We start from the raw sequence: 47,268 nt of genomic DNA on the forward strand, positions 1-47,268 counted from the left end.
GTAACTGCTCTTGTACAAACCAACGATAAGCCAAACTAGATACGGTAATGGCAATAATTAAAATTAAGCCAGTGTAGAGCAATCCATAATTATCACAGGTAAAAAGTGCTGTAATATGGCTCGCTTTCCATTGCGGCACAGAAGCATCAGCTTGTAAATTGTTGCTACCTTTATTGTTATCTGCTGCCGTTGTAGGATCAGTATTGACATTACTTCCAACAGGAGTACTCTCTTCGTTATTAGTATATGTCACAGAATTAGTACTAGTTTCGATATTAGTGTGAGTTTCAGTATTAATATTTGTTTTGTGATTAATGCTAGTACTTACTTCAGTATTATTTTCTTTTTTGGTATCAGCTTGCGTATTAACATTATTATCATTAGATGCTGCACCCACTTCAGTCGGTACAGCATCTACGGCAATAGTTTGCTCACTTGAGGATGCAGCATCTTGAATTGATACATCAGAATTGTCCGATATTTGCATATTATCATTACTAATATTAGTAATCATTTGGGTACTAGATGAAATATTGTATCCAATAATGACAGCACAAGTTAACGCACACCCTAAACCGCATACGGTTATAATAGCGCACACTTTAGAATTTATTTTTATAAAAAATAATAAGATAATCAAAACAATGATAGTAAAGCTTATTACAAATATAGGCGATAATGCTATCATAAGTTATTACTCTCCTACTCGTTCCGCAGTTATATATTGCTGTGTTTGATTCACCACCGAATAAGACATATCTAAAACTATTTGTGGATATAAGCCAATAAAAATAAGTACAATAAATACACTAGCTAGTAGTGAAATATCTCGTTTACCAAGTTGATGTTTTGTTACACAACCTTTTTCAACAACACCATAAAATATAGGTTGCATTCGAATAATAAAAGAAACAGACAATAGTAATAGACCAACAACGAGCAAAATTGTATAAGATGAAAAAGACGAATAACTACCAAGTAACATCATATAATTTCCGACAAAATTAGCTGTGCCTGGAATACCTAAAATTGCTAACATAAAAAATAAGGTGAAAGAAGAGATATAGCGTACTTGTTGTTTAAGACCAGTGAATTGATTGATGTTGCGTGTTGAATAACATTCAACTAACAAGCCACTAATTATAAACATACCAACGATAACTAAATTGATAGCAATCATTTGTATTACAATACCTTGATAAGCAATAACAGAACCACTATAGATAATTGCAGTTACAAATCCCATTAAGGCGATATGTACATAAGCTATTAATTTTTTGATGTCGGTTTGAATAAATGTTAGTAATGCCGAGTAGATCACTGTAAGTAATGCCATTATCATAATTAACGGCATAATCATAACAGAAGCATTAGGAAAAAGTGGAATAACTATACGTAACAAGCCGAATGTCGCGGTTGTGAGTAATAATCCACTTATCATCATTGAGCCAGTAGTTGATGACTCAATGTGAGCATCTATAAACCAGCTATGAAAGGGTACAAACGGAACGCGAATAATAAAGGCAGCTAAAAAACCTAACATCAACATAAACTCAGTGTAACTTGAAATTGGTGTTTTGGTTAGTTCTTGGTAATCAAATGTCCAATAACCCGATAAAGTCCAGTTAATTAATGCCAACGAGACAACTGAAATTAACATCAATAGACTACTAATTTGTGTATAAATTAAAAATTTACTCGCCCCGTTAAATCTTAATTGAGAATTTGAGTCTCGCCTTCCCCATAAAGAAATTAAAAAATAGATTGGTATTGCCACTGCTTCCCAAAAAAAGAACATTAAAAATAGATCGGTTATTACAAATAGCATCATAATGGCAGATGTCATAAATAAAATGCATAAATAAAATAAACCGAAATTATTCGGGTTTTCTTTGCTTGAATAACCAATCGTCAGTAATACAATAAATAGAGTTGAGGTAATTAAAACCAATGATAAGCCATCTAAAACTAAATGGAAGTGAATATTCAGCAAAGGAATCCATTCAATATTAACTTCTTCTTTCCAATTATTGCCTTGCTGTAAAACAGTTATCCCCTCATGCCATAAACTTAATGATAACAATAAAGTTATAAAAATAGTTATGAAAGCAATAATCATCGGTAATTGATACCATCGCGAAACCATTCGAGAGGATCTCACAATTCGCAATAAAAATACATGGCATAACCAACTAATAAATCCACCTATAACAGGTAAAAAAACAAGCCATAACAACATGAATGATTACACCTTTATTAAATAAAAACCAGTAACATTAATATAATAATGCTACCTATAACAATAGATACCATATACCATCGAATATGCCCATTTTCTAAGCTGACAATATATGAGTTTATTTTTTTTATGCCCAACATAATCCAATTATCCCAAATCGCCAAAGGATCTTTTTTAAGCATATTCGCTAAAGACACATAAGGTTTTACAAAAATGACATTTAGAAAATAATCAAATCGCCAATCGCAACTACATAATCTTACGATGAATTTCACCATTGGCGTATCAAGTACCTCTCGCACTTCACTATTTGGATGTGCATATAGAATATAAGCAATAACAAAGCTTAAGACAGTTACCGCAGCTAACAATAGTTGAAAAGATAACTGACTATCAGTATCAAGCTTGGCAATTGGAAAAATATCTTGAACCGGTATTGGAAAATAGATAAAAATGGCCGTTGTAAACATCAGTAAGATAAAAATTGGACAATAACTAATCCATTTTGTTTTAGCGAATTCAGCAATTTTTGGTTTATGGTAAAAAACCATAAAAATTAAGCGCCATATACTTAAACTAGATAACAAAATGCCTAATAAACCAATCGTTCCTGCTATTAAATGATCTTTTATCATTAATCCCCAAATAATATCACCTTTAATATAAAATGAAGCTGAAATCCAAGGAATTGCACTTAACGATAACATAATAATCAAAAATATGGCATATAAAATGGGGAATGATTTTACAAGTCCTCCAAGTTTATTAATATCTCTCTCACCTTGACATTTTTTGAGTAATATTGCCGATGCTAAAATTAATAAAGTACTGGTTACAACATAATTAATTAAACAATTAATAGATAAACCCCAACTTTGGGTTGCAAAAGCATAAAATAAATAACTGATTTGAGCTAAATTAATATAAGTTGCAATTCGTTTAACATCACTTTGTACTAAGGCGATGGAGCTTGCAAATAAGACCGTCAGCGATGAAAATATTGTCATGATCGCTAACGTATCACTAGACATAATAAACAAGTTACTTAATCTTAAAATCAAGTATACTCCTGCTAATATAACAGTAGATGATTGCATTAAAGCTACAGCAGGCATTGGTGCTAGTGTTGTTTCGACAAACCACGATTGCATTGGAAAAAGAGCAGACTTACTAATAGCGCCTAAAAATAGCATCAATGTGATCCAAAAGATGATATCGGAATCAATCGCTAAATTATCATGGGCTTGTGTTAAAATCTCACGAATATTTAAAGTACCTAAGGTTTGATAAAGTAAAAATACACCAACAATTAAAAAGATATCCGTTAAATGCATAATCACAAAAGCTCTAACGGCAGCATAACCATTGCGCAATTGTTTATAATAAATACCAATAAGTAAGTAAGTACTTATACTCACCCCTTCCCAACCAATTAACATAACTAATAAATTATCAACCAATATAATAGTTAATATACTTGCGATTAATAAATTGCTATAGGCATAAAAAGTATAAATATCTTTTTTTGATGTTAGATAGCTTGCCGCAAAGAAATAAATTAATAATCCCAAAAAGGCAATTATAACTAAAAATATCAATGATAAACCGTCTAAGGTTAAAGATAGAGGTACGATAAAATCCCCAACCGAAAACCAATTCCATAATGGTCTGGTATACACTAATAACATATCCGGTACTGTGTTTTTTATATAATCAATACAGGTAAACATAGTAATAAGATCTGTGATTAGCATTGTACTAAAACCGATAATCATGACATTAATCGGTCGGAGATGTCTACCTAGACAAACTAGCAATAAAAAAGACAGCAAAGGAATAATAATAGTTAAGTAAAGTAAATTCATCCTTTCATTTCACTCAGTGAATCAATATTAAAGATTTTACGGCGATATATTAGTTTCATTAGCAAAGCAAGTCCTACACAAGCTTGAGCTAATACAGTAACCACCGCCAAAATAGCAAGAAGTTGTCCTTCCGATTGTTGCCAATAGCTACTTGCAGAAACTAATGCAACGATAGCACCATTATTCATAACCATAAGGCTTAATAACAAAAAATAAAGATTACGACGAATCATTACGCCTAATAAACCTATCACAAATAAAATTGAGGCAAGAATAAGACTATACATAAGAGAAATCATATTACTTCTCCGACAAAAGTCGATGCATAAAATGATAAGCGATCACAATTGCACCTAATAATAAAAAACCAGCAAGTTCAGATATCAAAATATAAGCATATACCGACATTTCGTGCATCAATTCATGCGACTCTTTGATTTGCGAATAGTCTGTACTAACGACACCATAAATAAGAACAACAAGTAAAATAAATGCTAAGACTAAAGGCCCTAACCAAATTTTAGGACTGATACCTCGTTTTCTATTTTCTACATTATCTATACGAATTCGCAATATAACCGCAACAGATAGAAACAAAATCACTGTACCGCCAATAAATAATAAAATGTATAGAACAACAGAAAAATATGCATCAAGCAAAATAAATATTAAGGCCGAAGAAAAAAGTGAAACAATAAAGTATAAAATAGCTTTATCAACACGTAAGCAACTAATTGCTTTTATACTGGCAAACACCGCAATAATCGACGCAATATAGAAAACAATAAGCATTAAATAATAATCCAATATGCATTTATAGTTCCGTTAGTATATACCCAAATTATATTAAGATACAGTTTACTGACATTGTGTTAACAGAAAACAAACATAAAAAAAAGCAATTTGGTTAAAAAATAATAGGAAATTTTATTTTTATACAACAGTAAAGTAAGACAAATATAATTAAAATCATAAAAAAAATAAAAATTATAAAATTTTATAATTTAAATTCAATCTAGTATTGTTATAAAGTATATAAGTTATATCACATTAACTAACATTTATTCCAACACCTTTAAATTGTCATGCTCATTAGGCAGATTAAAGTTTGTTTTGACTTAATAAAGATAAAAACGAGAAGATAATGAACAGTGAATATTCCTCTATGCGAAGCAACGTCAATATGCTAGGTACTTTACTAGGTGATGCAATAAAACGGGCTGCAGGTAATGATGCATTTGACTTAGTTGAACAAATCAGACAATTATCAAAAACCGCTCAACAAGGTAATAAACAAGCTCATAATAAGTTACTTAAACTCATCGAAAATCTTAATGATGAAGATTTATTACATGTGGCTCGTGCATTTAACCAGTTCTTGAATTTAGTTAATACCGCAGCAGAATATTATGGAATATCGCCACATGGTGAAGCATCAAGCAGCCCTAAAAAAATGACAGAACTGTTTACCACCCTGAAAAATCTTAACTTCTCATATCAGACGATTAATCAAGCCATTAATAATCTTTCTATCGAACTAGTATTAACTGCCCACCCAACAGAAATCAATCGTCGTACCATGATAAATACTTATACTGCGATTAATAGCTGTTTATCGCAACTGGATCACAACGACTTAGCGGATTATGAAATAGAACGAATTATGCGTCGTTTGAAACAATTAGTTTGTCAAGCTTGGTATACCGATGAGATACGTAAAAATAGACCAACGCCACTTGATGAAGCTAAATGGGGATTTTCCGTTATTGAAGATAGTCTTTGGGAAGGTGTACCACTTTTCTTGCGTGAATTTAATGATCAGCTTGTTGATGCATTTAATGAACAATTATCTGTTGAGCATGTACCAATTAAATTTACCTCATGGATGGGAGGGGATCGCGATGGCAACCCGAATGTAACAGCAAAAGTGACTGAAAAAGTTATGTTGCAAGCTAGATTAAAATCAATTGAATTTTTTTTAGCGGATATTCAAATTTTGGTTCGTGAATTATCCATGACTGAATGCAGTCAATCTGTTATTGATCTATTGGATGAAAATAATAGATCTGCAACTGAACCTTATCGAGCTGTAATGAAACAACTGCGTACACGTTTGGTAAAAACTCATAGTTATATAGCATCATTATTAAATAACGAACAAGCGTTACCTCCTGCGGATATTTTGATTAAAAACGAACAATTATGGACACCACTCTATACGTGCTATAAATCTTTAATTGAAAATGGCATGTCAACTATTGCACACGGTCCATTACTCGATACTTTACGACGTATAAGAAGTTTTGGTCTACAACTTCTAAGATTAGATATTCGTCAAGATAGCTCAGTACATACTGAAACGCTCGATGCATTAACACAAGAACTTAACTTGGGAAGTTATGCCAAGTGGTCGGAAGAAGAAAAACAAGCCTTTTTGTTAACTGAACTGCAATCTAATCGTCCACTGTTACCTTATCATTGGCGACCAAATGAAATGGTTCAAGAAGTCTTAGATACCTGTCACGTTATTAAAAAAGCCGGTGAAGAATCGATTGCGTCTTATGTCATTTCGATGGCAAAAGCACCTTCTGATGTCCTAGCCGTTTACTTACTTTTAAAAATTGTTGACTGTCAAAAAAATATTCCTGTTGCGCCTTTGTTTGAGACCTTAGAAGATTTAAATAATGCAAAATCTGTTATGCAAAAGCTTTTAGATATTCCTTGGTATCGTGAAAAAATCAATGGCAAGCAGATGGTTATGATTGGCTATTCTGATTCAGCTAAAGATGCTGGAACGCTTGCTGCATCATGGGCACAATATCGTTCACAAGAAGAGTTAGTTAAATTATTTGACAAATATAATATTAATTTGGTGTTATTTCATGGTCGTGGTGGATCAATTGGTCGAGGGGGGGCACCCGCACATGCCGCATTACTATCACAACCACCAGGATCATTGAAAGGAGGACTTCGTGTCACTGAACAAGGTGAAATGATTCGTTTTAAACTCGGTTTACCCGAAGTAGCACTTAGTAGTTTGATGCTATATGCTTCAGCCATTTTGCAAGCAAATTTATTACCACCACCCGAACCTAAACAGGATTGGCGAGATATTATGGATAAAATGTCTGATATCTCTTGTCGTTGTTATCGTAGTTACATTCGTGAACGATCTGAATTTGTCGATTATTTTAGAGCAGTAACACCAGAAACTGAATTAGGTAGATTACCACTCGGCTCACGTCCACAAAAAAGACGAACAGGAGGCGGTATTGAAAGTTTAAGAGCCATTCCATGGATTTTTGCTTGGACACAAAACCGTTTGATGGTTCCTTCCTGGCTTGGTGCAGGAACAGCGCTAAAACAGGTTATCGAAGAAGGTAACAAAAATCTACTTAAAGACATGTATCATAACTGGCCTTTCTTTAATGCTCGTTTAGGTATGCTCGAAATGGTGTATGCTAAAGCTGCACCAAATATCCATGAATATTATGAGCAAAGACTTGTCAAGCCAGCCTTATGGCCACTGGGAGAAGAGTTAAGAAACTTATTGACTCAAGATATTAATACGGTATTAACTATCACCGATGATATCAGTTTGATGGCTGATCTACCATGGATCGCGGAATCTGTTGCATTACGTAATACCTACATTGAGCCACTAAATTTATTACAAGCCGAATTATTAAGTCGTTCGCGCAATCGTAATAATGAGGATGAAAATAGTAATGTTGAACAAGGATTAATGATCACTATCTCGGGTATTGCTGCGGGAATGCGTAACTCAGGATAGTAAAAACAGGAAAAAATAAAAAGAGCACCAGCTCTTTTTATTTTTCTAATAATTCATCTAAATACGCTTTAGCATCTTGGTCACCTTGTTCACTAGCTTTAGTAAACCAATATATTGCTTTATTAATATTTTTTTCCACCCCTTCGCCTTCTAAATACTTAATAGCGAGATTATATTGTGCATCAACACTACCTTGTTCAGCCGCTTTCATATACCATTCAATGGCCTTTTCAGTATCTTTTGACACACCGCCACCTACGTCATACATAACGCCAATATTATATTGAGCATCAGCATTGCCAGCTTCCGCAGCTTTAGTAAACCAATTCGCAGCCTGCACATTATCGGGTTTTGTGCCTGTGCCAGTTGCATACATGATACCTAAATTATACATAGCAAGCACATGACCATGTGTAGCAGCTTGAGTATAAAAATAGATAGCAGCGACATAATCTTTGGTTAATCCATCACCATGCTCTGACATTAATCCCAAATAATATTGTGCTTCTGGATTACTTTCTGTCGCAGCTTTACTAAACCAATCAGCAGCAATCATACGATCTTGTTTAACGCCATCACCAAAAAAATACATAATGCCTAAATTTAAATAAGCATCTAAAACACCTTGTTTACCAGCTTCAACAAAATATTTAACCGCATTTGACACATTTTTGTCCACACCTTCACCATTTTTATACATTAACGCTAAATTATATTTGGCCAATGCATAATCTTGATCTGCGGCAAGTTTGTAATATTTGAACGCTTCATATGGATCAGCAACTGTTCCCAAACCATTTTGGTACATATACGCCAAATTATTTTGTGCTTTCGCCAAACCTTGCTCTGCCGATTTTTTATACCAGAATAATGCTCTGATATCGCTAATTTCAACACCTAATCCTTGTTTATAAATAGTACCTAAAGAATATTGTGCCTCAGCATTACCGTTTTCAGCAGATACACGCAAAGAAGGAATCAATGCTCCAGGTTCGGCAACTTGTAGATCCGTATCTGATTGCACTTTAGTTTCATGCGCCAAAGCACCATAAGAGATGGATAAAACTAGTACTAATAAGATTTGAAATTTTTTCATAATTTTTTTATTACCATAACATGGTCGATAATTATACATAACCATCTAAAAAAAAATAGTTTTTATTTTTTGGTTCATTTATTTACCGTACATAATTTTAACTTTAATTATTTTTTACTCACAATCTTTAATTCAAGATATTCCAAGCTTGTCCCAAATTTCATCAATATGGGCAATAATTTTGGGATCTTTTTTTATTATTTTTCCCCATTCTCGACTGGTTTCGCCTATCCATTTATTGGTTGCATCTAACCCCATTTTAGAACCTAATCCGGAAATAGGTGAAGCAAAATCTAAATAATCAATCGGGGTATTGTCGATAAATGTCGTATCACGATGCGGGTCCATACGTGTTGAAATGGCCCACATGACATCTTTCCAATCTCGAGCATTAATATCGTCATCACAAACAATCACAAATTTAGTGTACATAAATTGACGTAAATAGGACCATACACCCATCATGACACGCTTAGCATGCCCAGGATATTGCTTTTTTATAGTGACAATAGCAATACGATATGAGCATCCTTCTGGTGGCAAATAAAAATCGACAATTTCAGGAAATTGTTTTTGCAAAATTGGAATGAACACTTCATTTAATGCAAGTCCCATGACCGCAGGCTCATCAGGTGGTCGCCCAGTATAAGTTGAATGATAAATAGCATCTTTACGACGTGTAAGGTGAGTTACGGTAAAGACAGGAAATTGTTCAATTTCATTATAATAACCTGTATGATCACCATAAGGACCTTCTTGTGCTAACTCATTGGGATCGATGTAACCTTCAAGAATAATTTCAGCCGATGTAGGCACATCTAAATCATTGGATAATGATTTAACAACTTCTGTTCGTTTACCCCTTAATAACCCTGCAAAAGCATATTCAGGTAAAGTATCGGGTACGGGTGTAACCGCAGCTAAAATGGTTGCAGGATCAGCACCAATTGCAATACTAATCGGAAATTTTTCATTAGGGTGTGCTTGTTGCCATTCGGCAAAATCCAATGCACCGCCACGATGAGATAACCAGCGCATAATTAATTTATTTTTACCTAAGATCTGTAAGCGATAAATACCAATATTTTGCCGATCTTTATAAGGACCTTTAGTGATAGTCAATCCCCAAGACAACAGAGGCGCTACATCTTCAGGCCAACAATGCATAATGGGTAAATGGGTTAAATCAATCTCATCATTTTCAAAAACCACTTCTTGACATGGTGCTGACGATCGTTGTTTAACTGGCATATTTAAAACTTGTTTATATTTAGGTAAAACATTAAAAAACTGACGAATACCTCTAGGTGGATCAGGTTCGCGTAAAAACGCTAACAATTCACCAATTTCACGTAAAGCTGAAGTGTCTTCGCACCCCATGCCCATAGCCACGCGTTTAGCAGTACCGAATAAATTACACAAGACTGGCATATCATAGCCAATCGGATTTTCAAACAATAAGGCAGGTCCTTCATTACGTAGTACCCGATCGGCAATTTCTGTCATTTCAAGATAAGGATTAACAGGATAAGTAATTCTTTTTAATTCACCTTGCTGTTCAAGATAATCTAAAAATCCACGAAAATCAGAAAAGTTCATTTATCATCACTCTCTATTACTTGTTAACCTTTTGTAAATCGTATTCAAAGGTACCTATTAATCCATAAGATGGTTATCTCTTTAACCATCATTAGTCTTCATCAAAATTTTCACTGTAAATCGGTGTTTGTTTATTTTGATTACACTCTACAATTTTAGGTAATAAAACTTCAAATTGGTTTTTATCAATTTCAGTAAAATTATCAGGTTCAACTTGATAATATAGATATTGTTGGCTCTGATCATCAAATTGGAAAGAAGCTAACCAATAATTTCTATCATCACTATTTTCATTCGCAAATATCTTAATAATACTACTTTCGCGCTTTTCGGGTTGATTATGTAATTTATAATCGATTATTTTCTCAGCAATATGAGAATCATATTCATCAAAAATAATATAATCACTTTCATTTGTTTGACATTTTTCAATATTAATTTCGGCATAACTGCTGGTTATTGAAAAAAATAAACAAAATAATACAATAATATACTGGCTTAATTTCATTTATTACCTCTTAACTCGATTTAAGAAAGTTGTTAATTTTACTAATAGCCTGACTATTATTAGACGATACAGTTAGGTTAGCAGCATCACTCATAGCCAGCCATTGATAAGCTAAGTGCTCGGTAAGAACAGGAATTACTTCGTTAGCAAGAGGCAAATAAAACCAATGTTCTTTATTTATCTTAACTTCTGGCGAATATCTATGTCTAAACTGTGGAAAAATCTCAAATTCAACTGTATGGTTAGCATCAATTAGTTTAAGATCATCCTTAATAATATCAATGCCTGTTTCTTCTAAAACTTCACGAATTGCTGTTTGTCTTGGCAATTCATTTGTTTCCATGCTACCTGTAACTGATTGCCAAAATAATGGATCATCTTTGCGTTGTAACATAAGACAACGTTTGGTTGTCTGGCAGTAAATCACCACCAGAACCGACTCAGGTTTTTTATATTCTCGCATCAAAATATCTTTATTTCTTAGATACTTCAATGCCAAGCTCAACCAATGCAGCAGAATTTGCAGGACTTGGTGCATCAGTAAGTAAACACGTTGCAGCGGTCGTTTTAGGAAATGCAATCACATCGCGAATATTATCTGTTCCAGTAAGTAACATACTCAATCTATCTAATCCAAACGCTAAACCTGCATGTGGCGGTGTACCATATTTTAGCGCATCAAGTAAAAAACCAAATTTTTCACGTTGATCTTGTTCATCAATTCCTAATATTGAAAACACAGCTTGTTGCATTTCACTTCGGTGAATACGTACCGATCCTCCACCAACTTCATAGCCATTAATTACCATATCATAAGCATTCGCTACAGCATTTTGAGGATTATTAATTAACTCTTCAGGTGTGTAATCTTTTGGTGATGTGAACGGATGATGCATAGCGCTTAAACCTTCATCTGTTTCTTCAAACATAGGGAAATCAATGACCCAAAGTACCGCCCATTTATTTTCATCAGTGAGATCTAAATCTTTACCAACTTTCAAACGTAATGCACCTAAAGCATCACTAACAACTTTATAACTATCAGCACCAAATAACAAAATATCACCATCTTTCGCATTGGCACGGTTTAGTAACGCTTCCATTTGCGATTCACTAAAGAATTTAGAGACCGGACTTTGTACGCCTTCTAAACCTTTACTGCGTTCATTAACTTTAATCCAAGCCATACCTTTGGCACCATAAACAGAAATAAACTGCGTATATTCGTCTAACTGCTTACGTGTTAATTGGGCGCCATTTGGAACACATAATAAAGCCACTCTTCCTTTAGGATCATTTGCTGGTGTTGAAAATACTTTAAAATCGATATCTTTAATCAAATCGGCCACATCAATGATTTCAAGTGGATTACGTAAATCTGGTTTATCACTACCATAACGACGCATTGCTTCGTCAAAAGTCATAATCGGGAATTTGCCTAAATCAACATTTTTAACATGCAACCAAAGTTCGCGTATCATTTTTTCCATAATTTCACGTACTTGTTCGGCTGTCATAAACGAAGTTTCAATATCTATCTGTGTAAATTCTGGTTGACGATCGGCTCGTAAATCTTCATCACGAAAACATTTAACAATTTGATAATAACGGTCAAACCCAGACATCATAAGCAATTGCTTAAATAATTGTGGTGATTGTGGTAATGCATAAAATTCACCTTTGTGAATTCGGCTCGGTACCAAATAGTCGCGAGCACCTTCTGGCGTAGCCTTGGTTAACATGGGTGTTTCAATATCTAAAAAACCATTCTCATTCATAAATGAACGAACAAAGGCGGTAATTTGTGCACGGGTTTTAAAGATGGTGCTCATTTCAGGTCGGCGTAAATCTATATATCGATATTTTAAACGCTGTTCCTCACTGTTATTTTGGTTAAAATCCAGAGGTAATACATCACTACGATTAAAAATAGTAAGTTCGGTTGCTAAAATTTCAACCTCGCCAGTTGCCATATCTTTATTAATTTGACCTTGAGGTCTCGCTCTGACCTTTCCTTTAATTTGAATACAAAATTCATTGCGTAACTCACCAGCTAATTGATATGCTTGTGGATAATCAGGATCAAAAAAAACTTGTACAATTCCTTCACGATCACGCATATCAATAAAAATCATACCGCCTAAGTCACGACGTTTATTAACCCATCCACATAGTGTAACTTCTTGATTAACATAATTTGCGTTTAATTGTCCGCAATAAATTGTTCTCATTAAATATATCCTGTGTACAATTGTCTAAAATAATAATTATTATAGAGCAATTTATCAGGGTATAAAGACTCTGTTTTAAAATAATCACTATTTATTTTATTTATACTTAATTTATCATAATAATTTTACTTTATACGTATTTTATTAATATTATTTAAATTCAATAAGATAATAAATTTAAACGCGACTTATGTTGTTATACATTAAAAAATGTTTAATTTATTAACTTGTAATATCAAATAATTATTAATAAGCTTAAGTATTATTTAAATATTATTAATTTGATATGAAAGCTTTAATTTCAATTGACTACACAAATGATTTCATTGCCGATGATGGCGCATTAACTACAGGCTCTGCTGGTCAACAAATTGAATCAGAATTGTTAAACATAACGGATTCATTTATTAAAAATAATCAATTAATCGTTTTTGCAATTGATGCCCATGACCCGACCGATGAATACCATCCTGAAAATGCACTTTTTCCACCTCATAATATGATTGGAACGGTTGGACAACAATTATTCGGTCGTTTGCACCAACTTTATCAAAGACATCAAAATTCAACCAATATTTATTGGATCAATAAACGTCACTATTCAGCATTTTGTGGTACAGATCTTGATTTACGTTTGCGAGAAAGACATATCACCGAAATCCATCTAATTGGTGTTTGTACGGATATTTGCATTTTACATACAGCCGTAGATGCCTATAACTTAGGGTATAAAATAGTTATACATCAAAATGCTGTCGCAAGCTTTGATCCTATTGGTCATCAATGGGCTTTGAAACACTTTCAAAATGCCTTAGGAGCAACATTAATATAAAAACAGATAACAATATAAAAGAGGAGTAGGAATGGAAGTTTTACGAGACTATAAATTGCATATAATTGCACTGTTAGTAGTCATTAGTTGCGAACTAATCGGTAAACAATCAATATGGATTATCGCCGTTTATCCAATATTATATGCAATGATCTTTGGCGGAATAATTAGCCTACCAAAGCTAAATATATTAACCCATAAAAATATGCACAATGCAAGTATCGTTATGATGGTTACATTAATGTTACTCATTGCAAAACTTGGTGTAGCGGTAGGTCCGAAAATTGATATGATTTTAGAGGATGCAAAATTAGCTCTTATTTTTCAGGAATTAGGACATTTTGCCGGAACAATTTTACTTGGGTTACCGTTAGCAATGCTATTAGGTATGAAAAGAGAAGCTGTTGGGGCGACCTATTCCGTTGCTCGTGAGCCGAATATAGCCATTGTAGCAGATAAATATGGTTTAGACTCTCCCGAGGGTCGCGGTGTAATGTCTATGTATGTATGCGGCACACTTTATGGTGCAATTTGGATGAGTATTCTTGCCAGCCTAATAGCTCACTTGGATATTCTTCATCCTTATGCTTTAGCCATGGGAGCGGGCGTAGGTAGTGGAAGCATGATGGCTGCATCACTTGCTCCGATAAGTGATCTATATCCAGATTTATCAGAAAACATTAATGCTTATGCAACCACAGCAAATTTAATGTCTGGTATTGTTGGTATTTATATTTATACACTCTTTTCTTTGCCTTTCGCTTCATTCATGTATAACACTTTAGACCGTATTCGACACAATAAATAAGGATCCGATAATGAAGATTTTAGAAACAATTTTTGTACTTATTTTAGTGGCGATTATTATGGCAGCTGGCAATACTGTGGGATATAAAATTGATTTTATGCTATCACTTGAAGCATTGTCTATTTTAGTTGTCATTTCTATTTTAGGATTTTTACTAAGTAAGTTACCCGGATTAAAAAAATTTCCAATAATTTTATGGGTATCGGTTGTTGCAGCTACGGTTTCTTCACCAATATTTCCATATCATGAAAAAGTTGTTGCAATGACAGATCACGTTTCATTACTTGCTATCTGTACGCCAGTACTAGCTTATGCTGGACTCGCCATAGGTAAAGATCTTGCGTTATTTAAAAATATTTCTTGGCGAATTATTCCCGTATCTTTAGCTGTGTTTTCTGGTACATTTATTTTTGCAGCCTTAATCGCTCAAATCACTTTGCATTGGGAAGGCGTGATCTAATTTGGATAAGGATTTTATTTATGACAAAAGAAGAACTAAAGAAAAAAGTTTGTGATGCAATTGCAAATCGCAAAGCAGACATCAAGTCGATTGCTGAAGCGATTTGGTCTGAACCAGAGCTTGGTTATAAAGAATACAAAACCGCTAAAAAAGTAGAAGACGCTTTTGAAAAATTAGGTGTACCTTTTAAAAATAAATTAGCACTCACTGGTGTTAAAGGTCGTCTTAAAGGTGGTAAAGGAAGCCAATATAGTATCGCAATTATTGGAGAACTTGATGCAATTATTTGTGCCGACCACCCTGCTGCGGATGAAACGTCTGGAGCAGCTCACTGTTGTGGTCATAATGCACAAATCGCTAATATGATGGCTGTCACTATGGGGCTAATAGACTCAGGGGCTATGCAATTTTTAGCTGGTGATGTAGTACCATTTGCAGTCCCAGCAGAAGAATATGTTGAAATTACCTATCGAAATCGATTGATTGAAGAGGGGAAAATCAAATACATTGGCGGTAAACCAGAATTGATTTCACGTGGTGATTTTGATGATATAGATATGGCATTACAGATACACTTAACGAGCATACCGAATGAACGCCAAGATGGTTTTATTGAAATCTCAACGACAAGCAATGGTTTTATCGGCAAGTTAATTAAATATAAAGGTGAAGCAGCCCATGCCGCAGCAGCCCCACATGCAGGAGTGAATGCTTTAAATGCTGCAATGATGGGAATGATGGGTGTTCACGCAATTCGTGAAACATTTCAAGAAAAAGATTACATTCGATTCCATCCAATCATTACCCAAGGCGGTGATTTAGTGAATGTTGTACCAAGCGATGTTAGAATGGAAAGCTACGTACGAGCAGGCAATGTCCCTGCTATGATTGATGCCAATGAAAGAATAAATCAAGCATTGAAAGCTGGAGCTATGGCAGTTGGTGCAACTTGCGAAATTAAAGATTTACCAGGTTATTTACCATTACATAATAACCCAACACTTAATAATCTATTGAAGCAAAACGCTGAAAATTTAATTGGTGAAGAAAACGTTTCAATCGCACCGCATATGACTGGAAGTACAGATACTGGCGATCTATCGCATATTATGCCAGTAAGTCACCCTTGGATTGGTTCGGTTAGAGGAATTTTACATGGTAAAGATTATACTGTATATGATGAACAGATGGCTTATATACGACCTGCACAAATGATGGCTTGTACGATTATCGACTTACTTTACGATGATGCCAAACCCGCTCAAACACTCATAACAAACTACAAACCACTTATGACAAAAGAGGAGTATTTAAAATTCCTATCTGGTTTTGACAAATAAAGTTTAAAACTTGGCTCAATCTTGTGCCAAGTTTTTTGTTATACTACTTACTTTATTATTAACAACAATAATCACATCATATGTTAACACTTACCGATCAAGAATTATTTCGTTATGACAGACAAATAACTTTGCATGGTTTTGACATTGAGAAGCAGCAAATTTTAAAAAATAGTTCAGTATTAATTATTGGATTAGGAGGATTAGGTTGTTCAACTTCTTTGTATTTAGCTGCCTCAGGTATTGGTAAGTTAACTTTAAATGATTTTGATACCATATCCGCTTCAAATTTAAATCGACAAATTTTATATACCTATAAATCAATTAATCAAAACAAAGTTGATGTGGCTAAGTACGCTTTAGTCAATATAAATCCTAATATACAAATTAACACCGTTAATCAACAGCTTGATGACCGCGATCTCATTTCACTCATTAAGCAGCATAATATTATTATTGATTGTACGGATAATTTAGTTACCCGTGAACAGATTAATCGCTGTTGTTTTCAAGAAAAAAAACCATTAGTTTCAGGCGCAGCAATACGAATGGAAGGTTTGTTAAGTGTATTTACTTATCAACCTAATGAACCATGTTATCACTGTTTAAGTCGTCTATTTGGGAATGAACAGCTAACTTGTGTTGAAACGGGTGTAATGGCACCTTTAGTTGGTATGTTTGGATCAATGCAAGCCATAGAAGCAATAAAAGTCCTGACTCATTATGGTCATCCATTATCGGGTCGATTATTGATGGTTGATACAATGAATATGCAATTTAATCAATTTACGTTATCTAAGCAGGAAAATTGTCCTGTTTGCGGTAATCACAGAACTGACCAATCAGAAAAATGAAACAAAATAACCGTATTATTTTAGCTCCAATGGAAGGGGTACTTGATTATCAAGTGAGACAAATTTTAACTGAGATCAATCAATTTGATTATTGTGTAACAGAATTTGTACGAGTCACTCATCATCAATTATCCAACCGCACCTTTTATCGCCTTTGTCCTGAACTCCATAATGGTGGCAAAACTGCATCTGGTACCCCTATTCGAGTACAAATTCTTGGCCATTCACCACAGTGGATGGCAGAAAATGCAGTAAAAGCAATTGAACTGGGTTCATTTGGCATTGATATTAATTTTGGTTGTCCGGCTAAAACCGTCGTGGGCAGTCAAGGAGGGGCTTATTTATTACAATATCCTGAACAAATTTTTAATATCGTTAGTCAAGTTCGACAAGCCATAAACCCCTCGGACATATTATCAGTTAAAATTCGCTTAGGTTGGTCTAATAAATCACATTGCGATGAAATAGCCAATGCAATTGAAAGTGCTGGAGCTAATGAGATTTCCATTCATGGTAGAACTAAAGAGGATGGATATAAAGCGGATAAAATTGATTGGCAAACAATAGCAAAAATCAAACAAAACCTAACAATTCCTGTAATTGCCAATGGTGAAATTTTTTCTATTGAAGATGCGCAAAAATGCATTGCTCAAAGTCAAACCCATGACATTATGTTGGGTCGTGGAATTTTAGCTATCCCCAATCTAGCCAATATGATCCGCAACCAACAACCAGCATTAAGTTGGTCACAAGTATTGGAAATTTTAATCCGTTATGCAAATTCATCCATCGATGATGTTAAACCGCTTTATCATTCTGCCCGTATTAAACAGTGGCTTACTTATTTAAAGTACCATTATGTAGAAGCATCAGAGATGTTACAAAACATTAGAACATTAAAATCGCAACAAGAAATATATACATTCTTAAAACAACAAATGATACAGCCCATACTATAAATTAATCTGATATTTAAATGATGGATGAAAGTAATACTTCGTTAATTTTCGAATAAATAAGCACGATAAAGTGAATGATATCGCACCCAACAATATGATTACTATGGATGTTAGGTTTGTATTTTGTAATGACACATAATAAATTAACCAATTTGCAACTTTCCATAAAACAAAATTTAAAATAAAGATAATAAGGTTTAAGGAAATTGCGCACTTGATTATTCTATCGGTTTGTAACACAACAAACATTTGTGTGAACATATTTTTACTAACCAAAATGACAACTAATAAGCTAAATAAATAACAACAAATTGGCAAAAAAATATGTTCCCAAACTGAAATAAAATAGTAACTGTTATGTACTAAGACATCTAAAATAAAAGAAGGAAAAGCAATTAAAATAAAAAAGAAAAATACTAAAAACAAAGTAAAATGAATTTTAGTACTATTAATTATAGTCAGTTCGAAAATCTGTTTACCTTTGTCAAAATGATGATTTAATACTTTGATATAATAATAGGTAAATAATCCAGAAAATAGGTAACATAGGCTATAGGGGATAATGCATAAAACTAAAATAAATAACCATGAAGCCATATTAATCATATTTATCAAAATATTATCAAAAATAGCTTCGGCTATGGCATTAATTAAATAGCCTATCATACAAACAATAATGACATTAAACATTAACAGAGTAATATTTTTAGAAGTCACTTGATGAACATTGACTCGATGCAAACTGATAGTTGAAATACCAAATAATAACAAACACTCTGGAATTGTACGTAGTAATTGATATGGTGCAAGTTTATATAATATACCCCATAAAAACTCATAATCATGAAAGGTCGATATAAAGGTAATACCAAATCTAATATTGAAACTAAAAGCACTACAGAAAAAAAATAGTGCAATAAAAATAAAAGGTAGCTTAAAAAAAGCTAATTTTTCCATTTTGATACTCAAGATCAGTAAATTCTCTTTTTTAAAAATTTTGATAACAACAAAAAAATTAAGGTCAACAACAATGTTTTATCGTGTCATTATAAAGCCATATTGTGTTTAAAATATGCTCATGCTAATACCAAAAGCTTTTTAATCGACAACAATCATTAGATCTTATATTATTGATAATTATTATAAAACTTTATATTTTTGAGTCAATAACCTTAATAAGAAGTGCTGATTTTCGGTGAATTATTATATAAAATAGGATTAATGCTTCATCACTTAAAGAATGATGAAGCAAATTGTAAAATAGAAATGTATTTTTTATGTCTTCAATCTATACGTTAAAGAGTGGAAAATCGGATTGACCAGCAATCGATTTTAAATGTTGTTGTGCTGTAAGAATATTTTGTTTCCACTGATTATCTTTCGCCCACATTTCAATCACTAATGGCGCACAATAATCAATAGATTTAAGTGTGCTAAAAACCGCAGAAAAATCGACCTCACCTTCACCGATCACCAAATCTCTAAATTGACCTGGATAATTGGGTTTTACTTTATAGGTATCTTTTAAATGAATTTGCACAATATGATTACGGCTTAATAATAATTCAGTGCTAACATCATAATTCCAACCGGATATATTTCCCACATCAGGATAGGCCATAAAATAAGGTGAATTTATCTCAGCTTTTAAAATTTCAAACTTACTAAGTGAATTTAGATAGCTAGTATCCATAATTTCAACAGCTAACATCACACCAGCTTTTTCTGCCTGTTTTGCGCACCATTGCATACCTGCAACAAAGCGTTGATGTGTTTGTAAGTTAGCTTGCTCATAATAAACATCATATCCAGCAAGTTGGATAACTCTAACACCAAGTTTATAAGCAAGAGTAATTGCCTTACACATTATACTTTTAGCTTTCTCTCTGATCGTTTTATCATCAGAACCAAATGGATATTTACGATGTGCACTAAGACATATTGAATGAAAAAAAACACCATTATCTTCACAAAGATGACGCAATGCATAGATTTCCTCATCGGACCAATCAAGCCTAGATTGACGCTCATCGGATTCATCAATAGAAAGTTCTATAAAATCGAAATGTAAAGATTTTGCCTCTAACATTTTTTGCTGCCAAGAAAGTGTATTCGGTAGTGCTTTTTCATAAATACCCATACATGGAGTTTGTCTGGTTATATTCATTGTATTATTTGACATAATTTAGATCCGATATTATTAAGGTAAAACTTAACGGTCCATTTCGTGACTGTTAGGTCACTACTTACCAAAACTTAGCAATCTGCTCTCTTAAGTCTTGAGCAGTTTTTTGACCATTTTCGTTGGCTAAAGCTCGTCCAGCGATAAAAGCTTTAGTTTTAATACCTGCAAATAAATGAATATCTTCAGGTACAATGCCGCCAGTTATTGATAGTTCTAAATCTAGATCAGAAAGCTGTCGCATTTTAGTTAAATCTTCTTTACCCCAACCAATACCCGCTAATTCAGCATCACGAGAACGATGATAAATTGCCTGTTTGATCCCCAATTTTCTCCATGCTTTTGCATCATCGAAAGTCCAATGTCCATAAAGTTCGATTTGAATTTCACGGCCAAACTCATCAGCCACTTTTTTACAAGCTTCAATTGTTGCAATATGAGCAGCAGCTGAAACTGTTAACCAGTCGGCGCCCGCTGAAAACGCCATTTTTGCTAAAATGGCACCTCCATCAGTGGTTTTCAAATCACAAACTAGAATATGATTGGGATACTTTTCCCTTAAAATTTTCACACCATTAATACCTGATCCGAATGCAAGGATGGTTCCAACTTCAATAATATCTACAAATCCAGCTACGTTCTTGGCTACCGCTAAAGCTGTTTGTAATTCTGTTTGATCTAATGCAATTTGTAATTTTGGTTTAGTCATTTTATTCGTCCTCTTATAAATACTATTTTTGACCATAGTAAGCATGTGATCCATGCTTACGAAAATAGTGTTTATCCGATAAAGTTTGTTGAATTTTGATTGTTTTATTAAGTTGCCTTGTTGATAGTGCCATCATGGCTACCTCTTCAAGCACCACGGCATTATGTACGGCATCAGATGCATTTTTTCCCCAACAAAATGGAGCGTGTCCAGAAATAACAGCTGCTGGCATCGCCATAGGATCAATGTCTCTTCGTTTAAATTCTTCAATAATAACTAGACCGGTGTTTTTTTCGTAATCGGTACTGATTTCACTATCAGTTAAACGACGAGTACAAGGCACATCACCATAAAAATAGTCAGCATGTGTTGTACCCAAAGCTGGAACATCTAATTCTGCTTGAGCCCATACAGTTGCATAGCGAGAGTGTGTATGAACAATACCGCCAATATTTTCAAAAGCTTTATAAAGTTCTATATGGGTTGCGGTATCACTAGACGGATTTAATTTACCTTCAACAATTTCACCTGTTAATGACACCACAACAATATCATCAATTTTCATGTTGTTGTAATCGACGCCTGATGGTTTAATAGCAATAACATCTTTGGCTCGGTCGATCTCTGAAACATTCCCCCAAGTAAAAGTAACTAAATGGTATTTAGGCAAGGTTAAGTTAGCCTGCAATACTCTTTCTTTTAATGTTTGATACATAAAATTAGTCTCCCAATAAAGCGTTATCAATAACAGCATAAACATCTTCTTTGCTGTTACATGCTCTCAATTTATCCAGATCGATACCTGTTGGACTGTCTTCATCATCTAGTATTTGAGTGACTTCCATTAAACCTTGCATATGCTCATCTGAGGTGCTTCCCGCTAGGGTAACTAATACATCAACAGGTTGATCTTCACCTTCAAAGTAGACTGGCGTATTTAATGTTACTAAAGCAAAAGCAGTTCGATTTACCCCATCTTCCGGTCTGGCATGAGGCATAGCAAAATTTGGTGCAATAATAATGTAAGGTCCCATTTTTTTTACGCAGCTAATAATTGCATTATAATAAGAAGGGTTGATCGCTTTGGAAGCAACGAGCATATCGGTGCCTAATTTGATCGCCTCTTGCCAAGTTGATGCATCCGCTTTTAGTAAAATAGAGTTATTTTCAATTAATGATTCTTTCAATGCCATTGTTGTACTCCTTATTTAATCAATTCATTATTGAGCAAGCACTTTTCTAATAAGTTCAATAAGTTCTTCACCAAATGTATGCGGATTTAACATGTTTTGGACCCCCAAAGCATGTTGCCCTTCATTAACTTCAATTTCGTTAATTAAATGTTTCGATGCCACAATAATGTCTACATTAGGTAACCGTGACTTGTAATCTGTCACCGCGCAAGAATCCATGACATTGGCAATGCCTTTTTTATCTAAATAATTAGCTATTTTCATTTTCATCATCATTGAAGATCCTTGGCCGCTACCACATACAGCAAGGATTCGTACTGCTCGACCTTCGCTTATTGCCACTTCATCCATTTTTTCAACAACATTTTCATTAATATCTTGATGAATATTATTTTGTTCTGGTTCCATTTTTGTATTTGCTTCATCTTGGCGTAATTGTTTAGCGGTAAAGAACATATACACTAAAGCCAGAGCGATAATTAGATAAATAAATAAGTGAGAGAAAGATAAACCCTGTAAAATAGGTGGGAATAATATCGCCCAATCAGCCATCCCCATCCAAGAGTCAATTGGAGTGCCATTTTTTGCAAAGAGATGAATTACCCAAGCTGAACCAAATACCTCAATCATTCCCATTACAAAACAAATTTTCATAATGGCTTTCCAACCACCAAAGTGATTAGCAAATACCCCAATAGTTGCATTAGAGAAGAACATTGGTATAAAACCAGGAATAATCATAATGGGGGATTTAAATATAAGTAACAAACCAATTGCTAAAAACTGCCCTAATGCCCCCCAAATAAAGCCAAATACCATAGCATTCGGTGAAAAAGCATAAATGGCAGCACAATCAATGGCTAATACCGCATTAGGAATTAATTTTTCAGAAATACCTTTAAACGCTTCCGACAATTCAGCTACAAACATTCTGACCCCACCTACTATGATTTGTATAGCGACAGCGAACTTGAGACCCGTTTCTAGAATGTAGATTGTCCAATGAGTTGAACCTGCCATGGTTTGCAAATTGTCTAAACCAAATGAAAGAAGAATAATGCCAAAAAAGAACGTCATCACTATTGCTGTTGCGGCGATGCTATCATGAAAAATATGTAACCAGTTAGGTAATTTCAGATTATCAACTGAGTCATTTTTATTGCCTAATTTAGGTGCTAATTTAACTGCAATCCAAGAACCTAATTGTTGTTGATGACCAATCGAAAAACCTGCACCTCCAGTAACGGCTTCTGTAGGTTTAAACATCATATTCGAAAAAATTCCCCAATATAATGCGGTAATAATGGCAGAATAAATTATTGTTTCCCACATACCATAACCAAATAGAAAATAAAACAGGGTAATTAATCCTACTTGTTGGAACATGATATGCCCTGTTAGCATGATGGTGCGAATTCCCGTGATACGACGAAAAATGACCAAAAGGATATTAATAGCCAATGCGAGTAAGACAGCATAACCGACCCATGAGTAGTGATCACCCATACCATTTTCAACAGCAACCATTGAAGCGTAAGTATCAATGATAGATCCCTTAATACCATGATACTCCGCCAATTTGGCAATCACCGGCTTAAATGTTGAAACCAGTACATTAGAACCAACTTGTAACAACATAAAACCAACAATGGTCTTGATTGTTCCTTTCAAAATTGTGGTGATATCTTTGCGTAAAAGACAATAACCTAACATTGTTACCAAGCCGAGTAACAAAGGTGCCTTGGTCATGACTTGACTATAAAAAATATAAAATATGTTATAGATTACTTCCATATGCCCCTCTCATTGGTTATGGGCTCTTTTAAAATTTGAAGTTTATATCGTGCTTTCAAAGCAGTAATAAAACTTATCCTAATGCCCTTTTTATATAGTTATTCACTGTGGTGTGAATCTTTGAGCTAAATTAACCCTATACTTTGTTAAACAAATTAAGATTACTTGATTAACGCATGTTATATTCTATAATCAAAATAAATCACACAATGATTATTTGTGATTATTTTGATGGAGATCACTTTTCTATGGAATCCAAAATCATATCTGTGATCGACTTCACACAATAATGAAAAAAAACTGCAACAGCTTCAACATATACCTATAATTATCAATATATTAAATAAAACATGACGAATAAAAACAATAAGATAATTGACAATTTTAATAATGAAAATTATTATCAAAATAATCAAAAATGCTCAATTTAAATGAGGAATTTTAATGAATGAATTAACGCGACATAATGAAATCGTCGCATTGGTTAACGAAAAAGGTGAATTAAAAGTGACCGAATTAATCAGCCATTTTTGTATATCACCCGCTACCGCTAGAAGAGATATCACTAAATTAGATCAGGATGGTCGTGTCAAAAAAGTACGTAACGGCATTATTCGTCTTGAAGAACAAAAACCCATATGGGCTCCAATAGATAATAACAATACTGATCACTATCACGAAAAGGCTCGGATTGCGATTCGTGCGGCTAAGTTATGCGTCTGTGATGAAAATATAGTCATTAATTGTGGCTCAACAGCATTTTTATTGGGACGAGAACTTTGTGGAAAAAATGTATCCATCATCACTAATTATTTTCCTTTAGCATGTTATTTGATTGAACATGACCATGAAAACGTAATTATTATGGGTGGGTTATATAATAAAACACAAAATATCATACTTAATCCTATTGCAAGTATTACCGATTCTTATGCCGCAAAATGGATGTTTACAAGCGGAAAAACATTAACATCAACAGGACTTTATAAAAGCGAAATTTTAAGCGCTGTTGCTGAACAACAGATATTAGAAAAAGCAGAAAAATTAGTTGTAGTGGTTGATAGCTCAAAGATCGATACCAAAGCTAACTCCGGCATGCTTTTTTGCCCAATAAATAAAATTGATATTTTGATTACAGGGGTGCAAGCAAATAAGGAGGTAATTGAATGCATCAAAAAGCAAGGAGTTGAAGTGATATTAGTTTAACTATTAAATAAAAAAGGAACATAGAATGAGTAAAGTAAATGAAATTACCCGAGATTATTGGATTTTAAGCACTTTTCCTGAATGGGGAACATGGTTAAATGAAGAGATCGAAAACACCGTTGTGAAACCAAATACTTTCACCATGTGGTGGCTAGCTTGTACCGGAATTTGGTTAAAATCAGCAGGTAATACTAATATCTCTGTCGATTTTTGGTGTGGTACAGGAAAAAAAACACATGCTAACCCATTAATGAACAAACAGCATCAAATGATGCGTATGGGTGGCGTTCGTGAATTGCAACCTAATTTAAGAACCAGCCCATTTGTGTTAGATCCATTTGCAATTAAAGAAATTGATGCAGTTATGGCAACCCATGATCATGCCGATCATATTGATGTTAATGTTGCTGCGGCTGTAATTCAAAACTGCTCTTCAAAAGTGAAATTTATTGGTCCAAAAGCTTGCGTTGAGTTATGGAAAAGTTGGGGGGTACCTGAGGATCGTTGTATCGTTGCTAAAGTTGGTGAAACAATTGAAGTAGGTGATATTACAATTCGTGTGCTAGATTCTTTTGACAGAACGTCCCTCGTTACTTTACCAAAAGGGGTATCTTCTACCGACAAATCGATTTTAGACGGTATGAACGATCGTGCAGTTAATTATTTATTTGAAACATCAGGAGGATCACTTTACCATTCAGGAGATTCACATTACTCTAACTATTATGCTAAACATGGTAATAATTATAAAATTGATGTGGCATTACTTTCTTATGGCGAAAACCCTCGTGGTGTTACCGATAAAATGACTTCATCAGACATTTTGCGTGCGGCTGAGTCTCTTAATACTAAAGTGGTAATTCCATTCCATCATGATATTTGGTCAAATTTCCAAAGTGATCCTCGTGAAATTGAAGTTCTTTGGGAAATGAAAAAAGATCGTCTTGAATATCAATTTAAACCATTTTTCTGGCAAGTTGGAGGGAAATATACGTATCCTACAGATCAACATAAAATGCATTATCAACATTATCGAGGATTCAGAGATATCTTTACCGATGAACCAGAACTGCCTTATCGTTCATTCTTGTAAGGATAATAAAAATTATTTAAACCTATATACTTAATTGAATTTTGTAATATACCAATTTTAAAAAAAGTTTAGTAGATTAATTCCGTAAGTCTCTGGACCGATGATTATATCGGTCCATCATAATTGGCTAAATTCTATTAGATATTTATAATAGAATTTAGCCAATTTAACTGCATTTTTTACTGAAACGTTATGTTAACCTGAAACTTTTTGACAAAATTTTATTAACTCTACTAGCTATTATAAATCAATACGTTTAATAAAATGTTTTATCTTAAATCCCATTGCGATCAATGATGTAAAATAAACAACAATACCAGAAATAACTAATATCAATAGTCGCCCAATACGCATTAACATTGATCCGGTTGACCAATCGGGTGATAGTTGTGCACCAAACCATAAAACAACGGACATTAAAATAACAGCAATAATGACTTTAGATAAAAATTTATACCATCCTGGCTGTGGTTGATAGAGTTGTTTTTTTTGTAATTGCCAGAATAATAACGCCGCATTAAAACAAGCTGCAAGACCAATTGAGAGCGAAAGTCCAGCATGCTGTAATGGACCAATAAAAACAAGGTTCATCAGTTGCGTTAAAATTAAGGTAATAATCGCAATTTTGACGGGAGTTTTAATATCTTGCCGTGAATAAAAAGCAGGTGCTAATACTTTAATTAAAATCATGCCAAGTAAACCAATAGAGTAAGCAACCAATGCTCTCTGAGTCATTAATGCATCATGTAAGGTAAATTGTCCGTATTCGAATAAGGTTGATATAAGTGGGCGTGATATGACACCTAAAGCGACAGTACTTGGTAACGCTAAAAGAAAACAGAGCCGCAATCCCCAATCTAACAATTCTGAATATTGTTTATAATCACCTTTAGAAAAGCTTCTAGATAACGAAGGTAATAAAATGGTACCAAGGGCAACCCCTAGCACTCCAGCAGGAAACTCCATAAGTCGGTCGGCATAATACATCCACGATACCGAACCAGAAATAAGAAACGAAGCAAAAATCGTATTAATAATTAACGAAATTTGCCCAACAGATACCCCTAAAATAGCAGGAGCCATCTGTTTTAATACTCGCCAAACACCACTATCTTTAAAGCTAATTTTTGGTAATACCAACATACCAATTTTTTTTAAATAAGGGAGTTGATAAAGTAATTGTAAAATTCCCCCTATACCAACCGATACCGCTAGTGCTAATACTGGTGGATTAAAGTAAGGTGTTAGAAACAGCGTAAACATAATCATGCTAATATTGAGTAAGGTAGGTACAAACGCTGGGACTGAAAAACGATTCCAAGTATTTAATATTGCTCCAACCAATGAAGCGAGCGAAATGAAAAAAATATATGGGAAGGTAATACGTAACATGGTTGTAGCAAGTTCAAATTTTTCAGTAGACTCTTGCATGAACCCAGGTGCTGTTAACATAATAATAAAAGGTGCACAAATAACACCAATTAAGGTAATAATGGCTAATACTAAAGTTAATAAACCAGCAACATAAGCTACAAAAGTCCTTGTTGCCTCAATCCCTTGTTGATTCTTATATTCTGCTAAAATCGGCACAAAAGCTTGTGAAAATGCGCCCTCAGCAAAAATACGCCGCAATAAATTTGGTAGTTTAAAGGCAACAAAAAAGGCATCGGTAGCCATACCGGCACCAAAAAAGCGAGCAATGATGGCATCACGTATGAAACCTAATACTCGAGATACCATAGTCATGGAACTCACTGTAGCTAAAGATTTTAAAAGATTCATTTATATAATACAGAGTCAAAAACCGACAATAAGTGATAGTCTACAAACTATTGGTTTAAATCACCATGCTTTTTTTAATAAAAGAAGCTTTTGTGCACACCGTCAGTCTCAACGTGACGGATGACGACTTTAACAATCTTTTAATGAAATAAAGTGCATAAGTTCACCAATATTTTTATAGGCAAGTCGAATTATACGTCGATCATCAAAATTTACTTTTTTAATTTGATGCGCACACCATTTAGCGATTCGAGACATCACAAATAATGATGTATAAACTTCTTTAGGTACACCAATCATGTCATAAACAAAGCCAGAATAAAAATCAACATTAACACATACTAGTTTTCTAGTTCTAGCATTCTTTCGATTAACAACAGCATTAATTTCCCGTTTTTCAAGCCGAGTTAAGAAGTTCTATTCTTTTTTCTCGTCGTTTTCTTCTGTTAGTTCAAGTGCCATCTCTTTAAGTAATACGGATCAAGGGTCTGATACAGTATAAACTGCATAGCAAATCCCATCCATTAACTCTTTTTTATCCGACATTTGTTTATGTAATATACGTTATAAATAGTTGTCAATTTTGATCACATTCATACAGAATTCATTAATTGGAAAAGCGTCATTTAGGTCGCTACCTGTTTCATAGTATTCCGATCAAGTGCAAAATTAACATAATCTTCACCACGTTTATAATTTTTAAGCTCCTCTTCTTGAGCTAGATATGCATGAAGAATTTTTTGTGGATTGTGCTGTTAGATATATTTAATTAAATCAATATCGAAAACGATAATACTCCCACTGTTTGTATTATAATATTTCCTTATGCGTTACGTTTAATCATTTTGAATATTTATATTTTTTTATGATTCAATCTATTACTAAAAATTGTTATGCAATTACATTGTTAATAACAGTAACAGTAACAGTAACAGTAACAGTAACAGTAACAGTAACAGTAAATGGTTAATTTGAAAAAAGAGCATTAATAAGGCTATATTAAAAAACATGGATCAAGATGCATTTCAAAGATATTTTAAAAATAACAAGTTATAGTAATGATGGAAGTGTTTAAATTAGATAAAAAAATAGTATAAAACTTAACTGATACTTGGTTTACCTACCATATTGATATGTGCTAAATTGTCGGTCCGAACAACATATATACTTTTTTTATGAATCAAACTATAAACTCGTCACCGATAAGAACCGGTGGCTTTTTAAACACTATAGAACGAATTGGAAACAAAATCCCCGACGTCACTACACTTTTTTTCTTTGCTTTGATTATCTGTTTTGTTGCTTCATTATTACTTTCATTTTTGAGCTTCGATTTTATAAATCCGGTAACTAAAGAAAAACTAGTAGTCATTAATATGCTAGCACCTGATCATTTAGTAAATTTTTTTACTAAAATGGTACCCAATTTTGTAAATTTTCCACCATTAGGCATTACTATTGTTGCCACATTAGGTATAGGGATTGCAGAAAGCAGTGGCTATATTAATATATTACTTAAAAAATTATTGGCTATAACCCCAAAAACATTAGTTACACCCTCTGTTATCTTTGTCAGTATGATTTGTCATATTGCGGCTGACTCTGCTTATGTTATTTTAATGCCTGTTTCGGCAATGATGTTTTATGCAACAGGTCGTCATCCTTTAGCAGGGATAGCTGCCTCATTTGCGGGATTAGCAGGTGGTTTTAGCTCAAGTTATACGCCATCAATCATCGATCCAATTATGCAAGGTTTTACCCAAAGTGCGGCACAAATTATCGATCCATCTTATCAAGTTAATGTTTTATGTAACTATTTTTTAAGTTTTGGTGGTACATTCTTTGTATTAATTGCTTGTTGGTTTATAACGGATAAAATTGTTGAACCTCGCTTAAAAGCAACTATGCCACTAAATAACGATCTTGAACTTAATAAGTTAGCTAATTCACCCACTGTTACGTCTTTAGAAAATCGTGCTTTTAAAATAGCTTCTGGTGTTTTTTTGATTATTGCTATTGGGTTAATATTATTATTGTTACCGGAAAATTCTTTACTGCGTGCATCTGATGGTAGTTTAACCAGTAATCAAGCACCTATTATGCAAATCATCGTACCTTTATTATTTGTTTTTTTTGCTGTTCCTGGTTTAATCCATGGAGTAATCACAGGCGCATTTAAATCATCACGAGATATTGTTCAATCAATGGAAAAGATTACTAAATCCCTTATTTCTTTTATTGTTTTTGCATTCTTTTGCGCGCAGTTTTTATATATATTCTCACATTCACAAATTGGAACATTGATTGCCATTGGTGGGGCTGAATTTTTAAAAGCCTTACATTTGCCATCGGTCGTCACTATTTTTGGCGTGATCATTTTAACAAGTCTGTTAAATGTTTTAATTACTTCTGCTTCGTCAAAATGGGCTATTTTAGCGCCAATTTTTGTTCCTATGCTCATGTCTGTTGGTATCTCACCAGAATTAACACAAGCTGCCTATCGTATTAGTTCGGCAGTAAATGTTAGTACACCAATGTTTGCTTTCTATCCTTTAATTATTGCCTATTGTCAGCAGTATTGTAAAAATACTGGAGTAGGTACTTTAAGTTCAATGATGATCCCATATACCGCAGGCTTACTTATTGCCTTAACAATTAATTTATTGCTATTTTGGTTACTAGGACTGCCTATCGGCTTTGATAGTGGTTATGTTTATCCACCAGTAAATAATTAGTCATCGATAAAGAGTTACAATAATATGAATATTACAGAACAATTAGTTGAACGTTTTTTACGTTACGTTAGTGTACCAAGTCAAAGTGCGGTTGGTTGCGCACTTGTTCCTTCTACGCCAGGGCAAACACAATTAGCCAATTTACTCAAACAAGAGTTAATTGATCTCAATCTACAAGAAGTTCATCTTGATGAGCATAGTATTGTAACTGCTAAGTTACCTGGCAATAATTTAAAAGCACCTAAAATTGGTTACGTTGCTCACCTTGATACAGTTGATGTTGCCTTATCAGATAAAATTAACCCACAGCGAGTCACCTTTACTGGTGAAGATATTTTGTTGAATAAAGATAAAAATATTTGGTTTAAAATCACTGAGCATCCTGAATTGAATAAATACATTAATGAAGAATTAATTGTTACTGATGGTACAAGTGTGCTTGGTGCAGATAATAAAGCGGCAATTGCTGTAATTATGACGATGTTAGATCAATTACAAAAGCAAAATTGTACCTATGGCGATATTTATGTTGCTTTTGTACCAGATGAAGAAGTCGGTTTAAACGGTGCGAAAAAACTTGATTTAAATCGTTTTAAACCTGATTTTGCTTACACAATTGACTGTTGTGAATTAGGTGAAGTTGTTTATGAAACATTTAATGCAGGATCTGCAACTATTGAGATTGAAGGCGTATCTGCCCATCCCATGTCAGCTAAAAATGTTTTAATTAACCCTATTGGTATTGCTAACGATATTATTAACTGTTTTGATAGTTTCGAAACACCTGAACATACTGAAGGTAAAGAAGGTTATTTCTGGTTTAACGATATTATTGGTAACCAAAGAACAACAACATTAAAACTAAGCATCCGAGACTTTGATTTAGCTAAGTACGAAGCACGTAAAACTTATATCCAAGAGGTGATAAGTTTTATGAGTTGTAAATATCCAAGAGCAAAAATTGACTGTCAAATAACTGATACTTATAGCAATATAGCTAATTATTTAGGAGAAGACAAGCGTTCAATTGATCTAATTTATCAATCATTTGAGCAATTGAATATTAAAGCAAATACAATTGCAATGCGTGGAGGAACAGACGGTTCTGCGCTATCAGCAAGAGGTCTGACCACGCCAAACTATTTTACTGGCGCACATAACTTTCATTCATGTTTTGAGTTTTTACCTTTATCATCATTTTTAAAGTCATTTGAAGTAACAATGAAAATTATTGAATTAGCTGCTAAGGTTTAAAAATAATGAAAAAAGAGGGAATGCTATTCCCTCTTTACTGTCTTAATATGCCATTAAATTTTTTTAATACACAAATAGTTGAAGTTACGACTTTCCAACCTTAAAAACATTGATTAAGTATCATAATTTATAACTTGCAGTGAGTATGAAGGCTCGCGGTGTACTGGGCATACTACTTGAACGCCAATACTCTTTATTTAATAAATTAGTTATCGCTAAAGTCAAATTAATAGATTGAGTTTGATAACCCATTGCAACGTTCCATGATGCATAACCAGGCCGTTTAATCTGATTGTTATCATCATTAAACATTGAACCCTTATAGTTCATTTCTAGCTCAGTAACCCAATTTTCATGAGGTATGAAACGTATACCCAAATAACCACTATGCTTAGCTGTATTAGATAAATATTTGCCTTTGTTAACTGGTGTTTTTTATCTTTATGAACTTTTGCTTGCTGATAGCCAATACCACTATTAATGTACCAATTATTAATCAATTTTCCGATTGCACTTAATTCTATACCTTAGCTTCTATCATTACCTCTAATTTGCCAATTATAAGGAGCGTTGACTGCATCAGGTTGATAACGAATATTATAAAGCTCAAGGTTATAAAATGCGATTTGAGAAGAGAGCCTATCATTAATCCAATCACTTTTGAGTCCAACTTCATATTGACGAGAATATTGCAGCTTTTCATCATAAACAGCCTTGGAATCTGTCGCAATAGTGATTAAACCTCGACCTCCGTATGGGGAAAAACTTTTACTATAAGATACATAAAAACTTTGTGATTCTATTGGCTGCCAAATTCATCCGATTCGAGGACTTAAAGAGTGGCCATCCTATGACCGATTTCGATAATTCAATTTATTAGCCTTACGGAAAAACCTCCTATTTTGACACCTTCATCTCGCATATCATAGGTTGCATCTACTTCAGGTAATTTATTTACTATGATACTCAGATCATTTTGCCCATATATTTCCTCTTGTTGAAGAGAAAATGAGTTTATAGTTTGAGGAATATCCTTTATATCAAAGAATGTTTTAATTGCAATTGATGGTTTTTTTATTCTCTGATCATTATTATCCTTAATCTTAGCGACAACTTTCATAGTTTCAATATCATCTTTAACTTTTTCTTGAGCGTCAACAATAAAAGCACTAGAGCTTAATAAGCAAGGTAAGAGTACTTGATTAACTAATTTCATTATTTTTCCTATTATTTGTTGTATTATGTGAGAAATACTAAAACAACAATAATGATTATTATTTGCACATAAAACTTAATTTATTTTTCAGCTCTGTAAAATAGATTTTCAATTATATTCTATTGAAATACTTTAATATTATTAAAAATAGGTAATATGAATTTATTAGGAAATACCTTTGTAATAATAAATATTTTTATTGAAAATAATTTTTTAGAATTAAGAAAAGATGAATAAAGATGGTAGGATCTAAGTTTGATAATTAAACGATTTTTGTACTTAACCTATTTAAAATCAACAATAGATATTGTCCAATATTCGTTAAAAAAGTTGACTAAAGTTAATTTTTTTATCAATTTAAGTATATCAAGTCAGAACTGTTTTAGTGTTTTAGTGTTTTAGTGTTTTAGTGTTTTAGTGTTTTAGTGTTTTAGTGTTTTAGTGTTTTAAGAAAACATAGAGGAAGTGGTGGGTCGTGAGCGATTCGAACGCTCGACAAACGGATTAAAAGTCCGCTGCTCTACCGACTGAGCTAACAACCCATATTGAATAAAATCTCTGTGCTTAACAACTAACGTTACAAGCGATTTCGGGTTGCTATAATACTTATAATTACTAAGCAGCGCAACCCTTTTATTCGTATTTTTTCTCAATAGCTGTTTATTTATACATTTTATTTGAGTGATGCTAATTTTTTCTTCGCAAGGTCAACAATTTTTTTATCTTTAGAATATTTACTTATAACTTGTTGAAAAACAGTTTTAGCATTTTTTTTATCATCTTTATCCAATAGTATAATTCCTACTTTATAAAGGCTATCTGCAGCTTTGGAAGAAGATGGATAATTTTTTACAACAGTAGCATAATAAAATGAAGCTTCATCTTTCTTTCCTTCTTTATAATAAAGTTGACCTAACCAATAATTAGCATTGGCCAAATAAGTTGATTTAGGATAATTTTTTATAAACTTTTGAAAGGCAACTATAGAATCAGCATTTTGTTTATCATCATTAACAAATTGTACAATAAAGTTATAATCAGTTTTATCATTACCAGAATTTGTCCAATTTGATAAATCAGATGGGGGGTGATCATTATTAGGTGAAGTAGGTAAAGTTATATCATCGCCTAATGAATTAGGATTAGAAGATAATCCTGAACCACCAGCCAGTTGCTGAAGAATCATTTTTTGACGTTCTATAGTCTGATTAAGTTGGTATTGAGTTTCTTCTAATTGACCACGAAGTGTATCAACATCTGCTTGTAATTCACTAATTTTCTGTTGACTTTCAACTAGTAATTGTCCTTGTGCTTGAATTGTTCTTTCTAACTCTGAACTCCCTGCAACACAACCATAACTGTTAAATAGAAGATATAAGAACAATATCAGTGCTTTTTTATGCATATTATTATACTCGGTGTAAACTTGAAAAAAACGGCTGTATAAAACAGCCGTTAAATAAACTAATTAGAAACCAGAATATGTTATGACTGCACGACGGTTTTTAGAATAAGCTTGTTCGTCATGCCCTAATACAGCTGGTTTTTCTTTACCGTAAGATACGATGTCCATTTGTCCGCCGGAAACACCATTACCTTGTAGATATGATTTAACTGCATTCGCGCGACGTTCACCTAATGCAATATTATATTCTGGAGTACCGCGTTCATCAGCATGACCTTCGATTACGACTTTAACACCTGAATTTGCACGCATGAAAACTGCATGAGTATCTAATAATGTTGCATATTCTTGTTTAACGTTGTATTTATCAAAATCAAAATATACAATATTCATTTGTTGTAATTTACGAACTTGTTCTAAAACTTTTTGTGATGCAGAAATACTTGTAGTTCCGCTTTCGTTGGTAGAGGTATTGTTTGATGAACATGCAGTAACTGCCATTAATGGAAAAGCGACTGCAGCTACTTTAAGAAAGTTAGAAAATTGCATTGTATTAACTCCTTTGTGTTTTAAAAATATTACTTATAAATTTTATCTTTTACTAATTATAAAAATAACACAATTTATCAATTAGAAATAATAGCGCTATATATTATAACGCCATTACATTTTGTACAATTTTAATATTCAGAATATAGCATAAATTTCAATCCCTTATTTATAAATAGGGCGACCAGGCAGGGAATTTTACTTGTCCATCAGTTGCAGGTAACTTAGCCTTGAAATTACCATCGGTTGAAACAAGATTCAAAATTGTACCTAATCCTTGAGTTGAGCTATAAATAATCATAGTTCCATTAGGTGCAATACTGGGTGTTTCATCCAAAAATGAATCCGTCAATCGTTGATAAGTATTTGTTTCTATGTCATATCGTGTAATATGCTGTTCACCGTTATTTGTCGAAATCATTGCAATAAAAGAACCATCAGGAGCAACACGAGCATTCTGATTTTGTGTATTATCCCATGTTAAACGTTGTGGAGTTCCGCCATTGATATTAATGGTGTATAGTTGAGGACGACCAGCTTGATCCGACGTATAAACAATTGTTTGGCTATCTGGCATCCATGATGGTTCAGTATCATTACTACGCCCTGACGTAATTTGAGTTAATTTTTTTGAACTCAAATCCATAGTATACAAATTTAGACTTCCATCTTTGGATAATGCAAAAGCTAATTTACTTCCATCTGGAGAAAAAGCAGGGGCACCATTATGTTTTGGAAAAGCAGCAATTGTTTGAACAGCACCAGTTTCTAATGATTTTACAACTAATGATGAACGACCGCCTTCAAAAGTTACATAAGCAAGTTTTTTGCCATCTGGTGACCATGTAGGTGACATTAATGGTTCTTTAGAACGGTGGACAGTCATTTGGTCATATCCATCATAATCAGACACTCTTAATTCGTGTGAAAAAAGCCCTCTATTCGTTTTAACTACATAAGCAATACGTGTTCTAAAAGCACCTTTTATACCTGTTAGTGATTCAAAAATTTCATCACTAGCTGTATGAGCTGCATAACGAATCCAACGTTTATCAATAGAATACTGATTTTGTACTAAAACTGCACCAGGTCGCGTTACTGTATCAATTAATTGATAATTAATTAAGTATTTTCCCGAAGCATCAGGTTGAATCGTGCCTACAACTACAGCAGAAACACCAATTTGATCCCAAACAGCAGGAGTAACTTCTGAAGGAGCTGTTGGCTTTTGTGGCATATTATTAACATCAATAGGGTTAAATTTACCACTGTTGCGTAAATCGGAAGCAATAATATCTTCAATATTTTGTGGGGGCACACCAGATCCTGTCCACTTAAAAGGTACAACAGCTATTGGTTTGGCAGAACTGACGCCATCAGTGATAATAATGCGAACATCTGCATTAGAAATCATTGTGTAAAATAACACAAATAAAGTTATCAAAAAGCGACAAGCAAATTTGATCATCTTAAATTCCTTAATAAAAGCGAAATAAATTGCATTAAAATAAATGCAAATTAGAAATAACGCGATTGAAATATCTTTGAACTTTAATAGTCTACCACTAATTAATTAGCGCTACATATTAAACTTTATAAAAGATAAATACTTTAATGCTATCAAAAGATATCCGATATCACGTAACAAGTCTAGCCACTTCAAAGCAAAAACGTTTCAAATATTTACTTCTTTGCTACATTTCAATAATTAGCTTCTCAGTTAGTAAACACTAATTAATTGAAAAATTGGTATGTATACTTATCAGAATTAATGAAGTTTTAAAAATGAATATAGATGTTTTTTTACAAAGTTTAACTTACATCTATTATTTTAAATAGTTAATAACATAAAAATAAATTGTTCATTATTTTTGGCATTGTTCACAAAAGAAAGTATTACGTTGTCCAATTTTTTGTGATTTTATTTCCGCATTACAAATATGGCATTTTTCACCATCTCTACCATAAACTTGAAGTTTTTGTGTAAAATAGCCCGGTTTTCCATCCGATTGCAGAAAATCTTTAAGCGTAGTACCGCCTTGTGCAATTGATTTAGTTAGCACTTGCTTAATGGCTTTAACTAATCTCTCAAATTCCTCAAATGTTATAGTATGGACTTTTCGAATAGGATTAATTTTTGCCATAAATAATGATTCTGAAGCATAAATATTACCAACACCAACCACAATGTGATTATCCATAATCCAACTTTTAATGGGAGTATGTCGATTTTTTGCTTTTTCAAACAAATAATTTGCTGAAAATTTATCACTTAAAGGCTCTGGTCCCAAATGTTGCAATTGAAATACTTCATCGAGTGAATTAGCCCAGAGCCAAGATCCAAAACGCCTTGGGTCCGTGTAACGTAATATCACACCATTTTCTAAAACCAGATCAATATGGTCATGCTTTTCAGCGTTTTGATAATTTTTTAAAATACGTAAACTACCTGACATGCCTAAATGAACAACAATCCAGTTACAAGACAACTGTAACAATAAATATTTAGCGCGTCTTTGTATATCTAATATAACTTGTCCTTGTGCATGTGTAATCGCATTATCAACAGGCCAACGCAACTTAGGTTGTCGAACAATTATTTGTTTAATCGTCTGACCTTTTAAATAAGGTAAAATACCACGACGACTTGTTTCAACTTCTGGTAATTCAGGCATATAATCTTACTTAATTATTTAACATTTCAGAAATCCAAGATGGTGCTGATTTATCAGACACCGACTGATTACTACCGTAACACAAACTTTGTGGATTAGCAGTCCATACTGGTAAAGTACGAACCCCACTTCCAACACATTGCCACTGACCATTACTATCAATTGGGACCATAAAAATATTTTGTGGTATAGGAAGTACTAATGTCTTAGGTGGATTATTTTGTAAATATTCACTATAAATTTTAAGTGCACCCGTTGCTCCCGTTAATTTCATAGGAGAATGATCATCAAGACCAATCCAGATAACGGCAACATTTTTACCATCAACTCCAGTAAACCAACTATCTCTTGAATCGTTACTTGTTCCAGTCTTAGCTGCAAGCTTAAATGGTCCATATTTGACTTTTAATGAGCGCGATGTACCTGATTCTACAACTTGCTGCATTGCATAAGTTGTTAAATAAGCGGACTGAGCTGATACGGCTTGTAATTGTTGAGGATAACTTTGATAAACCAATTTTCCTTTATCTGTTAAAACATATCGAAGAATAGTCAATGGCGAACGTTGACCATTATTAGTAATAGTTTGAAACATTTGTGCAGTTTCTAATGGCGTTAATTCTAAAGCTCCAAGTAATCTTGATGGTAAATTAGGTATGCGATCTGCTGGTACACCTAATGCTTCTAAAGTATTTTTACTTGCATCAAGCCCTAATTCCATACCTAAATTAACAGTTGGAACGTTAAGTGAAAGCGCTAAAGCATCCACTAACATAACACGATCACGAAATTTTCGATCAAAATTTTTCGGTTGCCAATAACTTCCATTATCGACTTTAATTGATAACGGATTATCATTAAGCCAACTATTAAGTTGATAATTGTCTGGTTGACCTAAAGCAGTCAAATAAGTTGAAGGTTTAGCTAAGGAACCTATAGATCGTCTTGTTAACCATGCTCGATTATAACCAGGATAACGTGGTTCAGCACTACCGATTATTGCCCGAATTTCACCTGTTTCTCGACTAACAATAACCATTGCGGTTTGCAAATCTTTGTTAGTGGATTTACGTAATGCCTCTATTTGGTTAGTTACTGCTTGTTCAGCAGCAGCCTGAGCAACAGGATCAAAAGTAGTAAAGATCTTCATTCCTGAAAGATGATCAGCTTTATCCCCTAACTGCTTTCTCAGTTCACTACGTACAACTTGCATAAATGCAGGTTGAGGGGAAATAACCCCTCCTTTAGGTAATACAGAAAGTGGGCGTTGACTTAATAAGCTATACAACTCATCATCAATGATACCTTGTTGTTGAATAAGTTTTAAAACAATATTGCGACGTTCAAGAACTTGCTTTGGTTGTGTCCAAGGATTATAAAGTGATGCGCCTTTTACCATACCAACTAAAACTGCTTGCTGATCCAAAGTAAGTTCATTTACTGGGCGTCCAAAATAATACAAACTAGCTAATGGAAAACCATGAATCTCTTCACTACCAGCTTGTCCAAAATAGACTTCATTGAGATATAATTCTAATATTCTTTCCTTGCTATATCTAGCATCTAAAATCAAAGCCATATAAGCTTCACGGATCTTCCTACTTAAGCTACGTTCATTAGTCAAAAAGAGATTTTTTACTGTCTGTTGTGTTAAGGTGCTGCCACCTTCTGTACGACCTGTCGTTAAATTAACAAAAATTGCCCGTCCAATAGAATATAAACTCACTCCATAATGATTGTAAAAACGCTTATCTTCAGTGGCTATTAATGTTTGTATGAGTGAATCGGGGAATTCTTTTAATGGTACAAACAATCGCTGCTCACCATTAGGAGAATGCAGCATAGTAATTAATTTAGGATCAATTCGAAGTAACCCAAAATCACGGCCAGTAGCTAAATTAGTAATACGATCAATACGATTTTCATAAAATGATATTTTGACACGAAATGCTTGTTCTTCACCATCAGGAAAAGTAAAAGGTCGACGATAAATTTCTACTGTATCGTTACTAACAATGAACTCCCCAGGACGAGTAGCTTTAGTGTCTTGCTGGCGATATTGAGCCCCTACTAACATAGTTACTACATCACTTAAACTGTATTCACTATCTGGCTCAAGATCGATAATTTGACCATAAACTGCAGCAGGTAGCTCCCAAACATTACCATCAATACGTTCTTTGATTTGCTGGTCAAGATAGATACCATAAATTATAGCTACAGCGGCAAAAACAAGAAATAGTTTAAACAAAAGCGACCAAAGTCGTCGCCATACAGTCTTTTTCTTAACCTTTTTAGAAGATCGTTTTTTGGTTGTTTTTGTTGATTTATTCAAGCTGCACCTAACATTTATTATTCAATAAAAATTACTCTTATAATAGCATAATTTTTTAAAGATACCCTGATCTTCTTTTTTGTTAAGAAGTTTCAGGAAATGGGTACGTTTTAATATAAAATTAATCTATAAATTTTAAAAATTTAATTGGGAACTAATCTCTTTAACTTTTGACAAAAATGCTTTTTTGGACTTACCGGTTAATCCTTCTGAGATAGGTAAGCTTGCTGTTAATGGATTAACTGGTTTATTATTAATATGTAACTCAAAGTGTAAATGAGGACCTGTCGATCGTCCAGTGTTGCCAGAAAGACCAATCTTATCACCCTGCTTAACCTGCTGACCAGGTTTTACCAAGATTTTATCCAAATGCATATAAGTTGTCATATACTGCCGTCCATGACGAATAGCAATATAGTTTCCTGCCGAACCACTGTACTTGGCAATAACCACTTCACCATTACCTACCGATAAAACAGGTGTCCCTCGAGAGACGGCAAAGTCAACACCATTATGAGGTGTAACGATACCAGTAACTGGATTTAAGCGACGGGGATTAAATCCTGATGATACGCGAGCCTGCTTTTCTAAAGGATATCGGAAAAAGCTTTGAGATAAGCTACCACCATTAATATCATAATATTTACCATCATCAGCTAAAATAGCATAATAATCTTTACTACCATTTTTAATGCGAACACCGATTAATTGGCTATTTGACAAACGTTTACCATGGACTTCACGTGATAAAATTATCGAGAATTTATCGCCAACTTTTAAACGACGAAAATCTAAACGCCATTGTAAAGCACGAGTAATGACACCAATTTCACTACTCGTTAACCCACTTTTACGAGCATCAGCAACGAAACTGGTTTTTATATCCCCTTTTATAATTACATCCTGTGGTACTACTTCTACAGTTTCAGAGCTTTCAATAAATTTATTGCCTGATTTTTCGTAAATTCTGATATTGTTACTGGATATTATCCAACTAAAACTTTGCAAATTATGGGAGTCATCTGTAGTCCAACTAACTTGCTGTCCAATTCTTAAATTGGCTAGCTGTTTAAAATTAGTTGTTAATTGGTAAACATCCCTTTTATTAACGTTATACCTCAGTAAAATATCATGTAAAGTATCACCCCGCGCAATAGTATATTGCACAGTATTACCCTTATCTTCAATAATGTCATCTAGCTCATCTTTAACTATTTCATCCTCAGGCACATCTGAAGATTCAGTAATTTGTTCTATTTTTGACTTACTGCCAACAACTTCAATTCGACCATCGCCAACAACAACTGGAGAATTAATACTATCTTTTACTGTCGTTTCAACTTGAGGAGTCAAAGGAACATATACCGTGCGATCCAAATTAAGTGGCCGCCATAATACGGTAAATAAGATAACCACAAAAAACACACCTAATAGTGAAAAATAGGGGAAATTAAATTTATTCTTTTCAATATCAGGGGATTCAATCTTACTTGCCAAAATTAACCTTAACTATTTATTATCTATATTACTTTTTATCTAAACAATCCAACAGTTGCTGTGTCAATCTTAATAAAAATTGTGAATAGGCATTTTTCGATAAAGTGATATCTGTACCCAAAGGATTCAATTCCCCAATACGAACATCTGTTCCATTCACTATTTTTTCAATAACTGCAGGGCTAAACTGTGGCTCTCTAAATACACATACAGCTTGATGTTCTTTTAATTCTCGTTTAATAGAATAAACGGTTTGAACACCTGGCTGTACTGCTGGATTTATAGTAAAACTACCTAGATTTTTTAATCCGAACTGCGATTCAAAATACCCATAGGCATCATGAAAAACAAAATATCCGCTATTTTGTACGTTAATGAGTTTTTTTGCAATGTTTTGTTCTGTTTCAGCTAGTTTAATGGCGAATTCGTTTAAATTTTCATCGATAATGTCTTTTTTATCTGGATATATACTTATAAGTTTATCATGTATTGCTTGCGCAATTTCTTTGGCAATTTTTGGGGAAAGCCAAATATGCTCATCGTATTCACCATGATGATGATCATGATCAGAATCGTCGTTATGAGTATGTATTTCTTGTTGATCATGATTATTTGTACTGGTTCGTAGTAAACTTTTAATGGTTGGTATATCCATTAATTCAATCTGTTTATTTTTATCAAAATTTTTCAAAACTGTAGGCATGAAAGTTTCTAAATCATCACCAACCCAAATAATCAATTCAGCTGTTTTTATTTTAGCTAAATCCGATGGTTTTAAAGAATATGTATGCGGAGAAGTTCCATCAGGTAATAAAATATCAGTCTTTATTACGCCATCACAAATCGCTTGAGTAATAAACCCAATAGGCTTAACAGAAGAAATAATGTTTGCATTAGCCTCTAAAGTAAATCCATTAATAATGAGCAATGGACTTATGATTGTTAAAAACCGCAATAATTGATTAAATTTAATTCGAGCATTTTTTTTCACATCATTATCCTATGTTTATAAAATATGGTAGAATATATCACATTATTGTTATAATATAACATAACATATAGGTGAGCAAGGATTCACGCTAAAATGACTCAGCTAATTTCGCTAGATGGTATTTCAGTTGAAATAAAAAACCAAAAAATTCTACATAATGTTTCGTTATCAATTAGGACAAATCAAATTGTGACATTACTAGGACCAAATGGTGCTGGTAAATCAACTTTAGTTAAAGTCATTTTGGGATTAATGCCTTATACCTCAGGAACGATCACTCGTTCTGCTAACTTAACAATTGGTTATGTTCCGCAATCAATCAAATTAAATCCGACCTTACCCATTACTGTAAAGCGTTTTATGTGTTTGAATAAACGATTAAATAAAAAAAATATTTTAAACATTCTTTCTATGGTAAAAGCAGAATATTTAATTGATAAATCAATGCACCAATTGTCTGGAGGCGAACTACAAAGAGTACTACTTGCTCAGGCATTAGCTAAACGTCCCCAGCTATTAATCCTAGATGAGCCAACACAAGGAGTTGATGTTAATGGACAAGTTCTATTATATGATTTGATTAGTAGTGCCAAAACACAGTTTAATTGTGGTGTTTTAATGGTTTCACATGATCTGCATTTGGTAATGGCTAAAACGGATGAAGTCATCTGTTTAAATCATCATATTTGTTGTTCAGGCACACCCGCTATTGTTTCAAATGATCCAGAATTTATTTCTCTTTTTGGTCAACAAGGTGCATCTCAAATCGCTGTTTATAAACATCATCACAACCATCAACATGATCTTTGTAAACATGCTAATGAACACTAAAATAATTGAACATTCATACCTAAAATAGGAACAAAAGATAATGATTGAGTTGTTATTACCGTCTTTATTAGCAGGTCTATGTTTAACCACAGTAACAGGTCCTTTAGGTACATTTGTTGTATGGAGAAGAATGTCATATTTTGGTGATACTTTATCGCATGCAGCTTTACTTGGTATCGCATTTGGTTTTTTACTTAATATTAATTTATTTTATGCTGTCATTTTTATAACGCTTTTGCTTGCTATCGGATTACTTTGGCTGGAATCTCAAAAGCAATTACCTATTGATACTTTACTTGGCATTTTGGCTCACAGTGCATTATCACTAGGTTTGGTAGTTATTAGCTTAATGAAGAATATACGTATCGATTTAATGGGATACTTATTTGGGGATCTTTTATCTGTATCCTATTCAGATCTCATTCAAATTATAATTTGTGTGATGCTGATTGGCACTTTACTACTTTGGCAATGGAATAATTTTTTATTTACTACTGTCAGTGAAGAATTAGCATTCAGTAACGGTATTAATATACAATTCACGAAATTACTTTTGACCCTTTTATTAGCGTTAACAATAGGAATTGCAATGAAATTTGTAGGAGCATTGATTATTACTTCGCTCCTTATTATTCCTGCAGCGACAGCCAAATACTATTCGAAAACGCCTGAATCTATGGCAATAATAGCAATAATTATTGGTATGTTATCTATCATTGGAGGATTGATATTTTCTTTCATCTATGATACTCCGACAGGCCCTTCTGTTGTATTGGCTAACACTTGTCTATTTTTTCTATCATTATTTTTTTCGAAATTTTTAATAAGTAAAAAAGAATAAATAACAGCAAAAATACGATCTTTATTGCGAACAAACACGCATAAATTTCATAATGAGATTTATGCATCACTTATATATAAATAAAGTGATAATAAATTTAAATATTAAAGATTAAAGATTAAAATTATGTCACTTGCTACTGTTTTTACTCGCGCATCCATCGGAATACAAGCTCCACAAATAAATGTAGAAGTTCATATTAGTAATGGATTACCTGGTTTTGTCCTAGTTGGGCTTCCTGAAGCAACCGTCAAAGAATCAAAAGATCGTGTTAGAAGTGCTATTATTAATAGTGGATTTACTTTTCCTGCAAAGAAAATAACAGTCAATTTATCACCTGCTGACCTTCCTAAGGAAGGTAGTCGTTTTGATTTACCTATTGCTATTGCAATTCTTGCTGCAACACAACAGATTCCCTCTGATAATTTGTCTAATTATGAATTTTTAGGAGAACTCGCTTTATCAGGAGAAATTAGAGCGGTTAAAGGTGCTATACCTGCTGCAATTTCATCCCAAAAAAAACAACGCTCACTAATAATATCGGCAGAGAATCAATCGGAAATATCTTTAATACACCAAGGAAATACGTTAATCACAAATAATTTAGTTGAAGTCTGTCAGCATTTGACTGAAAACTTAAGTTTACCTTTAGTAGTTTACAGAGAATATCATAATAGTGATGATATCTCAGCAAATTTGCAGGATATTATTGGGCAAGAACATGCTAAAAGAGCATTAGAAATAGCTGCCGCCGGAGGTCATAATTTATTATTAATAGGTCCACCTGGAACAGGTAAAACAATGTTAGCAACTCGGTTAACATCATTATTGCCTCCATTATCTGATACAGAAGCACTAGAAAGTGCGGCAATTACCAGTTTGGTCAGTTCAAATGGATCAATCAAAAATTGGCGCAAACGTCCCTTTAGATCTCCTCATCATAGTGCTTCAATCGCAGCATTAGTAGGAGGAGGATCGATACCTAAACCTGGAGAAATATCTTTGGCTCACAACGGAGTGTTATTTTTAGATGAACTTCCTGAATTTAATCGTAAAGTACTAGATGCGTTAAGAGAACCTATTGAATCAGGAGAAATCATTATTTCAAGGGCAAATGCTAAAATAAAATTTCCAGCAAGGTTTCAACTTATTGCAGCAATGAATCCTAGCCCTACAGGACATTATCAAGGAACACACAATAGAACAACTCCCCAACAAGTTATTCGTTATCTAAATCGACTTTCAGGACCATTTTTAGATAGATTTGATATATCCATTGAAGTTCCACTTTTACCAAAAGGAGCATTAAGTCAGAAAGCAATAAAGAGTGAATCCACAGAAAAAGTAAAAGAAAGAGTTTTATTAGCCAGAAACATTCAAATGGAAAGAAATAAAAAACTAAATAGTCAATTTACCTCTAATGATATTCAATTTTATTGTCAGCTATCTGATGAAAATAATGAGTATTTGGAACAAGCTTTGATAAAATTAGGACTTTCAGCTAGAGCATGGCATCGAATATTGAAAGTATCTCGTACTATTGCAGATTTAGAACTATCAAAAAACATAGAACGAAAACATATTTCAGAAGCTTTAAGTTATCGTTCTATGGATCGATTGTTAATTCAATTACACAAAAATATTGGTTAACAGAATTAATCATCACTATCTACGAAATCATCATTAACATCAACTTGTGGTTTACCACCAGATAATGTATGAAAACGTTTAGGCTTATTAATTCGAGAAAGATACTTTAACCATGCTTTTTCTAAATCGGTTGAAGGTTCCTTTTTTCCTTTACACACTGCTACAAATGATTTCTCGTCTGCTGTAACAGGCTTTCTTATTTCCATATCAAGATCCCTAAAAGCACAACCATATTTTTCTAAAATTTGTGCTTCTTTAATTGTAAAATCACCATGACGAGAAAATCCCCTTGGGTAATTCTTATTATCAAAAAAACGTTGTTGACTTACAAAACTTTCAGCCATTTTATATCCTCTAGATTGTAAAAGTATTTGGGCGGGAATTATAATTCACTAACTTAATCTGTAAACAAAAATTTTTTATTTATGTTAGTAAAAATTGCTGAACGGCTAAAATTAAAACAAAATCATTACTTTTGGCAGGGGCGGAGAGTCTCGAACTCCCAACACCCGGTTTTGGAGACCGGTGCTCTACCAATTGAACTACGCCCCTAAATAAGGTGGCGGAACGGACGGGGCTCGAACCCGCGACCCCCTGCGTGACAGGCAGGTATTCTAACCAACTGAACTACCGCTCCACCGAATTTGATGTGTATATATAAATTTAAAAGTCTGGCGGCTCCCTACTCTCACATGGGTAATACCCACACTACCATCGGCACTTCGGCGTTTCACTTCTGAGTTCGG

41 protein-coding genes, 3 tRNA genes and 2 pseudogenes (1 of these 46 cut by a window edge) are annotated in these 47,268 nt (G+C 33.5%); 14 read left to right on the forward strand and 32 right to left on the reverse strand.

Going from position 1 to position 47,268, the window contains the following annotated elements:
- The 5 genes in view from nuoN to J3U13_RS03130 are tightly spaced (at most 17 nt apart) and all read right to left on the reverse strand, a layout consistent with a single transcriptional unit that may run on beyond the window.
- Positions 1 to 688, reverse strand: the start of a protein-coding gene (gene nuoN / locus J3U13_RS03110; RefSeq protein ID WP_267340066.1) for an NADH-quinone oxidoreductase subunit N. The gene continues 1,178 nt to the left of window position 1, outside the view; 688 of the gene's 1,866 nt are visible here — the first part of the coding sequence; it begins with the start codon at positions 686 to 688; its stop codon lies off the left edge, out of view.
- 6 nt (positions 689 to 694) lie between these two features.
- A complete protein-coding gene (locus tag J3U13_RS03115) occupies positions 695 to 2,239 on the reverse strand; it encodes a complex I subunit 4 family protein (RefSeq protein WP_267340068.1) in 1,545 nt (514 codons plus the stop codon).
- 17 nt (positions 2,240 to 2,256) lie between these two features.
- Entirely contained in the window at positions 2,257 to 4,104 is a 1,848-nt protein-coding gene (locus J3U13_RS03120; protein ID WP_267340070.1) for an NADH-quinone oxidoreductase subunit L, read from the reverse strand.
- A complete protein-coding gene (nuoK, locus tag J3U13_RS03125) occupies positions 4,101 to 4,403 on the reverse strand; it encodes an NADH-quinone oxidoreductase subunit NuoK (protein WP_267340072.1) in 303 nt (100 codons plus the stop codon). The genes J3U13_RS03120 and nuoK overlap by 4 nt, the downstream gene beginning before the upstream one ends.
- A 1-nt stretch (position 4,404) precedes the next feature.
- Positions 4,405 to 4,896 carry an NADH-quinone oxidoreductase subunit J gene (locus J3U13_RS03130; protein ID WP_267340074.1) on the reverse strand — a complete coding sequence of 164 codons (492 nt, stop codon included), beginning with the start codon at positions 4,894 to 4,896 and terminating at the stop codon, positions 4,405 to 4,407.
- A gap of 352 nt (positions 4,897 to 5,248) precedes the next feature.
- Between J3U13_RS03130 and ppc the strand changes: the two genes are divergently transcribed.
- A complete protein-coding gene (ppc, locus tag J3U13_RS03135; RefSeq protein ID WP_267340075.1) occupies positions 5,249 to 7,897 on the forward strand; it encodes a phosphoenolpyruvate carboxylase in 2,649 nt (882 codons plus the stop codon).
- A gap of 37 nt (positions 7,898 to 7,934) precedes the next feature.
- On the opposite strand, the gene J3U13_RS03140 is transcribed toward ppc, so the two are convergent.
- The 5 genes from J3U13_RS03140 to aspS all read right to left on the reverse strand — a co-directional run bounded on the left by J3U13_RS03140 (position 7,935) and on the right by aspS (position 13,331).
- Positions 7,935 to 8,993: an SEL1-like repeat protein gene (locus J3U13_RS03140; RefSeq protein ID WP_267340076.1), complete on the reverse strand. Its 1,059-nt coding sequence runs from the start codon at positions 8,991 to 8,993 to the stop codon at positions 7,935 to 7,937.
- A 132-nt stretch (positions 8,994 to 9,125) separates the two neighbouring features.
- Positions 9,126 to 10,592, reverse strand: coding sequence for a 4-hydroxy-3-polyprenylbenzoate decarboxylase (gene ubiD / locus J3U13_RS03145; protein ID WP_267340078.1), 1,467 nt, complete (start codon positions 10,590 to 10,592; stop codon positions 9,126 to 9,128).
- A 91-nt stretch (positions 10,593 to 10,683) separates the two neighbouring features.
- Positions 10,684 to 11,100, reverse strand: a complete 417-nt coding sequence (locus J3U13_RS03150) for a hypothetical protein (protein ID WP_267340079.1) — start codon at positions 11,098 to 11,100, stop codon at positions 10,684 to 10,686.
- Positions 11,101 to 11,110: 10 nt separating this feature from the next.
- Positions 11,111 to 11,563 (reverse strand): dihydroneopterin triphosphate diphosphatase, encoded by a 453-nt coding sequence (gene nudB, locus J3U13_RS03155; RefSeq protein ID WP_267340081.1) that lies wholly within the window; start codon positions 11,561 to 11,563, stop codon positions 11,111 to 11,113.
- A gap of 10 nt (positions 11,564 to 11,573) precedes the next feature.
- Entirely contained in the window at positions 11,574 to 13,331 is a 1,758-nt protein-coding gene (gene aspS / locus J3U13_RS03160) for an aspartate--tRNA ligase (RefSeq protein ID WP_267340083.1), read from the reverse strand.
- Between the two features lie 286 nt (positions 13,332 to 13,617).
- Here aspS and J3U13_RS03165 point away from each other — a divergent pair, with 286 nt between their 5' ends.
- From J3U13_RS03165 to J3U13_RS03190, 6 genes are all read left to right on the forward strand, one after another.
- Positions 13,618 to 14,163 carry a cysteine hydrolase family protein gene (locus J3U13_RS03165; protein WP_267340084.1) on the forward strand — a complete coding sequence of 182 codons (546 nt, stop codon included), beginning with the start codon at positions 13,618 to 13,620 and terminating at the stop codon, positions 14,161 to 14,163.
- A gap of 31 nt (positions 14,164 to 14,194) precedes the next feature.
- The gene (locus tag J3U13_RS03170; RefSeq protein WP_267340085.1) at positions 14,195 to 14,971 is read left to right on the forward strand and encodes a DUF3100 domain-containing protein; all 777 of its coding nucleotides are present in this window, start codon (positions 14,195 to 14,197) and stop codon (positions 14,969 to 14,971) included.
- 10 nt (positions 14,972 to 14,981) lie between these two features.
- Positions 14,982 to 15,431 carry a hypothetical protein gene (locus J3U13_RS03175; RefSeq protein ID WP_267340086.1) on the forward strand — a complete coding sequence of 150 codons (450 nt, stop codon included), beginning with the start codon at positions 14,982 to 14,984 and terminating at the stop codon, positions 15,429 to 15,431.
- 20 nt (positions 15,432 to 15,451) lie between these two features.
- Positions 15,452 to 16,771: an amidohydrolase gene (locus J3U13_RS03180; RefSeq protein ID WP_267340088.1), complete on the forward strand. Its 1,320-nt coding sequence runs from the start codon at positions 15,452 to 15,454 to the stop codon at positions 16,769 to 16,771.
- A gap of 80 nt (positions 16,772 to 16,851) precedes the next feature.
- Positions 16,852 to 17,625, forward strand: a complete 774-nt coding sequence (locus J3U13_RS03185) for a molybdopterin-synthase adenylyltransferase MoeB (protein ID WP_267340089.1) — start codon at positions 16,852 to 16,854, stop codon at positions 17,623 to 17,625.
- The gene (locus J3U13_RS03190) at positions 17,622 to 18,584 is read left to right on the forward strand and encodes a tRNA-dihydrouridine synthase (protein WP_267340090.1); all 963 of its coding nucleotides are present in this window, start codon (positions 17,622 to 17,624) and stop codon (positions 18,582 to 18,584) included. The genes J3U13_RS03185 and J3U13_RS03190 overlap by 4 nt, the downstream gene beginning before the upstream one ends.
- On the opposite strand, the gene J3U13_RS03195 is transcribed toward J3U13_RS03190, so the two are convergent.
- The 6 genes from J3U13_RS03195 to J3U13_RS03220 form a co-directional block, all read right to left on the reverse strand.
- Positions 18,579 to 19,541 carry a hypothetical protein gene (locus tag J3U13_RS03195; RefSeq protein WP_267340092.1) on the reverse strand — a complete coding sequence of 321 codons (963 nt, stop codon included), beginning with the start codon at positions 19,539 to 19,541 and terminating at the stop codon, positions 18,579 to 18,581. The two genes, J3U13_RS03190 and J3U13_RS03195, sit on opposite strands and share 6 nt — an antisense overlap.
- Before the next feature lie 331 nt (positions 19,542 to 19,872).
- Positions 19,873 to 20,751, reverse strand: a complete 879-nt coding sequence (locus J3U13_RS03200) for an L-ribulose-5-phosphate 3-epimerase (protein WP_416380341.1) — start codon at positions 20,749 to 20,751, stop codon at positions 19,873 to 19,875.
- A 79-nt stretch (positions 20,752 to 20,830) separates the two neighbouring features.
- Positions 20,831 to 21,475, reverse strand: coding sequence for a 3-keto-L-gulonate-6-phosphate decarboxylase UlaD (locus J3U13_RS03205; RefSeq protein ID WP_267340094.1), 645 nt, complete (start codon positions 21,473 to 21,475; stop codon positions 20,831 to 20,833).
- Positions 21,476 to 21,497: 22 nt separating this feature from the next.
- Positions 21,498 to 22,190, reverse strand: coding sequence for an L-ribulose-5-phosphate 4-epimerase (locus J3U13_RS03210; RefSeq protein WP_267340095.1), 693 nt, complete (start codon positions 22,188 to 22,190; stop codon positions 21,498 to 21,500).
- A 4-nt stretch (positions 22,191 to 22,194) separates the two neighbouring features.
- A complete protein-coding gene (locus tag J3U13_RS03215; protein ID WP_267340097.1) occupies positions 22,195 to 22,668 on the reverse strand; it encodes a PTS sugar transporter subunit IIA in 474 nt (157 codons plus the stop codon).
- 27 nt (positions 22,669 to 22,695) lie between these two features.
- Positions 22,696 to 24,462: a PTS ascorbate-specific subunit IIBC gene (locus J3U13_RS03220; protein WP_267340098.1), complete on the reverse strand. Its 1,767-nt coding sequence runs from the start codon at positions 24,460 to 24,462 to the stop codon at positions 22,696 to 22,698.
- 444 nt (positions 24,463 to 24,906) lie between these two features.
- Here J3U13_RS03220 and ulaR point away from each other — a divergent pair, with 444 nt between their 5' ends.
- Together ulaR and ulaG are read left to right on the forward strand one after the other, a co-directional pair.
- Complete coding sequence (gene ulaR, locus J3U13_RS03225) at positions 24,907 to 25,668, forward strand: HTH-type transcriptional regulator UlaR (protein WP_267340100.1); 762 nt, start codon at positions 24,907 to 24,909, stop codon at positions 25,666 to 25,668.
- Between the two features lie 25 nt (positions 25,669 to 25,693).
- On the forward strand, positions 25,694 to 26,761 hold the full coding sequence (gene ulaG, locus J3U13_RS03230; protein WP_267340102.1) for an L-ascorbate 6-phosphate lactonase: 1,068 nt from the start codon (positions 25,694 to 25,696) through the stop codon (positions 26,759 to 26,761).
- A gap of 240 nt (positions 26,762 to 27,001) precedes the next feature.
- Here the strand turns inward: ulaG and murJ are convergent, their stop codons facing one another.
- Positions 27,002 to 28,543, reverse strand: coding sequence for a murein biosynthesis integral membrane protein MurJ (gene murJ, locus J3U13_RS03235; protein ID WP_267340104.1), 1,542 nt, complete (start codon positions 28,541 to 28,543; stop codon positions 27,002 to 27,004).
- 129 nt (positions 28,544 to 28,672) lie between these two features.
- Entirely contained in the window at positions 28,673 to 28,930 is a 258-nt protein-coding gene (locus tag J3U13_RS03240) for a citrate/2-methylcitrate synthase (RefSeq protein ID WP_267340151.1), read from the reverse strand.
- Between the two features lie 788 nt (positions 28,931 to 29,718).
- Here J3U13_RS03240 and J3U13_RS03245 point away from each other — a divergent pair.
- Both J3U13_RS03245 and pepT read left to right on the forward strand, forming a co-directional pair.
- Complete coding sequence (locus J3U13_RS03245) at positions 29,719 to 31,278, forward strand: AbgT family transporter (protein WP_267340106.1); 1,560 nt, start codon at positions 29,719 to 29,721, stop codon at positions 31,276 to 31,278.
- A 24-nt stretch (positions 31,279 to 31,302) separates the two neighbouring features.
- Positions 31,303 to 32,532, forward strand: coding sequence for a peptidase T (gene pepT, locus J3U13_RS03250; RefSeq protein ID WP_267340107.1), 1,230 nt, complete (start codon positions 31,303 to 31,305; stop codon positions 32,530 to 32,532).
- A 120-nt stretch (positions 32,533 to 32,652) separates the two neighbouring features.
- On the opposite strand, the pseudogene J3U13_RS03255 reads toward pepT, so the two are convergent.
- The 11 genes and pseudogenes from J3U13_RS03255 to znuA form a co-directional block, all read right to left on the reverse strand.
- Positions 32,653 to 32,949: pseudogene (locus J3U13_RS03255) on the reverse strand (TonB-dependent receptor domain-containing protein); the annotation flags it as partial.
- A 110-nt stretch (positions 32,950 to 33,059) separates the two neighbouring features.
- Entirely contained in the window at positions 33,060 to 33,347 is a 288-nt protein-coding gene (locus tag J3U13_RS11465; RefSeq protein ID WP_416380552.1) for a TonB-dependent receptor domain-containing protein, read from the reverse strand.
- Between the two features lie 53 nt (positions 33,348 to 33,400).
- The gene (locus J3U13_RS03260) at positions 33,401 to 33,748 is read right to left on the reverse strand and encodes a hypothetical protein (RefSeq protein WP_267340108.1); all 348 of its coding nucleotides are present in this window, start codon (positions 33,746 to 33,748) and stop codon (positions 33,401 to 33,403) included.
- Between the two features lie 466 nt (positions 33,749 to 34,214).
- A tRNA-Lys gene (locus J3U13_RS03265) sits at positions 34,215 to 34,290 on the reverse strand.
- Between the two features lie 131 nt (positions 34,291 to 34,421).
- Entirely contained in the window at positions 34,422 to 35,153 is a 732-nt protein-coding gene (gene ybgF, locus J3U13_RS03270) for a tol-pal system protein YbgF (RefSeq protein ID WP_267340121.1), read from the reverse strand.
- Between the two features lie 63 nt (positions 35,154 to 35,216).
- The gene (gene pal, locus J3U13_RS03275) at positions 35,217 to 35,702 is read right to left on the reverse strand and encodes a peptidoglycan-associated lipoprotein Pal (RefSeq protein ID WP_267340123.1); all 486 of its coding nucleotides are present in this window, start codon (positions 35,700 to 35,702) and stop codon (positions 35,217 to 35,219) included.
- A 169-nt stretch (positions 35,703 to 35,871) separates the two neighbouring features.
- Entirely contained in the window at positions 35,872 to 37,167 is a 1,296-nt protein-coding gene (gene tolB / locus J3U13_RS03280) for a Tol-Pal system beta propeller repeat protein TolB (protein WP_416380257.1), read from the reverse strand.
- 400 nt (positions 37,168 to 37,567) lie between these two features.
- On the reverse strand, positions 37,568 to 38,377 hold the full coding sequence (mutM, locus tag J3U13_RS03285; protein WP_267340126.1) for a bifunctional DNA-formamidopyrimidine glycosylase/DNA-(apurinic or apyrimidinic site) lyase: 810 nt from the start codon (positions 38,375 to 38,377) through the stop codon (positions 37,568 to 37,570).
- A 10-nt stretch (positions 38,378 to 38,387) separates the two neighbouring features.
- Positions 38,388 to 40,688 (reverse strand): annotated as a pseudogene (gene mrcB / locus J3U13_RS03290) (bifunctional glycosyl transferase/transpeptidase); the annotation flags it as partial.
- A 159-nt stretch (positions 40,689 to 40,847) separates the two neighbouring features.
- Positions 40,848 to 42,209 carry a murein DD-endopeptidase MepM gene (gene mepM, locus J3U13_RS03295; RefSeq protein ID WP_267340130.1) on the reverse strand — a complete coding sequence of 454 codons (1,362 nt, stop codon included), beginning with the start codon at positions 42,207 to 42,209 and terminating at the stop codon, positions 40,848 to 40,850.
- A 28-nt stretch (positions 42,210 to 42,237) separates the two neighbouring features.
- A complete protein-coding gene (gene znuA, locus J3U13_RS03300) occupies positions 42,238 to 43,200 on the reverse strand; it encodes a zinc ABC transporter substrate-binding protein ZnuA (RefSeq protein WP_267340132.1) in 963 nt (320 codons plus the stop codon).
- A gap of 93 nt (positions 43,201 to 43,293) precedes the next feature.
- Here znuA and znuC point away from each other — a divergent pair, with 93 nt between their 5' ends.
- From znuC to J3U13_RS03315, 3 genes are all read left to right on the forward strand, one after another.
- Complete coding sequence (gene znuC, locus J3U13_RS03305; RefSeq protein WP_267340133.1) at positions 43,294 to 44,031, forward strand: zinc ABC transporter ATP-binding protein ZnuC; 738 nt, start codon at positions 43,294 to 43,296, stop codon at positions 44,029 to 44,031.
- A gap of 40 nt (positions 44,032 to 44,071) precedes the next feature.
- Positions 44,072 to 44,872 carry a zinc ABC transporter permease subunit ZnuB gene (gene znuB, locus J3U13_RS03310; protein WP_267340134.1) on the forward strand — a complete coding sequence of 267 codons (801 nt, stop codon included), beginning with the start codon at positions 44,072 to 44,074 and terminating at the stop codon, positions 44,870 to 44,872.
- A gap of 126 nt (positions 44,873 to 44,998) precedes the next feature.
- On the forward strand, positions 44,999 to 46,522 hold the full coding sequence (locus tag J3U13_RS03315) for a YifB family Mg chelatase-like AAA ATPase (protein WP_267340136.1): 1,524 nt from the start codon (positions 44,999 to 45,001) through the stop codon (positions 46,520 to 46,522).
- Positions 46,523 to 46,527: 5 nt separating this feature from the next.
- Here J3U13_RS03315 and J3U13_RS03320 read toward each other — a convergent pair whose 3' ends face one another.
- From J3U13_RS03320 to J3U13_RS03330, 3 genes are all read right to left on the reverse strand, one after another.
- A complete protein-coding gene (locus tag J3U13_RS03320; protein ID WP_267340137.1) occupies positions 46,528 to 46,866 on the reverse strand; it encodes a DUF413 domain-containing protein in 339 nt (112 codons plus the stop codon).
- A gap of 132 nt (positions 46,867 to 46,998) precedes the next feature.
- Positions 46,999 to 47,074: transfer RNA gene (locus J3U13_RS03325), tRNA-Trp, on the reverse strand.
- 8 nt (positions 47,075 to 47,082) lie between these two features.
- A tRNA-Asp gene (locus J3U13_RS03330) sits at positions 47,083 to 47,159 on the reverse strand.
- Positions 47,160 to 47,268: the final 109 nt, after the last annotated feature.

The sequence above is a fragment of the Gilliamella sp. B2887 genome, from assembly GCF_026537015.1.
Lineage (GTDB): Bacteria > Pseudomonadota > Gammaproteobacteria > Enterobacterales > Orbaceae > Gilliamella.

Bases quoted from the DNA above. Each gene is read 5' to 3' on its own strand.
- J3U13_RS03115 (WP_267340068.1), bottom strand. From the start codon at position 2,239: ATGTTGTTATGGCTTGTTTTTTTACCTGTTATAGGTGGATTTATTAGT.
- J3U13_RS03120 (WP_267340070.1), bottom strand. From the start codon at position 4,104: ATGAATTTACTTTACTTAACTATTATTATTCCTTTGCTGTCTTTTTTA.
- nuoK (WP_267340072.1), bottom strand. From the start codon at position 4,403: ATGATTTCTCTTATGTATAGTCTTATTCTTGCCTCAATTTTATTTGTG.
- J3U13_RS03130 (WP_267340074.1), bottom strand. From the start codon at position 4,896: ATGCTTATTGTTTTCTATATTGCGTCGATTATTGCGGTGTTTGCCAGT.
- ppc (WP_267340075.1), top strand. From the start codon at position 5,249: ATGAACAGTGAATATTCCTCTATGCGAAGCAACGTCAATATGCTAGGT.
- J3U13_RS03140 (WP_267340076.1), bottom strand. From the start codon at position 8,993: ATGAAAAAATTTCAAATCTTATTAGTACTAGTTTTATCCATCTCTTAT.
- ubiD (WP_267340078.1), bottom strand. From the start codon at position 10,592: ATGAACTTTTCTGATTTTCGTGGATTTTTAGATTATCTTGAACAGCAA.
- J3U13_RS03150 (WP_267340079.1), bottom strand. From the start codon at position 11,100: ATGAAATTAAGCCAGTATATTATTGTATTATTTTGTTTATTTTTTTCA.
- nudB (WP_267340081.1), bottom strand. From the start codon at position 11,563: ATGCGAGAATATAAAAAACCTGAGTCGGTTCTGGTGGTGATTTACTGC.
- aspS (WP_267340083.1), bottom strand. From the start codon at position 13,331: ATGAGAACAATTTATTGCGGACAATTAAACGCAAATTATGTTAATCAA.
- J3U13_RS03165 (WP_267340084.1), top strand. From the start codon at position 13,618: ATGAAAGCTTTAATTTCAATTGACTACACAAATGATTTCATTGCCGAT.
- J3U13_RS03170 (WP_267340085.1), top strand. From the start codon at position 14,195: ATGGAAGTTTTACGAGACTATAAATTGCATATAATTGCACTGTTAGTA.
- J3U13_RS03175 (WP_267340086.1), top strand. From the start codon at position 14,982: ATGAAGATTTTAGAAACAATTTTTGTACTTATTTTAGTGGCGATTATT.
- J3U13_RS03180 (WP_267340088.1), top strand. From the start codon at position 15,452: ATGACAAAAGAAGAACTAAAGAAAAAAGTTTGTGATGCAATTGCAAAT.
- J3U13_RS03185 (WP_267340089.1), top strand. From the start codon at position 16,852: ATGTTAACACTTACCGATCAAGAATTATTTCGTTATGACAGACAAATA.
- J3U13_RS03190 (WP_267340090.1), top strand. From the start codon at position 17,622: ATGAAACAAAATAACCGTATTATTTTAGCTCCAATGGAAGGGGTACTT.
- J3U13_RS03195 (WP_267340092.1), bottom strand. From the start codon at position 19,541: ATGGAAAAATTAGCTTTTTTTAAGCTACCTTTTATTTTTATTGCACTA.
- J3U13_RS03200 (WP_416380341.1), bottom strand. From the start codon at position 20,751: ATGAATATAACCAGACAAACTCCATGTATGGGTATTTATGAAAAAGCA.
- J3U13_RS03205 (WP_267340094.1), bottom strand. From the start codon at position 21,475: ATGACTAAACCAAAATTACAAATTGCATTAGATCAAACAGAATTACAA.
- J3U13_RS03210 (WP_267340095.1), bottom strand. From the start codon at position 22,190: ATGTATCAAACATTAAAAGAAAGAGTATTGCAGGCTAACTTAACCTTG.
- J3U13_RS03215 (WP_267340097.1), bottom strand. From the start codon at position 22,668: ATGGCATTGAAAGAATCATTAATTGAAAATAACTCTATTTTACTAAAA.
- J3U13_RS03220 (WP_267340098.1), bottom strand. From the start codon at position 24,462: ATGGAAGTAATCTATAACATATTTTATATTTTTTATAGTCAAGTCATG.
- ulaR (WP_267340100.1), top strand. From the start codon at position 24,907: ATGAATGAATTAACGCGACATAATGAAATCGTCGCATTGGTTAACGAA.
- ulaG (WP_267340102.1), top strand. From the start codon at position 25,694: ATGAGTAAAGTAAATGAAATTACCCGAGATTATTGGATTTTAAGCACT.
- murJ (WP_267340104.1), bottom strand. From the start codon at position 28,543: ATGAATCTTTTAAAATCTTTAGCTACAGTGAGTTCCATGACTATGGTA.
- J3U13_RS03245 (WP_267340106.1), top strand. From the start codon at position 29,719: ATGAATCAAACTATAAACTCGTCACCGATAAGAACCGGTGGCTTTTTA.
- pepT (WP_267340107.1), top strand. From the start codon at position 31,303: ATGAATATTACAGAACAATTAGTTGAACGTTTTTTACGTTACGTTAGT.
- J3U13_RS03260 (WP_267340108.1), bottom strand. From the start codon at position 33,748: ATGAAATTAGTTAATCAAGTACTCTTACCTTGCTTATTAAGCTCTAGT.
- ybgF (WP_267340121.1), bottom strand. From the start codon at position 35,153: ATGCATAAAAAAGCACTGATATTGTTCTTATATCTTCTATTTAACAGT.
- pal (WP_267340123.1), bottom strand. From the start codon at position 35,702: ATGCAATTTTCTAACTTTCTTAAAGTAGCTGCAGTCGCTTTTCCATTA.
- mutM (WP_267340126.1), bottom strand. From the start codon at position 38,377: ATGCCTGAATTACCAGAAGTTGAAACAAGTCGTCGTGGTATTTTACCT.
- znuC (WP_267340133.1), top strand. From the start codon at position 43,294: ATGACTCAGCTAATTTCGCTAGATGGTATTTCAGTTGAAATAAAAAAC.
- znuB (WP_267340134.1), top strand. From the start codon at position 44,072: ATGATTGAGTTGTTATTACCGTCTTTATTAGCAGGTCTATGTTTAACC.
- J3U13_RS03315 (WP_267340136.1), top strand. From the start codon at position 44,999: ATGTCACTTGCTACTGTTTTTACTCGCGCATCCATCGGAATACAAGCT.
- J3U13_RS03320 (WP_267340137.1), bottom strand. From the start codon at position 46,866: ATGGCTGAAAGTTTTGTAAGTCAACAACGTTTTTTTGATAATAAGAAT.